Source organism: Micromonospora sp. NPDC085948 (genome assembly GCF_040686315.1).
Lineage (GTDB): Bacteria > Actinomycetota > Actinomycetes > Mycobacteriales > Micromonosporaceae > Micromonospora.
Map to the genome: position 1 here is coordinate 1 of NZ_JBFBJW010000010.1, position 57671 is coordinate 57671.

48 protein-coding genes and 1 pseudogene are annotated in these 57671 nt (G+C 71.2%); 16 read left to right on the forward strand and 33 right to left on the reverse strand.

Features of this window, described 5'->3' with window-relative positions; all coding sequences use genetic code 11:
• Window positions 1-213: 213 nt before the first annotated feature.
• The 6 genes from AB0O48_RS23410 to AB0O48_RS23435 form a co-directional block, all read right to left on the reverse strand.
• Window positions 214-1500 carry an ABC transporter substrate-binding protein gene (locus tag AB0O48_RS23410; protein WP_357249736.1) on the reverse strand — a complete coding sequence of 429 codons (1287 nt, stop codon included), beginning with the start codon at window positions 1498-1500 and terminating at the stop codon, window positions 214-216.
• Window positions 1501-1584: 84 nt separating this feature from the next.
• Complete coding sequence (locus AB0O48_RS23415) at window positions 1585-2682, reverse strand: branched-chain amino acid ABC transporter permease (protein WP_365068332.1); 1098 nt, start codon at window positions 2680-2682, stop codon at window positions 1585-1587.
• Window positions 2679-3557: a branched-chain amino acid ABC transporter permease gene (locus tag AB0O48_RS23420; protein ID WP_365068334.1), complete on the reverse strand. Its 879-nt coding sequence runs from the start codon at window positions 3555-3557 to the stop codon at window positions 2679-2681. The genes AB0O48_RS23415 and AB0O48_RS23420 overlap by 4 nt, the downstream gene beginning before the upstream one ends.
• Window positions 3558-3587: 30 nt before the next feature.
• On the reverse strand, window positions 3588-4310 hold the full coding sequence (locus AB0O48_RS23425) for an ABC transporter ATP-binding protein (RefSeq protein ID WP_357249744.1): 723 nt from the start codon (window positions 4308-4310) through the stop codon (window positions 3588-3590).
• A complete protein-coding gene (locus AB0O48_RS23430; RefSeq protein ID WP_365068337.1) occupies window positions 4307-5092 on the reverse strand; it encodes an ATP-binding cassette domain-containing protein in 786 nt (261 codons plus the stop codon). The genes AB0O48_RS23425 and AB0O48_RS23430 overlap by 4 nt, the downstream gene beginning before the upstream one ends.
• A gap of 136 nt (window positions 5093-5228) precedes the next feature.
• The gene (locus tag AB0O48_RS23435; RefSeq protein ID WP_357249750.1) at window positions 5229-6119 is read right to left on the reverse strand and encodes an alpha/beta hydrolase; all 891 of its coding nucleotides are present in this window, start codon (window positions 6117-6119) and stop codon (window positions 5229-5231) included.
• Window positions 6120-6303: 184 nt separating this feature from the next.
• Between AB0O48_RS23435 and AB0O48_RS23440 the strand changes: the two genes are divergently transcribed.
• Entirely contained in the window at window positions 6304-8565 is a 2262-nt protein-coding gene (locus tag AB0O48_RS23440; RefSeq protein ID WP_357249753.1) for a catalase, read from the forward strand.
• A 69-nt stretch (window positions 8566-8634) separates the two neighbouring features.
• Here AB0O48_RS23440 and AB0O48_RS23445 read toward each other — a convergent pair whose 3' ends face one another.
• Complete coding sequence (locus AB0O48_RS23445; protein ID WP_365068521.1) at window positions 8635-10653, reverse strand: protein kinase; 2019 nt, start codon at window positions 10651-10653, stop codon at window positions 8635-8637.
• Window positions 10654-10801: 148 nt separating this feature from the next.
• On the reverse strand, window positions 10802-11674 hold the full coding sequence (locus AB0O48_RS23450) for an LLM class F420-dependent oxidoreductase (RefSeq protein WP_365068340.1): 873 nt from the start codon (window positions 11672-11674) through the stop codon (window positions 10802-10804).
• A gap of 126 nt (window positions 11675-11800) precedes the next feature.
• Between AB0O48_RS23450 and AB0O48_RS23455 the strand changes: the two genes are divergently transcribed.
• From AB0O48_RS23455 to AB0O48_RS23465, 3 genes are read left to right on the forward strand one after another with little or no spacing between them, the layout of a single operon-like run.
• Window positions 11801-12949 carry an acyltransferase gene (locus AB0O48_RS23455; protein ID WP_357570978.1) on the forward strand — a complete coding sequence of 383 codons (1149 nt, stop codon included), beginning with the start codon at window positions 11801-11803 and terminating at the stop codon, window positions 12947-12949.
• Window positions 12946-14088, forward strand: a complete 1143-nt coding sequence (gene alr / locus AB0O48_RS23460; RefSeq protein ID WP_365068343.1) for an alanine racemase — start codon at window positions 12946-12948, stop codon at window positions 14086-14088. Before AB0O48_RS23455 ends, alr begins: the two co-directional genes overlap by 4 nt.
• A complete protein-coding gene (locus AB0O48_RS23465; RefSeq protein ID WP_357249766.1) occupies window positions 14085-15134 on the forward strand; it encodes a D-alanine--D-alanine ligase family protein in 1050 nt (349 codons plus the stop codon). Before alr ends, AB0O48_RS23465 begins: the two co-directional genes overlap by 4 nt.
• Here AB0O48_RS23465 and AB0O48_RS23470 read toward each other — a convergent pair.
• From AB0O48_RS23470 to AB0O48_RS23485, 4 genes are read right to left on the reverse strand one after another with little or no spacing between them, the layout of a single operon-like run.
• Entirely contained in the window at window positions 15127-15621 is a 495-nt protein-coding gene (locus tag AB0O48_RS23470) for a hypothetical protein (RefSeq protein ID WP_357570980.1), read from the reverse strand. The two genes, AB0O48_RS23465 and AB0O48_RS23470, sit on opposite strands and share 8 nt — an antisense overlap.
• Entirely contained in the window at window positions 15618-17072 is a 1455-nt protein-coding gene (locus AB0O48_RS23475) for a HAMP domain-containing sensor histidine kinase (RefSeq protein WP_365068346.1), read from the reverse strand. Before AB0O48_RS23475 ends, AB0O48_RS23470 begins: the two co-directional genes overlap by 4 nt.
• Window positions 17069-17764: a response regulator transcription factor gene (locus AB0O48_RS23480; RefSeq protein ID WP_357249775.1), complete on the reverse strand. Its 696-nt coding sequence runs from the start codon at window positions 17762-17764 to the stop codon at window positions 17069-17071. Before AB0O48_RS23480 ends, AB0O48_RS23475 begins: the two co-directional genes overlap by 4 nt.
• A gap of 16 nt (window positions 17765-17780) precedes the next feature.
• Window positions 17781-18752 (reverse strand): phosphatase PAP2 family protein, encoded by a 972-nt coding sequence (locus tag AB0O48_RS23485; protein WP_357249778.1) that lies wholly within the window; start codon window positions 18750-18752, stop codon window positions 17781-17783.
• Window positions 18753-19003: 251 nt separating this feature from the next.
• On the opposite strand from AB0O48_RS23485, the gene AB0O48_RS23490 reads away from it, so the two are divergent.
• Window positions 19004-19507 carry a winged helix-turn-helix domain-containing protein gene (locus tag AB0O48_RS23490; RefSeq protein ID WP_357249781.1) on the forward strand — a complete coding sequence of 168 codons (504 nt, stop codon included), beginning with the start codon at window positions 19004-19006 and terminating at the stop codon, window positions 19505-19507.
• A 70-nt stretch (window positions 19508-19577) separates the two neighbouring features.
• Here the strand turns inward: AB0O48_RS23490 and AB0O48_RS23495 are convergent, their stop codons facing one another.
• Window positions 19578-23981, reverse strand: a complete 4404-nt coding sequence (locus AB0O48_RS23495; protein ID WP_365068349.1) for a S8 family serine peptidase — start codon at window positions 23979-23981, stop codon at window positions 19578-19580.
• Window positions 23982-24222: 241 nt separating this feature from the next.
• On the opposite strand from AB0O48_RS23495, the gene AB0O48_RS23500 reads away from it, so the two are divergent.
• Both AB0O48_RS23500 and AB0O48_RS23505 read left to right on the forward strand, forming a co-directional pair.
• Window positions 24223-24795, forward strand: a complete 573-nt coding sequence (locus tag AB0O48_RS23500; RefSeq protein ID WP_357570983.1) for a winged helix-turn-helix domain-containing protein — start codon at window positions 24223-24225, stop codon at window positions 24793-24795.
• A gap of 129 nt (window positions 24796-24924) precedes the next feature.
• Window positions 24925-25428 (forward strand): VOC family protein, encoded by a 504-nt coding sequence (locus tag AB0O48_RS23505; RefSeq protein ID WP_357249790.1) that lies wholly within the window; start codon window positions 24925-24927, stop codon window positions 25426-25428.
• Window positions 25429-25546: 118 nt separating this feature from the next.
• On the opposite strand, the gene AB0O48_RS23510 is transcribed toward AB0O48_RS23505, so the two are convergent.
• The 8 genes from AB0O48_RS23510 to AB0O48_RS23545 form a co-directional block, all read right to left on the reverse strand.
• The gene (locus AB0O48_RS23510) at window positions 25547-26803 is read right to left on the reverse strand and encodes an OFA family MFS transporter (RefSeq protein WP_357249793.1); all 1257 of its coding nucleotides are present in this window, start codon (window positions 26801-26803) and stop codon (window positions 25547-25549) included.
• A gap of 50 nt (window positions 26804-26853) precedes the next feature.
• On the reverse strand, window positions 26854-27930 hold the full coding sequence (gene nrfD / locus AB0O48_RS23515; RefSeq protein WP_357249796.1) for an NrfD/PsrC family molybdoenzyme membrane anchor subunit: 1077 nt from the start codon (window positions 27928-27930) through the stop codon (window positions 26854-26856).
• Window positions 27927-28976 (reverse strand): 4Fe-4S dicluster domain-containing protein, encoded by a 1050-nt coding sequence (locus AB0O48_RS23520; RefSeq protein WP_365068352.1) that lies wholly within the window; start codon window positions 28974-28976, stop codon window positions 27927-27929. The genes nrfD and AB0O48_RS23520 overlap by 4 nt, the downstream gene beginning before the upstream one ends.
• 3 nt (window positions 28977-28979) lie before the next feature.
• Window positions 28980-32255: a formate dehydrogenase gene (gene fdh, locus AB0O48_RS23525; RefSeq protein WP_365068354.1), complete on the reverse strand. Its 3276-nt coding sequence runs from the start codon at window positions 32253-32255 to the stop codon at window positions 28980-28982.
• 148 nt (window positions 32256-32403) lie between these two features.
• Window positions 32404-33201: a PrsW family intramembrane metalloprotease gene (locus AB0O48_RS23530; protein ID WP_357249805.1), complete on the reverse strand. Its 798-nt coding sequence runs from the start codon at window positions 33199-33201 to the stop codon at window positions 32404-32406.
• Window positions 33202-33252: 51 nt separating this feature from the next.
• A complete protein-coding gene (locus tag AB0O48_RS23535; protein WP_357570989.1) occupies window positions 33253-33963 on the reverse strand; it encodes a hypothetical protein in 711 nt (236 codons plus the stop codon).
• Window positions 33960-34871, reverse strand: coding sequence for an ATP-binding cassette domain-containing protein (locus AB0O48_RS23540; protein ID WP_357570990.1), 912 nt, complete (start codon window positions 34869-34871; stop codon window positions 33960-33962). The genes AB0O48_RS23535 and AB0O48_RS23540 overlap by 4 nt, the downstream gene beginning before the upstream one ends.
• Window positions 34872-34929: 58 nt before the next feature.
• The gene (locus AB0O48_RS23545; protein ID WP_357570991.1) at window positions 34930-35826 is read right to left on the reverse strand and encodes a hypothetical protein; all 897 of its coding nucleotides are present in this window, start codon (window positions 35824-35826) and stop codon (window positions 34930-34932) included.
• Between the two features lie 144 nt (window positions 35827-35970).
• Between AB0O48_RS23545 and AB0O48_RS23550 the strand changes: the two genes are divergently transcribed.
• The 3 genes from AB0O48_RS23550 to AB0O48_RS23560 are packed head-to-tail and all read left to right on the forward strand — an operon-like array spanning window position 35971 to window position 38562.
• On the forward strand, window positions 35971-37155 hold the full coding sequence (locus AB0O48_RS23550) for a histidine kinase (RefSeq protein ID WP_357570992.1): 1185 nt from the start codon (window positions 35971-35973) through the stop codon (window positions 37153-37155).
• Complete coding sequence (locus AB0O48_RS23555; protein WP_365068358.1) at window positions 37139-37798, forward strand: response regulator transcription factor; 660 nt, start codon at window positions 37139-37141, stop codon at window positions 37796-37798. The genes AB0O48_RS23550 and AB0O48_RS23555 overlap by 17 nt, the downstream gene beginning before the upstream one ends.
• 59 nt (window positions 37799-37857) lie before the next feature.
• Window positions 37858-38562: a permease-like cell division protein FtsX gene (locus AB0O48_RS23560; protein WP_357249822.1), complete on the forward strand. Its 705-nt coding sequence runs from the start codon at window positions 37858-37860 to the stop codon at window positions 38560-38562.
• Between the two features lie 52 nt (window positions 38563-38614).
• On the opposite strand, the gene AB0O48_RS23565 is transcribed toward AB0O48_RS23560, so the two are convergent.
• From AB0O48_RS23565 to AB0O48_RS23600, 8 genes and pseudogenes are all read right to left on the reverse strand, one after another.
• Entirely contained in the window at window positions 38615-39136 is a 522-nt protein-coding gene (locus tag AB0O48_RS23565; RefSeq protein ID WP_365068361.1) for a hypothetical protein, read from the reverse strand.
• A gap of 84 nt (window positions 39137-39220) precedes the next feature.
• Entirely contained in the window at window positions 39221-41113 is a 1893-nt protein-coding gene (locus tag AB0O48_RS23570; RefSeq protein WP_365068363.1) for a hypothetical protein, read from the reverse strand.
• Window positions 41110-41874, reverse strand: a complete 765-nt coding sequence (locus AB0O48_RS23575; RefSeq protein ID WP_357249830.1) for an ABC transporter ATP-binding protein — start codon at window positions 41872-41874, stop codon at window positions 41110-41112. The genes AB0O48_RS23570 and AB0O48_RS23575 overlap by 4 nt, the downstream gene beginning before the upstream one ends.
• Before the next feature lie 69 nt (window positions 41875-41943).
• On the reverse strand, window positions 41944-42363 hold the full coding sequence (locus AB0O48_RS23580) for an ASCH domain-containing protein (protein ID WP_357249833.1): 420 nt from the start codon (window positions 42361-42363) through the stop codon (window positions 41944-41946).
• A gap of 126 nt (window positions 42364-42489) precedes the next feature.
• Window positions 42490-43290 (reverse strand): FkbM family methyltransferase, encoded by an 801-nt coding sequence (locus tag AB0O48_RS23585; RefSeq protein WP_357249836.1) that lies wholly within the window; start codon window positions 43288-43290, stop codon window positions 42490-42492.
• A 43-nt stretch (window positions 43291-43333) separates the two neighbouring features.
• On the reverse strand, window positions 43334-44995 hold the full coding sequence (locus AB0O48_RS23590) for a sulfatase-like hydrolase/transferase (protein ID WP_357249839.1): 1662 nt from the start codon (window positions 44993-44995) through the stop codon (window positions 43334-43336).
• A 211-nt stretch (window positions 44996-45206) separates the two neighbouring features.
• Window positions 45207-45881: pseudogene (locus AB0O48_RS23595) on the reverse strand (CDP-alcohol phosphatidyltransferase family protein); the annotation flags it as partial.
• Window positions 45882-46040: 159 nt separating this feature from the next.
• On the reverse strand, window positions 46041-46859 hold the full coding sequence (locus AB0O48_RS23600) for a helix-turn-helix transcriptional regulator (protein WP_357570999.1): 819 nt from the start codon (window positions 46857-46859) through the stop codon (window positions 46041-46043).
• A 121-nt stretch (window positions 46860-46980) separates the two neighbouring features.
• On the opposite strand from AB0O48_RS23600, the gene AB0O48_RS23605 reads away from it, so the two are divergent.
• On the forward strand, window positions 46981-47325 hold the full coding sequence (locus AB0O48_RS23605) for a DUF1330 domain-containing protein (protein ID WP_357249845.1): 345 nt from the start codon (window positions 46981-46983) through the stop codon (window positions 47323-47325).
• Between the two features lie 101 nt (window positions 47326-47426).
• Here AB0O48_RS23605 and AB0O48_RS23610 read toward each other — a convergent pair whose 3' ends face one another.
• Window positions 47427-48599 carry a beta-propeller fold lactonase family protein gene (locus AB0O48_RS23610; protein ID WP_365068366.1) on the reverse strand — a complete coding sequence of 391 codons (1173 nt, stop codon included), beginning with the start codon at window positions 48597-48599 and terminating at the stop codon, window positions 47427-47429.
• Between the two features lie 209 nt (window positions 48600-48808).
• Between AB0O48_RS23610 and AB0O48_RS23615 the strand changes: the two genes are divergently transcribed.
• The 5 genes from AB0O48_RS23615 to AB0O48_RS23635 all read left to right on the forward strand — a co-directional run bounded on the left by AB0O48_RS23615 (window position 48809) and on the right by AB0O48_RS23635 (window position 52621).
• The gene (locus AB0O48_RS23615; RefSeq protein WP_357249851.1) at window positions 48809-49204 is read left to right on the forward strand and encodes a hypothetical protein; all 396 of its coding nucleotides are present in this window, start codon (window positions 48809-48811) and stop codon (window positions 49202-49204) included.
• Window positions 49205-49378: 174 nt separating this feature from the next.
• Entirely contained in the window at window positions 49379-50305 is a 927-nt protein-coding gene (locus AB0O48_RS23620; protein WP_365068369.1) for a hypothetical protein, read from the forward strand.
• Entirely contained in the window at window positions 50302-50754 is a 453-nt protein-coding gene (locus tag AB0O48_RS23625; protein ID WP_357249857.1) for an ABA4-like family protein, read from the forward strand. The genes AB0O48_RS23620 and AB0O48_RS23625 overlap by 4 nt, the downstream gene beginning before the upstream one ends.
• 5 nt (window positions 50755-50759) lie before the next feature.
• Window positions 50760-51998: a histidine kinase gene (locus AB0O48_RS23630; protein ID WP_365068371.1), complete on the forward strand. Its 1239-nt coding sequence runs from the start codon at window positions 50760-50762 to the stop codon at window positions 51996-51998.
• A complete protein-coding gene (locus AB0O48_RS23635; protein ID WP_357249863.1) occupies window positions 51995-52621 on the forward strand; it encodes a response regulator transcription factor in 627 nt (208 codons plus the stop codon). The genes AB0O48_RS23630 and AB0O48_RS23635 overlap by 4 nt, the downstream gene beginning before the upstream one ends.
• Before the next feature lie 8 nt (window positions 52622-52629).
• Here the strand turns inward: AB0O48_RS23635 and AB0O48_RS23640 are convergent, their stop codons facing one another.
• The 3 genes from AB0O48_RS23640 to AB0O48_RS23650 all read right to left on the reverse strand — a co-directional run bounded on the left by AB0O48_RS23640 (window position 52630) and on the right by AB0O48_RS23650 (window position 57541).
• Entirely contained in the window at window positions 52630-54420 is a 1791-nt protein-coding gene (locus tag AB0O48_RS23640; RefSeq protein WP_357249866.1) for a gamma-glutamyltransferase family protein, read from the reverse strand.
• Between the two features lie 103 nt (window positions 54421-54523).
• Window positions 54524-55741, reverse strand: coding sequence for an MFS transporter (locus AB0O48_RS23645; RefSeq protein WP_357571004.1), 1218 nt, complete (start codon window positions 55739-55741; stop codon window positions 54524-54526).
• A 219-nt stretch (window positions 55742-55960) separates the two neighbouring features.
• Complete coding sequence (locus tag AB0O48_RS23650; protein ID WP_357571005.1) at window positions 55961-57541, reverse strand: alkaline phosphatase D family protein; 1581 nt, start codon at window positions 57539-57541, stop codon at window positions 55961-55963.
• Window positions 57542-57671 lie beyond the last annotated feature (130 nt).

The window sequence follows — 57671 nt, forward strand, 5'->3', positions numbered from 1 at the left end:
CCGGCGTACAGCACCGCGTTGCGACCCCGGCCGACGTCGACGAACGCCGCCTCCATGCTCGGCAGCACGTTCTGCACCTTGGTGACCACGCCCGGCCGGACGCTCCTAGCCCTCCGAACTCACGGTTTCGGTTGTCGACAGTGGTGGGATGCCCCCGTGCGCCGGGACCGAACGTGCACGATCGCGGAGCAGGAAGGCGAGGCTCGGCGGCGCTCAGGAGGCCGTGGGCACCCCGTTCGCCGGTGGCGCGGCCGGGGTGGCCGTGTACTCGTTGACCGGCCCGTCCGCCTCGTCGGTCTCGTACGCCGGCCCGAAGTAGCTCTGCACTCCCCCGGTCACCCGGCTCAGCCGCTGACCGCCGTACCCGGAGTGGTCCTTCGCGGAGAAGCGCAGCGGTACCAGCCCGGGACCCTGGAAGCCGCCCTTCTGCACGGCCTCCAGCACCTTCTCCCGGGTGAGGTCCTTGCCGGCGGCGAGCAACGTCTGCACGAAGAGGTAACCGACCGACATGCCGTAGACGGTGTTGCCGTCGAACGGCGCGTCCCCGTTGTGCTCCTTGTTGATCTTCGTGAAGAGCTGGATCCACGGGTTCGCGGTGTCGTTCTGCATCGGCAGGTAGTTGGTGCCCACCATGCCCTCCAGGATCGGGGCGGCGGCGCCGAGCTGCTTGGCCAGGGTCGGGTAGTCGGCGCCGACGTTGGAGACCAGCCACTGCGCCTTGAAGCCCAGCCGGGCGGCGGTGCCGACGGAGAGCGCGGTGAAGCCGGGCACGGTGGCGAGCACGACGACCTTGCACCCAGCCGCCTTGAACGCGCCGATCTGCGGCGCCACGTTGGTGTTGCTGGTGACGTAGGTCTGCTTGACCGCCACGGCACCGGCGCCGAGCACCTTCTCCACGCCGGCCAGGCTGTCCCGGCCGAAGTCGTCGTCCTGGCCGAGGAAGCAGACCTTCTGGCCGGCCAGGTTCGCCTTCGCGTAGTTGGCGAGGATCTTGCCCTCGACCGTGTAGTCCGGGTTGAACCCGAACGTGCCCGGATACTTGTCCGGCTGGTCCCAACTGCGGCTGCCCGAGGCGACGAAGAGGTCCGGCACCCGGTTGCTCTTCAGGAAGTCGAGCACGCCACTGTGCGTCGGCGTGCCGAGACCGTTGAGGACGGCGAAGACCTTGTCCTGCAGGACGAGCTGGCGTACGACCTGCTGGGTGTTCGCCGGGTTGTAGCCGTCGTCCATGATCTTGTAGGTGATCTTCCGACCGTGCACGCCGCCGTTGGCGTTGACGTAGTCGAAGTACGCCTTCGTCGCCGGGGCGATCTTCGAGTAGCCGGCCGAGGCCGGCCCGGTGAGCGGCATGTGGGTGCCGACGACGACCTCGGTGTCGGTGACGCCCGGCACCGATGCCCCGCCGGGACCGGAGCCGTCGTCACCGCTGCAACCAGCGGCGGCGGCCAACAGGGCGATGGTGCTGGCGATCGCGAGACCACGTTGTGCCAAACGGTGCATGGAGAACACCGACCTTTCTCGGTCCGGTTTGTGGGGAACGGTGTGGGTGGTGGAACGCCCGGCCGGGGCCGGGCACGGAGCAGCTCAGGAACGCCGGGTCCGCAGACGCCGACCAAGACGGGACAGCAGTCCCTGTACGCCACCGGGTGCCGCGATCATGACGACGATCAGGGTGAGGCCGAAGATCGCCAGCGGCAGGTTTCCCTCCAGCCGCTGCGCCACCGCGGGCGAGAGCGTGAGCAACTCGGTCGCGGAGTGGGTGAGGTCGGGCAGGGCGACCAGTAGGACGGCCCCCCACAACGCGCCGGTGAGGCGGCCGAGACCACCGATCACCACGGCCATCAGCAGGAACAGCGACAGGGTCAGCGAGAACGCCCCGGGCGAGACGCTCTGCGCGAGCACCGCCAGCAGCGCCCCGCCGAGCCCGGCGGTGGCGGCACTGACCACGAACGCGAGGACCTGGGTGCGGGCCACGTGGATGCCGGCCAGTCGGGCCGCCACCTCGTCGTCCCGAACCGCCCGGAAGGTGCGCCCGTACCGGCTGCGGATCAGGTTGGCCAGCAGCAGCAACGCCAGCAGGGTCGCCGCGCCGGTGAGCCAGAGCTGCCACCGCTCGTAGGGGAAGTACGGGCCGAGCGACATCGGCGGCGGCTCCACCGGCACCGACAGCCCCTGCTCGCCGTTGAAGACACCGTCGAAGGTGACGGCCAGCGCCGGCACGACGACGGCCACCGCGAGGGTCACCCCGGCCAGGTAGGGGCCACGCAGCCGGGCCGCCGCCACGCCGACCACCGCACCGACCGCGACCGTGCTGACGATCGCCGCGACCAGCGAGAGCGGCAACAGCCAGCCGCTCGTCATCCCCCGGTCGGCGAACGCGTTCTGGCACAGCGCCACGGTGTACGCCCCGGTGGCCATCAACGCGCCGTGCCCGAGCGACAGTTGACCGTTGAGTCCGGTGAGGACGGTCAGCCCGGCGGTCGCGCAGAGGTAGGCGGCCACGGTGGCGAGCTGGAAGTTGCGGAACGGCTCGACGGCGTAGCTGACCCCGACCAGCAGCAGCCCGACGACGAGCACGATCGCGAGGTGGCGCAGCAGGGTCGAGCCGCGTCGCCGGTCGACGGGCCGGTCCGCCTCGGCGGTCTGCTGAATCGGCGGCACTACCGCCCTCGTGGCGCTCACACCCGCCTCGCCGCGACCGGGGCGAACAGCCCACCGGGCCGGACCAGCAGCACCGCCAGCAGCAGGACCAGCACCGCGAGCGGCGTCAGGTCGCTCCCGGCGTATCCGCTCACGTAGGAGAGCAGCAGACCCACCACCAGGCCGCCGACCACCGCCCCCGGTGGGCTGTCCAGTCCACCGACCACCGCCGCGGTGAACGCCGAGACGAACACCAGGTCCATCGCGTGCGGGTGCAGACCCAGCTCGGTCGGCAGGACCAGCATGGCGGCCAGCGCGCCCACCCCGGAGGCGAGTGCCCAGCCGAGGGTCAGCATCCCACCGACGTTGACCCCGAGCAGCCGGGACACCTCGGGGGCGAAGGCCGCCGCGCGCATCCGCAACCCGACCGGGGTACGGGCGAACATCCAGGCCAGGCCGCTGACCGCCACCGCGATCGTGGCGAAGACGAACAGGTCGTACGGTGACAGCACGGCCACCCCGCCGACGGTGAGCGCGGACCGACTGAACGGCGCCTCGGCGGGACGGAACTCGTTGCCGTACAGCATGCCCAGCACGGCCTGGATCAACAGCACCAGCCCGAGCGCGACGATCACGGGGTTGAGCGGCGAGGCGTGGTCGACGTGCCGCATCACGACGCGGTCCACAAGCGCGCCGAGCAGCAGGCCGGCGACGATCGCGACCACGAAGCCCAGCCAGTAGGAGCCGGTCGCGGCGCTGACGGTGTAGGCGACGTACGCGGCGGCGACGGCCATCGCCCCCTGGGCGAAGTTGACGACCCGCGCCGCCCGCCAGATGAGCACCAGGGCCAGCGCGAACGCGGCGTACACCGCGCCCCGGGACAGGCCGTCGATGGTGAGGAAGACGAAGCGGTCCAACAGTCCTCCCTCCGGGGGACGAGGTGGTGGTCAGAATCCGAGGTACGCGTGGCGCAGGTCGACGTCGTCACGCAGCTTCGCCGCCGGGGCGGCGATCACCACCTGACCGAGGGACATCACGACGCCCTGGTCGGCGACGGCGAGCGCGCTGCGCACGTTCTGCTCGACCAGCAGGACGGTCAGGCCGGTACGGTCGCGTAGCTGGCGCAGCAGGGCCATGGTCCGGGCGACCACCCGGGGCGCCAGGCCGAGCGACGGCTCGTCGAGCAGGAGCAGGCGAGGTCGGCCGACGAGTGCCCGGCCGAGCGCGAGCATCTGCCGCTCACCGCCGGAGAGCTGGTGGCCGAGGTGTCGGCGGCGTCGGGCCAGCGGCTCGAAGAGTTCGTAGACCTCGTCGAGGGCACGCGCCGCGTCGGCCCGGTCGCGCCGCCACAACCCGCCGAGCCGCAGGTTCTCGTCGACGGTCAGTTCACTGATCACACCCCGCCCCTCCGGCACGTGCGCCATGCCGCGCCGGACGAGCTGCTCGACCGGCGTGCCGCGCAGGTCCTCCCCGGCGAGGAGCACCTGGCCGGCGGCCGGGCGGATCATGCCGGAGAGCGCGCGCAGCAGGGTGGTCTTGCCGGCGCCGTTGGCACCGACGACCGCGGCGATGGTGCCGGCCGGGACGGTGAGGTCGATGGCCCGCAACACCGGCGCGGCGCCGTAACCGGCGACCAGCCCCCGCACCACGAGCAGATCGGTCGCGGTCATGGGGAGACCTCCTCGACGGTGACGCCGAGGTAGGCGTCGGTGACCGCCGGGTCGTCGCGGATCTCGTCCGGGGTGCCGGCGGCGATGACCCGGCCGAAGTCGAGCACCACGAGCTCGTCGCAGACGGCCATCACCAGGTCCATGTGGTGCTCGACCAGCAGCACCGCACAGGGGTCGTCGTCGCGCCGGGGCAGGTGCCGGACCAGCTCGGCCAGTTCGGCGATGTCGTCGGCGCCGAGGCCACCGGCGGGCTCGTCGAGCAGCAGCAGCCGGGGACGGGCGGCGAGCGCGCGGGCCAGGGCGACCCGCTGTCGTACGGCGAAGGGCAGTGTGGTGGGCGCGGCCTCGGCGTGCCCGGCGATCCCCAGGTCGTCGAGGATGGCCAGGGCGTGCTGACGGAGCCGGCGCTCGTCGCGGTCGCTGGCCGGCAGCCCGAGCAGGGCCGGGACGAAGCCCGCACGGGCGGTGTGGGAGGCGCCGGTCATCACGTTCTCCAGCACGGTCAGACCGGCGAAGAGGCCGGTCCCCTGCAGGGTCCGGGCGATGCCGAGCCGGGTCAGCCGGTGCGGACGTGGCCGCAGCGGTCGACCGTCGAGGGTGAGCGAGCCGGTCTCCGGCGCGACGAACCCGCAGATCACGTTGAACAGCGTGGTCTTGCCGGCGCCGTTGGGCCCGATCACGCCCACCACCCGGTTGGGCGGCACCCGCAGGGAGACGTCGTCGAGGGCGGTGAGGCCGCCGAAACGGACGCCGATGTGGTGCAGTTCGAGGCCGCGCTCCATCACCCATCCCTCTGTCGTGGCGGGTGTTTATTTACACTCGCAGTGTACGTTTCTCGGGTATCGCGTCAAGACCTTCAATGGCCCTGCGTGCACGCCGAAGGGGCGGCCGCCACCGGCGACCGCCCCGCGACCACGCTCAGGAACTGGGACAGGTGTTGCGATACTCCTCGATCTGCGATCCGCTCGGCCCGGGGCAGAGGAACTGCTCGTAGCGGGTGTCGTCGTCGACGAACCGCTTCAACCAGGCCACCATCTGCCGGGCGGTCGGCGTGTTCGTCGTCTGCGGGAAGAAGTGGCTCGCCCCGTTCAGCTCCAGGTACGCCTTCTCGGCGGAGGCCGGGATGCTGTTGTAGAACGGCACCGAGTGCGACGCGACGGGCGCGACGCTGTCGCTCTCGCCACCGATGATCAGCGTGGGCACCCGCAGCTCGGACCAGCTCTTGTCCAGGTTCCACGGCGCGAGCGGCACCGCGGCCTGCAACGACGGCCGCGACGAGGCCGCCTCCAGGGAGCCCCCGCCACCCATCGAGTGCCCGGCCACCGCGAGTCGACTGCTGTCGATCCGGGTGCGGACCGAGCTGCGCTGGGTGAGGTAGTCGAGCGCGGCCAGCAACTGGCGGCCCCGGCTGTCCGGCTGGTCCAGCCGGCTGTTGGTCTCGATGCCGATCACCACGAAGCCGTGCGAGGCGATCCGCGGTCCGAGCCAGCTGATGCTGGACCAGGCGGCGGTGTAACCGGGCGAGATGGCGATGGCGCCGAAGGTGCCCTCGCTGGTGCTGGTCGGGTAGTAGATGACGCCGCCGCCGAAGCCGGTGACGCTCAGCGACGACACGCTCTGCGACGCCGTGGCGAACGGGCCGCGACTGGCCTCCAGGATCGAGGTGGTCGGTGCCGGGCCGCGCTCGTACGGGCCGGCGGCCTGCGCGGCACCGGTCGGGCCGGAGAGGACGCCACCGGCGACCAGGACGGCGGCCACCGCGAGTCGGGCTACGACGGAACGGGGACGGGTGGTGGTTGGTGAGGACACGTCGGGCACTCCCTAGGGTCGAGGGATATCGACGTACGTCAGTTTTGGCCGGTCCGCCGGTCCGCGCATCGGCGAAATCACCAGTTCCGACGCAGGTTGCCGGGATCGGTCGTGTTTCGACCCTCTGACCAGGGGTAGCAGGGCTCTCGCCTGCCCACACACGCTCCATGGAGAGGTTCGTCAAGTGGAAACGAGCAAGCCCGCCGAGGCGGTCAAGAACGCCGTGAAGACGGCCTCCGGAAAGATCGCCGACGCCCTGACCCCGGATGTCCCCGGCGCACCGGGTAGCGCGCCACCAAGCGTCGAGGAGCCGACGACGCCGCACGACCCGCTGCCGCCGAAGGCGGAACAGGGGGCACCGCAGACGCGTACGCCGACCGGCGCGGAGACCGGCGCACCCACGACCGCGAACGGTCAGCAGGGCGCCTACCTCACGACCGCGAACGGGGCGCGGCTGCGTGACACGGACCACTCGCTCAAGGCCGGCCCGCGCGGCCCGGTGCTCCTGCAGGACCACCACCTACGCGAGAAGATCACGCACTTCGATCACGAGCGCATCCCGGAGCGCGTGGTGCACGCCCGGGGCGCCGGTGCGCACGGCGTGTTCACCGCGTACGGCACCGCCGAGGCGGTCACCAGGGCCGGCTTCCTCAAGAAGGGACGCGAGACCGACGTCTTCGTGCGGTTCTCCACCGTGCTCGGCTCGCGCGGTTCGGCCGACACGGTCCGCGACACCCGCGGCTTCGCGACCAAGTTCTACACCGACGAGGGCACCTTCGACCTGGTCGGCAACAACATCCCGGTGTTCTTCATCCAGGACGCGATCAAGTTCCCGGACATCATCCACGCCGGCAAGCCGCACCCGGACCGGGAGATCCCGCAGGCGCAGAGCGCCCACGACACCTTCTGGGACTTCGTCTCGCTGCACACCGAGGCGCAGCACCACACCATCTGGAACATGTCCGACCGGGGCATCCCGCGGTCGTACCGGACGATGGAGGGCTTCGGTGTGCACACCTTCCGCCTCGTCAACGAGGCCGGGGAGACGGTGCTGGCCAAGTTCCACTGGAAGCCCAAGCTCGGTGTGCACTCCCTGACCTGGGAGGAGGCACAGCTGATCGGGGGCATCGACCCGGACTTCCACCGGCGCGACCTCTACGACGCGATCGAGGCCGGCGCGTACCCCGAGTGGGAGCTGGGCATCCAGGTCTTCCCGGACACCCCGGAGGAGACCTTCGCCGGCATCGACCTGCTGGACCCGACGAAGATCGTGCCGGAGGAGCTGGCCGAGGTGCAGCCCATCGGGCGGCTGGTGCTCAACCGGACGCCGACGAACTTCTTCGCCGAGACCGAGCAGGTCGCCTTCCACCTGGGCCACCTGCCGCCCGGCATCGACGTGACGAACGACCCGCTGTTGCAGGGCCGGCTCTTCTCGTACGTCGACACGCAGCTCACCCGGCTGGGCGGTCCCAACTTCACGCAGATCCCGATCAACCGCCCGCACGCCGCCGTGAACGACATGCTGCGCGACGGCTTCCACCAGCACGCCGTGCACGCGGGCGTCGCCCCGTACCGGCCGAACTCGCTCGACGGCGGCAACCCGTTCCCCGCAGGCGACGCCGAGCACGCGTTCGTCGACGTGCCGGTCACGGTGGCGCAGGCGCCGAAGGTACGCGCCAACCCGGCGTCGTTCGACGACCACTACAGCCAGGTACGCCTCTTCTGGTCGAGCATGTCGCCGGTCGAGAAGGAGCACATCATCCGGGCGTACACCTTCGAGCTGGGCAAGTGCTACCACCAGGCGATCAAGGAGCGTCAGCTCCAGTGCCTCGCCAACGTCGACCCGGTGCTCTGCGAGCAGGTCGCCACGGGGCTGGGCCTGCCCGCCCCGCAGCCGACCGTGCCGCTGCCCGACGTCACGCCCAGCCCGGCGCTGTCGCAGGTCGGCCGGGAGTGGCCGAGTGACGGCCGGATGGTCGGCATCGTCGTCGACCCCGACGGCGACCTGGACGACGTCGACGAGGTCCGGCGGGCCGTTTTCGCGGCCGGCATGGTGCCGCTGCTGATCGCCCCGCACGGTGGCACGGTGGGCGGCATGGCGGTGCAGCGCACCTTCGCCACCGGCCGGTCCGTCGAATTCGACGCGGTCCTGCTGGCCGGAGCGCCGGTGCCCGCGCCGGATGCCGTCCCGGCCCGCGATGCCAAGGCGGGCAGGCCGGGACCGGCCGCCGTCGATCCGCGCGTGCTGCTGCTCGTCGAGGAGAGCTGGCGGCACGCCAAGGCCGTCGGCGCCTGGGGTGCCGGCGTCACCGTGCTGGAGCAGGCCGGGGTGGCCGGCACGCCCGGCGTCGTGACGGCGGACTCCGGTGCCGAGGCGCTAGCGGCCGTGCAGCAGTTGATGGCCGCGCACCGGGTGTGGGAGAGGTTCCCCGCCACGGTCGCCTGACCCGCACACCGAGGGGCTGCCCTCCCCCGCACGGGGAGGACAGCCCCTCGGGCTGTCCCGGGGCAGCCGTCAACTCCGGGTCCAGCGCAGGTCGTTCGTCCCGGCGCCGCAGCCGCGCTGTTCGACGAGCGCGCCGTCCGCGGTGCTCTGGTCGACCGCGCCCAGGCACAGTTGGCTGTGCGCGTTGACCAGGTGGCGGTCCGCGTCGAGGGTGAACCGCTGCGCCGGTGTCGTGTTGCAGGTGGTGAGCTGGATTGCCGCACCGGCGTCGCTGGAGGCGCCGAGCACGTCCAGGCACCGGCCACCGAGCCGCACGCTGCCGTCCGGTCCCGTCGTCCAGAGCTGGTTGGCGGCGCGGTCGTCGCGGCAGTCCCAGAGTCGGAGCCGGACCGGGTCGGGCGACTGCGGCGTCGCGATGTCCAGGCACCGCTTGCTCGCGGTCCCGACGAGCCGGTAGCCCGACCGGGCCGGTGACGTGCTCGGCGTCGGTGATCCGCTGCTCGGAGGTGTGCCGGTCGGTGTGCTGCCGACCCCCGCCGACGCGGGCCGGAACCCCGAGGTGACCTTCCGGAACGCGTCGACACCCCAGGCGGTCTCGGGCGTGAACCAGGCGAGGCTGTAGCCCTTGCGGTCCGCCGTCCGGAAGGTCCGCTGACGGGCGTGCATCGCCGTGCCACCGTCGCCGGTGTAGAGCCACTCCAGGTCGGCGGCCCTGAGCTGGTAGTTGACGGCGAGCAGTTCGACCTGGCGATAGTCGCGATACCGCTCGCTGACCGCCGAGCCGTCCAGCTCGGCCAGCGGGTCGGTGCGCGGCGTGTCGGTCTGGCTGACCACGAGCATCCGTTCGCCGTCCGGCTCGTGGAACTCGACCCGCTGGCCCCGCCGGACGATCTGCCAGTCGCGCGGCGCCGGCACCACGAAGCCACTGCCGTCCCGGTAGGCCGACCAGGCGATCGGCCCGGGAGCGGCGACGCTCGGTGGGCCGCCGGCCGTCGGCGTCGTACCCGGCGCGGCGGCCCCCACCAGCTCGGCACCGTCGCCATTCGGACGCGGCGTGGATCGGATGGCCAGCGGAATGCCGATCACCAGGCCGAGCGCCAGCGCGACCGCGACACCACCGAGCAGCCAGGTCCGCCGACGGCGGCCCGTCGCGGGGCCGTCACCGTCCAACCGGGAGCCAGGCCCGGTCGGGGGTACGTCGTCGGTGCCGGACCCGGCCGCCACCGCCAGGGCGGGGGTCCCCGGTGGACGCGTTCCCGCCGTGGGCAGCGCGGTGCCGTCGAGGGCCGCGCGCAGCAGCCGCTCGGCGGTGTCGGCGTCCATCCGCTCGGCCGGGTCCTTGCGCAGCAGGCCGGCCAACACCGGGGCGAGCGGTCCCGCGTTCCGCGCGGTCGGTGGTGGTTCGGTGACCAGCGCGGTGAGGCTCATCAGACTGGACGGCCGGGCGTACGGCGACTGACCCTCGACCGCCGCGTACAGGGTCGCGCCGAGTGACCACAGGTCGCCCTCGGGGCCGACGGTGCCGCGCATGGCGCGCTCCGGGGAGACGTACGCGGGCGAGCCGAGCACCACACCGCTGAGCGTCAGGTTCACGTCTTCGACGGCGGTGGCCAGGCCGAAGTCGGTGAGCACGATCCGGCCGTCCGCGCCGACGAGGATGTTCGCGGGTTTGACGTCGCGGTGCATGATGCCGGCGCGGTGGGCGGCGCGGAGCGCGCCGAGCACGGCCAGCCCGATGGCGGCCGCCCGCACCGGTGGGATCGGGCCGTCGGTGGTGATGGCGTCGTGCAGTGACCGGGACGGCACGTACTCCATCACGATCTGCGGATCACCGTCGGCGCCCACCAACACGTCGAAGACCCGGACGACGTTGACGTGGTCGAGCTGCGCGATCGCCCGAGCCTCCCGAAGCGACCGGATCCGCAATTCCTGGCGCGCCTCATTGGTCAGACCGGGCGGTGGAACGATTTCCTTGACGGCGACGTCCCGCTGCAACATTCGGTCGTGGGCTTTCCACACTCGGCCCATTCCGCCCTGGCCGAGGAGTTCCACGACGTCATACCGATCGGTAACAAGAAGCGGCAACATCTGCGACACGCGGAGAGGCTACCTGGGACACCGCGCGAGCAATTTTCGGCAGTCGGAACGGCCGCTTACGTGATCCGTCTCATTACCGCCGCGAAATTGGTCCTCTGTACACGGTGGCTCCGTTTTCCGCGACCGCGTCGCGGCGAAGTCAGCCGATGTCCGCCAGTCGGGGCAGCACCTCGTCGCCGAGCCGCTCGGCGAACTCGACCGGGTGCCGGTCCGGGGTCACCTGCACCTCGCTCACACCGAGCGCGGCGTAGTCGGACACCTCGGCGAGGAACGCGTCGGTGTCGTCCAGCGGCGACCGGGAGGCGACCACCGTCTTCTCGATGGTGTCGTAGTCGCGGCCCTCGGCGGCGCAGTGCCCGCGCAGCACGTCCAGCTTGCGCGCCACGTCGTCGGCGCCCGCGCGGCCGAACAGGTTGCAGGCGTCGGCATAGCGCGCCACCAGCAGCAGCGTCTTCTTCTCGCCCCCGCCACCGATCATGATGGGCGGGTGCGGTCGGCGCAGCGGCTGCGGCGAGTTGATGGTCTCGGCGAGCTGGTAGTGGCGTCCGTCGAACGGGCCGTCGTCGGCACTCCACATCTGCAGGCAGATGCGCAGCGTCTCCTCCAGCCGCTCGAACCGCTCGGCCACCGGTACCACCGGCACGCCCAGCCCGAGCTGCTCCCGCTCGTACCAGGAGGCGCCGATGCCGAGGCGGGCCCGGCCGCCGGAGAGCACGTCGAGGGTCGTCACGGTCTTGGCCAGCAACCCCGGGTACCGGTACATCACACCGGTTACCAGCACGCCCAACGTCATCCGCTGGGTCTTCGCCGCGACGTAGCCCAGCGTCGTGTACGCCTCCAGCATCGGCTCCTCGGCGGCGAACACCGCGTCCATCTGGAAGAAGTGGTCCATCACCGTGAACGACGCGACGCCGGCCTCCTCGGCGGTGGTGGCCGCCTGCGCCAGGGTGGGCGCGATCGCGGTCGGATCGGCCGGGGTCGAGTAGTTCCAGTAGTGCAGCCCGAGCTTCATGTTCGGCACCTCCGCACCGAGCCTAGGGGACGTCTCGCGACCTGTCTCGTGGGCTGGTCGCGTCCATTACCGGTTCATGACAATTCGTGGACCACGCGCGGATATCCGGCTGGCAGCTTCTGCTGAGTGATCCAACAGTTGTCTCCCACCGAGTCCCAGCCCGTCGAAACGCAACCGGAGGCGACGCGCGTCCGGTTTCGCCACCGGTACTGGACCGGGACCGTCTCCAGCGGGCGGCAGACACACCGGGCGCAGTGGGCCGACGCGGCGAAGGGCGTCTGCATCATCCTCGTCGTCCTGTGGCACGTCGTGGTGAAGGACTACCTGCAGATCGACTGGCACGTCGGCGTACCGGTGCCGGGCCTGTGGGGAACGCTCGGTGAGCAGTTCCTGCCGCTACGGATGCCGCTGTTCTTCACCATCTCGGGCGTCTTCGCGGCGAACGCCGCGCAGCGGCCGTGGCGGGTCGTCGCCCGCAGCCGGATCGGCGGGTTCCTCTACCTGTACGTCGTGTGGCTGCTGATCCACACCGCGGTCCTCGCCACCGCCCCACAGTTGCCGACCGACCGCGCCACCTCCGTCCTCGGCCTGCTGGAGCAGCTCACCATCACGCCGTCCAACCTCTGGTACCTGTACGCGCTGGCGCTGTACTTCACAGTCGCCAAGGCGACCCGCCGGGCGCCCCGGGCGCTGGTCCTCGTACCTGCCGCGGCGTTGTCCGCGATCGCCGCCGCCGGCCTGCTCGACACCCCGGGCAACCGGGCCGGCCTCTACCAGAACCTGGTCTTCTTCCTCGCCGGCCTGTCCCTGCGACCGCAGGTCGAGCGGTGGGCGGACACCGCCAGCGGACGCCGCCTCGTGCTGACCTCGGGCGCCTACGCGCTCGCGCTCGCCGCGATGGCGGCGGCCGGCGCCCAGCAGTGGTTCGGCGTATGGACGGCGGTGTCCGTGCTGGCAGTGATCTTCGGCATAACCGCCGCTGCCCGGCTGGCCCGGTGGTCGGCGCTCAGCACTCCGCTGGCTAGGCTCGGCCGCATCACACTGCCGATCTACGTCATTCACATGCCGGTCCTGGCCCTGCTGCACCGGCTGTTACTCGTACCGGTTTCCGGGCTGGACCGGTCCGCCCAGGGCCTGATCGTGCTCGGTTATCCGATTCTGCTGAGCGGGCTGGTGATCGTCCTGAGCCTGGCCGTCCACCGCGGGCTGTTGGCGGTGCACGCGCGTTGGCTGTTCGCGCTCCCCGGCCCCCACCGGGCGGAGGCGGCCGGATGAGCGCCCTGGCCGAGGCGGTGGTCGACCTCGGGGCGATCGCCGACAACGTGCGCGCCATCACGTCGCTCACCGGCACCGACCTGATGGCGGTGGTGAAGGCGGACGGGTTCGGCCACGGCGCGGTGCAGGTGGCCCGTGCCGCGCTGCGCGCCGGCGCCCGTTGGCTGGGGGTGACCTCGACGGCCGAGGCGCTGGCCCTGCGTACGGCGGGTGTGACCGCCCCCACGCTGAGCTGGCTGCACCGGCCGAACGACGACTTCGGGGCGTTGATCACGGCGGGCGTCGACATCGGGGTGTCCACCACGACGCACCTGCATGCCGTCGTCGACGCGGTCCACCTGCTCGGCGTACCGGCGATGGTGCAGCTCAAGGCGGACACGGGTCTGTCCCGCAACGGGGCCGCCGGGGACGACTGGCCGGAGTTGGTGGGTTGGGCCCGCAAGTACGAGCGGGAGGGCGCGGTCCGGGTGCGCGGGGTGTGGTCCCACCTCGTCGACGCGGACCTGCCGGGCGCTCCCGAGCTGAATCGGCAGGTGGCGACCTTCGAGGAGGCGTTGCGGGTGACCCGCGCCGCCGGCCTCGACCCGGACCTGGTTCACCTGGCCAACTCGGCTGCCGCGCTGTCCGCACCGCGGACCCGCTACGACCTCTGCCGGATCGGGATCGCGCTGTACGGCGTGGACCCGTTCGGGGCGAGCGGTCCGGGCGAGTTCGGGTTGACCGCGGCGATGACGTTGCGCACGAGTGTGGTCAACGTCAAGCGGGTGCCCGCCGGCACGAGCGTCTCCTACGGTCCCGACCACGTCACCGCCGCGCCGACCACGCTGGCGCTGCTGCCGCTCGGCTACGCCGACGGGTTGCCCCGCGCCACCGGCGGTCGCGCCGAGGTGTGGCTCGGCGGCCGACGCTGCCCCATCGTCGGGCGCGTCGCCATGGACCAGTGCGTGGTCGACGCCGGGGACCTTCCGGTGACGATCGGCGACCCGGTCGTGGTCTTCGGTCCCACCGAGGGTGACCAGGCCCCACCGACGGTCGTCGAGTGGGCCCGCTGGGCCGACACCAACCCGCACGAGATCTTGACCGGGATCGGGCCGCGGGTGGCCCGTGACCATCTCCACGAAAGGGCACGGAATTCATGACGACCCGACTGGCAGTGCTGTACGGCGGGCAGAGCGGCGAGCACGAGGTGTCCTGCCGCTCGGCGCAGAGCATCCTCGCCAACCTGGACCGGGAGCGGTACGAGGTCACCGAGGTACTCATCGACCGTGCCGGCGGGTGGCACGTCGGCGGTCGCCCGACGACACTCCCCCAGGCGCTGCGCGTGCTGCGTACCCAGGATGTGGTGTTCCCGGCCCTGCACGGCCCGTACGGCGAGGACGGCACGGTGGCGTCGCTGCTGGAGTGGCTCGGCGTGCCGTATGTCGGAAACGGTGTCTTCGCCAGCGCCGCCGGCATGGACAAGGGTGTCACCAAGCGGCTCCTCGCGGCGGAGGGCCTGCGGGTCAGCCCGGGGGTGACCCTGCGTCCCGGCGAGGAGTTGTCGCCCACCGACCGGCAACGGCTGGACCTGCCGGTCTTCGTCAAGCCGGCCCGGGCCGGTTCCAGCCTGGGCGTGGTCAAGGTGGACGAGTGGGCGGGTGTGCCCGCCGCGCTGGAGCAGGCCCGTGCGGTCGACCCGAAGGTGCTTGTCGAGCAGGGGGCGCGCGGGCGGGAGATCGACGTGGCGGTCCTCCAGCACCCGGACGGGCGGGTGCAGGCCGGCCCGCCGCTGGAGATCCGGGTGACCGGTCCCGGCTTCTTCGACTACGACGCGAAGTACGACGGCGGGGCGGCGTTCCAGATCCCCGCCCCGCTCGACGCGGAGACCACCGAGGTGCTCCAGGACCGGGCGATCCGCGCCTTCCGCGCCCTGGACTGCCGTGGCCTGCTCCGGGTCGACTTCTTCCTGCCCGCCGAGGGGTCACCCGAGCCCATCGTGAACGAGGTCAACACGTTCCCGGGTTTCACCGCCGCGTCGCAGTTCCCGCAGATCTGGGCGCAGGCCGGTCTCGGCTTCGCCGCGCTGATCGACATCCTGATCGCCGGCGCGCTCGTCGATGAGGACCGGGGTCGCCACACCGGGCTGCCCCGGCAGGCGCGACCCGTCGACCTGGCGCGCAGCGGCGGTCGGCACGCGGTCACCTGAGCGGGCACGGCCGGGGTGGCCGGGCGCCGTCGGACCCGACGATGGTGACCGGCGTGGAATTCTCCGCCAGGCCGGACTGGGCCGCGGCGTCGGCCACCGTGCAGATGATCTGGTCGGCCGCCCTCGACGACAGCGACCGCGCCGCGCCGGCCGTCCGCACCGTGAGGTCGTCGGACCGGTTGGTTCCGGACGTCAGCGTGACCGGGTCGAGCCCGGCGGGCACCTCGCTGGTGAAGCCCTGCTTGCGTTCGTTCTCGTCCGGGCCGGCAGCGAGCAGGGTGAGCGCGTTGGCGGGCGAGGCGTCCGCCGACGCCGGGCGGAGGGCCAGCACGAGTTCACCCTGCGCGAGCAGGTAGAGCCCGACGCCCCGGGAGGGTCCGCTGACCGCGGGCCGGCCGGTGATGACCCCACTGGGCCGGACCCCGCAGCCGCCGGTGGCGAGCAGCGTGAGCACGACGCCACCGGCGAGCAGCGCGCGCCTGGTCACCGGGCACCTCCGGCGTCCGCCGGGTCGCGGGGCAGGCGGAGGGTGAACACCGCTCCGCCGCCGGGGGCGTTGCCCGCGACGAGGCTCCCCCGCCGGTCGCCGTGGTGGTGCAGACGCGCGTTCTCCCAGGAGATGGCGAGGCCGAGGCCGCTGCCCTCGGAGCGGGTCCGCGCGGTGTCGGCCTTGTAGAAGCGGTCGAACACGTGCGGCAGGACCGTCGGGTCCAGCCCCGGCCCCTGGTCGGCGACCTCGATGGTGACCCAGTCCGCGTCCGCGCGCAGGCGTACGGACACCGGCTCGGTGCCGTGCCGGAAGGCGTTGCCCACCAGGTTGGCGACGATGACGTCGAGCCGGCGGGGATCCAGCCGGGCCACGACTCCGGGCGGCAGGTCGGCGCGTACCCGGTCGAGCCAACCCCGGATCCGCAGGGTCGCGGTCACCGCCCCGGCCACGTCCACGTCGTCCAGGGCGAGCCGTGCGGTGCCGGAGTCGAACCTGCTGACCTCGATGAGGTCGTTGACCAGCTGGGTGAGGTTCTGCGTCTCCCGGCTGACCAGCCGGGCGGCCCGGCCCGCGTCACCGGGCAGGTGCTCCGCCTCCTCGTCGAGCACGTCGGTGACCGCCGTCATCGCCGCCAGTGGCGTACGCAGTTCGTGCGAGACGTCGGCCACGAAGCGGCGGGCGTCGGACTCCATCCTCCGCAGCTCTCCGACCTGCCGTTCCAGCGTCGCGGCGGTGTCGTTGAAGGTTCGCGCCACATCGGCCAGCTCGTCGGCGCCCCGGACGGTCAGCCGGGTGCTCAGGTCGCCCTCGCCGAGGCGGCGTGCCGCCCGGCCCAGGTCGCGGACGGGTCGCAGCACACCGCGGGCGGCGAGCAGGGCCAGCAGGACGGCGAGGAGCAGGGACAGCCCGCCGGTCTGCCACGCCCGGGTGGCGAGCCGGTCGATGCTCTGCTGCTCGGGCACGAGGTTGCGCACCGAGTAGACCTCCAGCCCGGACGGCCGGGACGTGCCGTCGGACACCTCGAGGGCCAGCTGGGTGCCGATGAGCAGCCAGGGCTGTCCGTCGCGCGAGATCCGCTGCCAGGCGATCCGTCCGTCGTCGACCTCCCGGCGCAGCTCGGGGGTGAGCGGGTCGGCGATCTCCGCGCCGCCCGGTGACCGCATGTCCCGGTAGACGACCACCGCGAAGCTCTGCCGGTCGGAGAGCCGCTGGGCCAGCAGGTCGAGGTCAGCCTGGGTCGGCGGGAGCTGGGCGATCGGGTAGACCGTGGTGAGTTGGTCGGTCAGCGACAGCACGGCGGCGTCCTGCGCCTGTTGCAGGATGACGGTGCGGGCCTGGACGTAGCTGCCACTGGCCACGGCCGCCGTCGTGGTCACGCCCAGCAGCGCGAAGGTCAGCAGCAGCCGGACCCGCAGGCCCAGGACCCGGGCACTGGCCCAGCGGGTCACAGCGGCCCGAAACGGTAGCCGAAGCCGCGCACGGTCTGGATGAAGACCGGCGCCGACGAGTCGACCTCGATCTTGGCACGCAGCCGCTGGACGCACGCGTCCACGAGTCGCGAGTCCCCGAGATACCCGTGCTCCCACACGGCCTCCAGCAGTTGCTGGCGGCTGAGCACCTGGCCCGGGGTGTGCGAGAGTTCGAGCAGCAGGCGCAGCTCGGTCGGCGCCAGGCCGACCGGCGTCCCGTCCTTGCTGACCACGAGCGCGGCCCGGTCGATGGTCAGCGGGCCGTACTGTTCCACCGCGGCGCGCTCGCCGGCGGGACGCCGCGACTCGCCACCGGTGCGGCGGAGCACCGCGCGGATGCGCGCCTCGAGCACCCGGGCCTGCACGGGCTTGACCACGTAGTCGTCCGCGCCGGCCTCCAGGCCCGCCACCACGTCCATGTCGTCGTTGCGGGCGGTGAGCATGATGATCGGCAGGTCGCCGAGCTGCCGAATCCGGCGGCACACCTCGAACCCGTCCATCCCGGGCAGCATCAGGTCGAGGACCACCACGTCGGACGAGGTCGTGCGCAGCCGGTCCAACCCCTGCTCACCGGTCCCGACGGCGTGCACGGTGTGGCCCTGTCGGGTGAGCGCCAGTTGCAGCCCGTCCCGCACCGTCTGGTGGTCTTCGATCAGCAGCACCTGGGACATGTCGTCAAGTATCCCATCATGAGATCTTTTGGGATCCGGTCGATGACCGCGACCGCGCGGGAGGCGGGCCCGCGAAGTCGGAGGTCCGCACCAGGAACACCACCGAACCCACCAGGACCATCGTCACCGCGCCGACCCCCACGATGGCGACGAGCGCCCCGCGCGGCACCGACGCGGCCAGCCCGGGCACGACCACCACCAGCGCCCACACCAGCACGACCAGGCCGGCCGCCGCCGCGGCCAGGCCGCGCCACCGGCCGCCGCCCTCCGGTCGGCCGTCCGCGCCCTGGTCACCGCGCCAGGCCACCAGCGCCGCCGCGGCCAGGCAGAACAACGCCACCCCCAGCAGTACGCCGCCGAGCGCGTCACTGAACCGGTGCCAGCCCGCGATCATCGTGGCCGAGGCGATGACCGCCACACCGGCCGCGCCCGGCACCACCAACCACCGCCGGGCCCAACCGGGCAGGACCAGCATGAACGCCAGCAGCAGCGCCGTCGCCGCCGCGACGTGGCCGCTGGGAAAACTGTTGTGGGTGGTCGAACTCTCGATCTGGAGATCCGGGCGGGGCAGCGCCGACTTCACCACGCCGGCCACCACCACCGCGCACAGGACCAGGCCCACGCCGACCACGCCCGCCGCCAGCCGGCGGCGGAGCGCACCCACCACCAGCACCGCGCCGAGCAGGGCGGCGAGGAGTGTCGGGCTGCCGAACGCGGCCAGGACGCTCTTGGCCGGACCCACCAGGACGGTCTGCTGCTCGTACCCGCCGCCCCGCTCGGCGCGCGGCAGGAGCGCGCCGTCCCACCACTGACCGGGGTACGTGCGCACGAAGACGGCCGCCGTGAGGGTCAGGGCGAGCAGGCCGCACAGCGACGCCGCGAGCAGCCGGAGACCCGGCGGCACCGCCGCGCGGGCGTGTGGCAGCGGCCGCGCCGGCTGCGGGCCGGGCGTCGACCGCCCGACGGGGTACGACGATCCGATGGACATGGCGACCATGCTCGCGCCGACAGGTCCGTGCGCCGTACGCGGAATGTCTTGGTTCTGTCACAACTGCTGTCGGACCGCCCGCGGCCCCGCTGGCGCCCCCGCGACGTGGTCAAATTCATCTGCTTACATGCAGCGATGTTTAACCCGCCCGAGATCAGCCGCCACTAGGGTCAGGGCGCCGATCGATGTGTGCGTCGACGGTGCGAAAAATCCATCCGGAGTGAGTTGGGGAACCGGAAGGGGTTGGGGGAATGCAGGAAACTCCAGTTGCCAGCCTGGTCATCGGCATCGCGTCGTCGCCGGCCGAACGCCGACAGCTGGCCCGGCTGCTCGGCGGAAGCGACGCCTTCCTGATCGTCTCGACAGTCGACCAGGCGCGGGAGTTCCTCGGGGTGATCGAGACGCCTCCCCTTCCGACTCCCCCGGTCACGGACGTGCTCGCCGAGGGGGCGCCGAGCCCACCGCCGCCGTCGGAGCTGACCGTCGACTCCGACCGGCGGGTGCTGCGGTGGCGCGACCAGGAGATCGACCTGACCCGTCTGGAGCACGACGTCCTGCTCTGCCTGGTGCACGCGCCCGGGCAGATCTGGACCTACGAGCGCCTGCACCTTGAGGTCTGGGGCAACCGGCACCTCGGGCGCGGCTCCGACATGCACTCGGTGGTCCGCCGGGTACGCGGCAAGCTCGCCCGGCTGAACGCCGCGGCGACGATCCACTCGGTACGCGGGGTCGGTTTCCGGCTCGTCCCGGTCTGATCTGCCGGACCCGGTCCGGCCCGCCTGGTCGGCGACCAGGCGGGCCGGACTTGTCGCTACCGCTGGGGTGTCAGCACCGGATCGGCGCCAACCCGAAGTCCTCCACCGTGGGAGTGCTGACGTTGATCTTCGTCTGACGGGTCTGCGGCTTCCAACCGTCCTTGGCGACGATCATCGTGATCGGGTTGTTGCGGCGGTCCACCCAGTAGGCGTACTTGCCCTCGGCGTCGGTCGCGAAGGTCCACGACGACGCCCACGAGTCGACCTGCACGACCGCGCCGGTGAGCGGCGAGGTCGCACCCTGGCAGGTGGTGCCGGTGACCGTGCCCATGAGCTTGCCCCACGTCTTCGGAGGGTTCACGGTCATGGTCACCGCGACCGGCGCGACCGAGTACGGCGTGTTCTCCGCGATCGCGACCGCACCGGAGTAGGTGCCCGGCTGGTCCACGTTCGCCGTCATCGTGACGGTGACCGTGACCTTCGCACCCGGCGCGAGGGTGGCCGCCGTCTTGTCGATCGCCAGCCAGCTGACATCGGCCGCCGACTCGGCGCAGCCCTCGAAGCCGGGCAGCACCTCGCTGTCCGGGGCCGCGTTGAAGCTGCCGGACGAGCCGCCGATCTTGTAGAAGCCACACGCCGCCCCGCCGCGGTAACGCGGGGTGTTGGCGTTCGGCAGGTTCGACCACGAACCGGCGCCCGGGTCGAAGGCGAAGCCCGCGTTGCTGATGGCACCACCCTGCGAACCACCGACGACGAGGAGCTTGCCGTTGGCGACGGCGTACGAGCTGGCCCAGTTGTCGCTCGGCGCGTCGGCGATCGTGGTCCAGGTGTTGGCACCCGGGTCGTAGGCGTAGCTGGACTTCTGCGCCGCGGCCCCGTCGTTGCCGCCGGTGCAGTAGATCATGCCGTCGATGCCGCCGCAGGAGGCGAAGGCCACCGACTTCGGGTAGTTGGCAAGCGTCGTCCAGGTGTCACTGCCCGGGTCGTACCGGACCACACTGTTCGACATCGGCGTGCAGGCGGCGGTGGTGCAGCCGCCGATGGCGTACAGCTTGCCGTCGACGACAGCCTGACCGGCCGCCGATCGCGGCGCCGGGTTGTCGGCCAGCTCAGTCCAGGTGTTGGCCCCCGGGTCGTACGACCAGGTGGCCGAGTCCGGCCCCGAGTCACCCCAGCCGCCGCTGACGATGATCTTCCCCTCCACGACGCCCGCGGTCAGGGCGGTGCGGGCACCGGGAAGGTCGGCGATCGCCGTCCAGGTCTGCGCGACCGGGTCGTAGGCGTAGTTCTTCGTGGTGGAGGCGCTCCCGTCGCCACCGCCGAGCGAGTAGACCTTGCCGCCCAGGTTGACCACCCGGTTGTCCATGATGGTGGACGGGTAGTCGGCGATGTCGGTCCACGGCGCCGCTTGCGCGCCGACCCCGGCGGTGGTCGCCTTGGCCTGCTTGCCGGACGCCTTCGCGGCGAAGGACGTCGGGGCGGTGATCCGCTGCTCCGGCGCACCGGAGCCACCGAGCACCTGCTGGCGGGTGACCGTGGACCCGTCCGCCCGGAGGAGTTCGAATCCGTTGTCCCGCTCGGCGAACTTGACCTCGACCGGCGCGCCACCGGTGTTGGTCACCGTGAACGTCTTGCTGGCCTTGCCGCTGGGCATCTGGAGCGTGGCGCTCAACTGCGTCGGCGTCACCGACAGCCGACCGGCCGCGAGCTGGAAGTTCGCGACGGTCGCCCAGTCGGCCTCCACGTCGACCTGCTTGGTCTGGCTGACATAGTTACCGGCGCTCGCGGTGAACGGGTGCGTGCCGGTGAGCGTCGAGTAGATCCAGTAGAAGCCGTCGGCCAACTCCGGGTCGTCCGGGGTCGCCACGGTGACCGCCTTCTCGGCCGGCCTGTCCTTGCTGGTGACGGTCGCGCCGTTGACGTAGCTGTTGTCGTTCTTGTCGCGGACGTTGCCGACGACCAGCCCGCCGTCGACCGGCACGCAGGTGATCTGGCTGCCGATCAGGACGTTGTCGACCTCCCACCACCACTCGTAGCTCGCGTCGTAGTAGTGGAACCGCACCTGCACCTGCGCCTGACCGGCCGCCTGCGGGATCGCGATCTCGGTCACCTTCGGGCCCCGGACGTCGGTCTCCTGGCGGAGCACGTTTGTCCAGGTGGCACCACCGTCGATGCTCAGATCCACGTCGGCGGTGTCGTCGTTGAGCTGGTTGAAGTCCTGGTTGAACCGGATGACCGGGGCCGTGACGGCGGTCAGGTCGACCACCGGGCTGACCAGGGAGGTGTCCTGGCTGGTGCCCGCACCGTAGTTGTCACTGTCGATCATCGCGAAGTTGCCGCTGCCGCCGGTCAGGTTGCCCCGGTCGCCGTCGTCGGTGAACGTCCAGACCTGACCGCTGCCCGCGTTGTCCACGACCGTCCAGCCGGGCGGCGCGGTCGTGCCGTCGAAGGACTCGTACTCACCGTCGGAGCCGAACGTGTAGCCGGGCGCGGTGGTGCAGGTGGTGGTGTCCACCGGCACCGCGACGTTGGCGGTGGTGTTGCCCGAGCCGACCACGACCTGCTTGGTGACGGTCTGGTAGCCCGGGTACTGCGACTCGTACGTCAGGGTGTAGGTCTGCCCGGCCGGCAGCTTGAGGCTGTATCGGCCGTTCGACGGCGTGGTGTAGTCGTAGACACCGGCCACGCCGGTCACGGTCACCTTCGCGTACAGCGGCCAGCCGTGGCCGGAGCCGTCGGTGACCGCCCCGGTGACGTTCACACTCGGCACCGGCGTCAGCGCGACATTGAGCGTGGTGGTCGTGGCCTTGGTGACCGTCGCCGACTTCGTGGTGCTGGCGTAACCGAAGGCCGCCACGGCGACCTGGTAGTCGCCAGTGGGGAGTTGGGTCGAGTACGTGCCGTTGGCGCCGGTGGTCACCTCACGCGCGGTCGGGCCGGTGAGCGTCAGGGTCGCGCCGGCGATCGGGGCGCCGGTGGCCGTGTCGGTGACCGTGCCGGCCAGGGTGCCGATGTCGCCCGTCGGCGCGGCGGTGAGCAACGCGAGGGCGTCCAGCCGACCTTCGCCGTAGACGTTGTTGTCGGCCGCGGTGCCGCCGCACTGGGCGTCGGCCTTGTCGATCGCGGTGCCGTTGAGCAGCGCACGGGTCGCGTCGACGTCACCGATGAGCGACGGGGCCGCCGAGTACAGCAGCGCGATCGCGCCCGCGAGGTGCGGCGCTGCCATCGAGGTGCCGCTGGCGCTGCCGTAGGCGTTGCCCGGGATGCTCGACCGGACGTTCACACCGGGGGCGGAGATGTTGGGCTTGATCTCGCCGTTCTGCCCGGCACCACGGGCGGAGAAGCCGGCGATGTTGTTGTTGGCGTCGTACGCGCCGGTGGAGTAGTTGCTGGCGAGGCTGCCGGGTGAGCCGCTGGTCTGGCAGGCCGGCCCGCTGTTTCCGTTGGACCAGACGCCGAAGATCCCGGACGCGGCCCAGGCGTCCGTCACGTCCTCCATGAAGGGCTCGTTGGACGGGTCAATCGTGCCCCACGAGTTGTTGATGACGTTCGGTCGCTTGCTCGCGTCCGCGTTCTGGCCGTTGAGGTCGAGCGGTTCGAGCATCCACTGACCCGACTCGATCAGGGCGGCGTCGGTCGGGCAGCAACCGTTCGCCGCGATCCACTTGACCCCGGGGGCGACACCGATCTGGTTCGCGCCGTCGGAGCCGGCCATGGTGCCCATCGTGTGCGTACCGTGGCCGTCGTCGTCGCAGGGGCCGGTCGCGCAGGCGTCGGCGGCGTCGAACCAGTTGTAGTTGTGGTCGAACGTCCCGTCGCCGTTGTTGCCGCGGTAGGAGTTCACCAGCGCCGGGTGGTCGAACTGGACCCCGCTGTCGATGCTCGCGACGGTGATGCCCTCGCCCTTGACCCCGAACTGGGACCAGACGTCGTCGGCGTTGATGTTGGCGATGCCCCATTCCAGGGCGTTCACGGTCTTCTCGTCGGTGCCCTTGATCGTCTCGGGCAGCTTGTAGGCGACCGGGGCGTAGAGGCCCTCGACCTCGGCGTGGCCGGCGAACTTCTGCGCCATCGCGAGGGAGCCGCTGTTCACCTTGATCGCGTTGGTGACCCAGAAGGTCTGGTACTTCGCGCCCGCGCTGTCGAGGTCGGCCCGGATCTTGCCCTGGCTCGCCGCGGCGGTCTTGCGCAGAGCGTCCGCGACCGCCGTGCCGCGCTTCGACCAGTCCTTGATGGCGCTGGCCTTGCTCAGGTCCGCCCGGTCCTTGAACCGGATCCAGAAGTCCCCTTCACTCTTGGCCTGGAGCTGCTTCGCGAGCTCCGGTCGGATCTTGTCTCCCGCCCCCATCGCGCCGCCCGGCGCGGCCTGCGCGCCGGATCCGATGGTGACCAAGCAGGTTGCGGCGAGGATCGTCGCCGCCCCGGCGCTGACCAGTGATCTGGCCGCGCGCCCCCATTGTGGACGTCTGAACATTGGTGCTGCCTCCCTCAGAACGACCCAGGGTGTCAATGGGCCATGGTGAGGGTGCGGGAGGATCGTCTCGGCGGGCCGAGCGATCGAACCCCCCATGCCTCCCCATGCACCGCGCGGGTCACGCCGGTTGCCCGACTGGACACTATGATCGAGATGAACGGGCGATCAAGAACTTGCCGTGAGCAACTTGTCGCTAAGAGTTGCCCTGCTGGCGACGCGCTTGCCAATCATTGTCAGGACCATGACGATAGCTGGGCAGGGATGCCCATCGATCCCGGGCGGTGCTGTGGCCGAGGACGACGACGAGGCGACGTGGAATCGGGGTGATCCGGCCGACGAGCCGTTCCCGCTGCTGATCGCGGTGACCTCGTCCCCGGCCGAACGGATCCGGCTCGCGGAACGCCTCGACGGCATCGCGCCACTGCTGTTGGTGGCCGACCTCGACGAGCTACGCCGACTGATCGCCGTGCCGCAGCAGCCGGCCAGCACGACGCCCACCGCGAACTCCGCGCTGGTGATCGACTCCGCCCGGTCCGTCGCCCGCTACCGGGACCGCGAGGTCGACCTCACCCGGCTGGAGCACGACCTGCTGATCTGCCTGACCACCGAGCCGGTCCGGGTCTGGAGCTACGCCGACCTGCACCGGTCGGTCTGGCGGGACGAGGGTCGGGAGCGCAGGGCGGACGTGCAGTCCCTGGTGAAGCGGCTGCGGCGCAAGCTGCACGAGCTCGACACCGGAGCCAGCATCGAAGCGGTACGAGGCGTCGGGCTGCGGCTGACCGATCGTCGGCATCCGCGCATCGAAAGAGCGTGACGCCTGCCTGATGTGGGCAGGCGGCGTGTATGCGGCCGGACACGTCCTCGCATGATCCGGCGCGAAGGGGGTACGACACCAAGATCAGCAACGACAAGGCGACGAAGAACGCTGGTAAGGAGAGTCAGCATGGCATTCCCGAACCCCCCGACGGTGTCCATCGGCCTCACCTCGGCCGCGCACGTCGGGATCGCGGTGAGTGACCTTGACCGCTCGGTCGCGTTCTACCAGGCCCTGCTCGGCGCGGAGCCGGTCGTACGGGACGAGAACATGCACGGAGCCGGGTTCGCGCAGGCGCAGGGGCTGCCGACCACGAAGCTGCGGTACGCCACGTTCAACCTCGACAACCTCGGCATCGACCTGATCCAGTTCCAGGAGCCGGTCGGCGACGCCGCCCAGGTCGCCGCCAACCGGCCCGGCTCGATGCACCTGTGCTTCCAGGTCGACGACGTGCGGGCGGTCTTCGACCGGATGAGCGCGGCCGGGATCGAGTTCCTCGGGCAGCCGTACACCTTCGCCGACGGCGAGGTGAACCCGCCGGCCGCCGTCGGCACCGAGGTCGCGTACTTCAACGACCCCGACGGCACCAACCTAGAAATCATCGCCCCCAAGGGCGGGTTCTCCCGCGAGTGAGCCGCGCCCCCGCCCCGGTCGATCATGGACTTGTGGTGCCTGATGTGATGCACGACGAGTGGTCTGTCCCCCACCACAACTCCATGATCGACGGGGCAGCGGCGCGGTGGGCGGGCTGTTAGGGGTTGGGCTCGGACGGCATCCGGGTGATCGGCGGCAGGATCAGCGCGATGAGGGCGACGATCGCGATGACCGTGAACGGCAGCGTGTAGCTCTTGCCGCTCGCCTCGTAGAGCAGCGACGTGACAAGTGGTCCGACCACGCCGCCGATGCTCCAGGCCACGATCATCGCGCCGTAGATGGCACCGCCGTTGGGCGTGCCGAAGTAGTCGGCCGCGGTGGCGGGCATCGTGCCGAATCCGCCGCCGTACGCCAGGTAGACCAGGGCGGCCAGGACCGCGAAGAGCGCCAGCGACGCGGCGTGCGGCAGGATGAAGAAGCAGATCGCCTGGAGCAGCAGCATCCCCAGGAACGCCGGCATCCGCCCGGTGCGGTCGGACAACCACGCCCAGGCCACCCGCCCGGCCCCGTTGAACAGACCGAGCACACCGACCAGGGTGGCGGCCGCCGCCGCACTGGCCCCGGTGATCACCTGGGCGGCATCGGAAGCCTGGGAGATCAGCGCGATGCCACAGGTGACGTTGAGCGCCAGGATGCCGGTGAGCAGGTACCACTGCCGGGTGCGCAGAGCTTCGCGCAGGGTGTAGACCCGGGTGCCGGCGATGGCCCGACCGGCGGTCTTCGGCGTGAACCCGGGCACCTGGTAACCCGCCGGCGGGTTACGGAAGAACGACGCCCCGAGCAGGATCGCGATCAGGTACGCGACGCCCAGTGGGAAGAACACGTGGGTGGGATCGTCGGTGCCGTTGAGCAGCCCCTTCGCCACCGGCGCGACGATCACGGCGCCGAAGCCGAACCCGGCGACCGCGATGCCGGTGATCAGGCCGCGCCGGTCCGGGAACCACTTGGCGAGCATCGCGATCGGGGTGATGTACGCCGCCCCCAGGCCGATTCCCCCCAGCACGCCGTAGGTGAGCACCAGCAACCACAGGTCGTCCTCCGACGAGGTGAGCGAGGCCAGCATGTTGCCGACCGCGTAGAGCACCCCACCGCCGAGCGCGACCGGTCGCGGGCCACGCCGGTCCTGGATGCGACCGCCGATCAGGCTGCCGATGAAGATCGTGCCGATCGCCACCTCGAACGGCAGCACGGCCTCCCACTTGGCCCAGCCGAATTCGTCCTGCAACGGCTTGTTGAACACGCTCCACGCGTACACCGCGCCGAGCGCGAGCTGGACGAGCACCGCGGCGACGACGAGACCCCATCGGCCTCGCGTCGGCGTGGATCTTCCTTGGTCGGTTGCGGAGTGTGCCATGAGCTGAGTCCCCCGTCTGCTGGCTCATTGGCTGGCGCCTGCTGGTCGAGCTATGTCCCCTTCTCGGCCGGCGACCGGCCCTCCCTGCGGTCGCGCCGCTCCCGTTGCGGCACGACCGTGTACTTCGGGTCGCGCGCCGACGCCATGCCCGCCTCGAAGACGCCGAACCGGGTGGCCACCGACGATGCGACAAGCGCGGCGCCGGAGAGCGCGGACAGGATCCGGCTCCGCCGGCTGAACAACGCGGCGACGGTGCCCACACCGAGAAGCACCCGGCCCGCCCGGACCAGTTGGCCGCTGCGACCGTGCGTGTAGGGCTCGCCGGTCAGGCCCATCCGCTCCAGCCGGCGACCGCCGATCAACTCGGTGCTCGCGGCGGCGAGGACGAGTCGCCGCAGCGGGGTGGTCTCCGCGGCGGGCGCCGCGATCAGTCCGACCCCGGACGCGGCGGCGAGCGCGCTGCCGGCGAACACGAACGGCAACGACGGGTACGCGTCGTGCCAGGACGGTACGGCGGTGTCGGCGAGCAGCACCCCGGTGTAGGTGGCCAGCGCCGGGGCGGTGGCCGCGGCGGCCAGGCCGGCGGCGTTGCCGACCGGGGGTGCCAGCCGGCGGGCGAGGCCGAGCACACCGTGTTGCGGCAGCCGCGGCGCCAGTTCGGCGATCGCGGCGACACCGGCCAGTGGCCCGAAGACGGTGAGGATCCAGGTGCCGACCGACATCGGCGAGGTCAGCTTGGCGACCCGGAGCATGTGGTGGAACCGGGCGGGCCGCCCGAGGTCGTGCACCAGCAGGTACGCGCTGGCGGTGACGCCGCCGAGCGCGGTCCACCTCCCCACCTGACGCAGGCCGGGCCGGCCGGTCAGTTGGGCGCCCGCGCCGATCAACGCGCCCCCGGCGGCGAGGCCCCCGGTGAACAGGTAACCGGCGATGTCGTGCTTCCACACCGGCGGTTTGAGGACCGGCCGGCCGTAGTAGGAGGTGAAGTCGGCCACCGGCACGGTCAGTTGCTCGCCGTCGTGACCGCGACCCCGGCCGCGCTGGCGCTGCCCGACGGCCTGGTCGACGCGGTCCTGGAACTCGCGGAACCGGGCGCCGGCCGGCTCGTTCGCTGGCCGGTCGGTCATGGCCGACCTCCGAGGAACGCGAACACGGTGGCAGCCGCCATGGTGAGGGCGGCGAGGCCGGCGCGTTTCCACATGGCCGGCAGGTCACGGGTGGTCACGACCGGGTCCGGTGGCAGCCCGTACACCTCGGGCTCGTCCAACAACAGGAAGAACGCCCCGTCACCACCCACACCATCATGCGGATCGTGCCCGTACAGGCGAGCCTCCGGCACCCCCCGCCCCCGCAACGTCGCGACCCGCGTGGCCGCCCGCTCCCGCAACTCCTCCAGGGGCCCGTACTGGATCGACTCCGTCGGACACGCCTGCGCACACGCCGGCGTCATCCCCGCACCCAACCGGTCATAACACAGCGTGCACTTCCACGCCCGACCGTCATCCTTACGCTGATCGATCACCCCATACGGACACGCCGAAATGCAGTACCCACACCCGTTGCAGATGTCCTCCTGCACCACCACCGTCCCGAACTCCGTCCGGAACAACGAACCCGTCGGACACACATCCAAACAAGCCGCATGCGTGCAGTGCTTACAGACGTCCGACATCATCAACCACCGGAAATCGGTACGCTCCTCGACGCCCGTCCCCCGGCCCGGCGGCTGCGCCCCCGGCATCCCCAGGAACTCCGGTTGCGGCCCGGCCGACATGCGCGTCGCCGCCGCGGGCGACCCGGTGGGCAACCCCGGGTTGGTCCCGGTGTCGACGCTTGTCAGCGCGCCGAGCGCCGCCGTCGCCGGGCTGATCGCCGGCCCGTCCGGGTTCTGCTCGAACGCGGGGGTCGCCAGGCCGGCCCGGCGGGGCTGCTCGACGAACGCGACGTGTCGCCACGAGTTCGCGGTCAGCGCGCCGGTGTTGTCGTACGACATGCCGAGCAGGTCCAGGCCACTCTCCGGGACGCCGTTCCACTCCTTGCAGGCCACCTCGCAGGCCTTGCAACCGATGCAGACGCTGGTGTCGGTGAAGAACCCCATCCGCGGCGGCGCGTTCTCGTAACCGGCGTCCGGGGCCGGATCCAGCGGGCCGTACAGGGCGTTGGCGTGGGGCATGGGTCAGACCTCCTGGTCCGGGCCGCCGTCGGCGGAGTCGGTCGTGACCTGCGGTGGGTAGTGCGGGTTGAGGTCCCCGGAGCGCCGCCGGTAGTCGACGACGAGTTCCTGGAGCTGGAGTCCCCGCGGGCGTCGCCCCGGCTGGATGTCGCAGGTGCCGACCTTGCTCTCCTGGATCAGGACGTTCGGATCCAGACTGATCCCGAACAGGTCGTTGGCCGAGTCGCCGGTCACCAGACCCTCGAAACCGAAGTGGTACGGCAACCACACCTGGTGGATGATCCGACCGTCCACCCGCAGCGGGGTGAGCCGGTCGGTCACCAACACCTTCGCCTCGATGGCGGCGCGGGCGGTCACCAGGTGCGCCCACCCCAGGTGGGTGAGCCCGCGCTCGACCGCCAACTCCGGTGACACCTCCACGAACATCTCCGGTTGCAGCTCGGCAAGCGTCCGGACGGTCCGACTCATCCCACCAGCGGTGTGGTGCTCGGTGAGCCGGCTGACCGTGAACACGTACGGGAACACCTGGCTGTGTGGTTCCGGTGGGCTCGGGTTGAGCGTGTTGATCGGGTGCGTGTAGACCTTGCGGGTCGGGTTGGCCTGCTGCCGGTAGAGCGGGTTACGCACCGGCGACTCCACCGGCTCGTAGTGCGTGGGCATGGGTCCGTCGAGCACGCCGGTGGGCGCGTACAGCCAGCCCTTGCCGTCACCTTGGAGGATGAACGGGTCGTCGCCGGCGATGCCCGCCACGCCCGAGGCGTCCTTGGCCGGTCGGTACGACGGCGGTTTGGTCTTCTCGAAGTCCGGCACGTCGTAACCGGTCCACTCGCCCTTCTCCGCGTCCCACCACACGTAACGTTTGCGCTCACTCCACGGGTTGCCGTCCGGGTCGGCGGACGCACGGTTGTAGAGGATGCGCCGGTTCGCCGGCCACGCCCACCCCCACTCCGGGGCCACCAGGGACTGTTCCGCGCCTGGTTTGCGGCGGGCGGCCTGGTTGACGCCGTCGGCGTACACCCCGGTGTAGATCCAGCAACCGCCCGCGGTGGAGCCGTCGTCCTTCATCTCGGTGAAGGACGACAGGGGCCGGCCGGTCGCCACGTCGTACCCGTTGATCTCGTAGAGCACCGACTCGGCGCTCGGCTCCGCGTGCGGACCGTGCGTGGGGTAGTTCCAGTTGAGGTCGAGCAGGGCACGGTCGCGCGGCTTCGTCGACGTCGCCAGCCGTTCCCGGACGATCCGCCCGAGGTGGTAGAAGAACCACAGCTCGGAGCGGGCGTCGCCCGGCGGCTCGACGGCCTTCTCCCGCCACTGCAACAGCCGCTGCGTCTGGGTGAACGTGCCCTCCTTCTCCACGTGCGAGGCGGCGGGCAGGAAGAACACCTCGGTCCGGCACTCCCCCGTCATGATCTCGCCGGTCTCGATCTCCGGAGCGTTCTTCCAGAACGTGGCGCTCTCGATCTCGAACAGGTCCCGGACCACCAACCAGTCCAGGTTGGCCATGCCGAGGCGCTGCGCGCGACCGTGCGCCGAGCCGACCGCCGGGTTCTGACCCAGCAGGAAGTACCCCTTGATCTTCCCGTCGATCATGTCGAGCACCTGCTGGTACGTGCCGTGGTCGCCGGTCATCCGCGGCAGGTAGCCGTAGCAGTAGTCGTTGTCGGCGGTGGCCGCGTCACCCCAGTACGCCTTGAGCAGGTTGACGCCGTAGGTGCGGGCGTTGCCCCAGAAGCCCTTCTGCCCGGGGTGCGCGATGCTGTCCACCCACTTGGCCAGGGTCGGGTGGTTGGCGTGGTGCGGCATCGGCAGGTATCCGGGCAGCAGGTTGAACAGCGTCGGAATGTCCGTCGAGCCCTGGATGCTGGCGTGCCCGCGCAGGGCCATCACGCCGCCACCCGGGCGGCCCACGTTGCCGAGCAGCAGCTGGATGATCGCGCCGGTGCGGATGTACTGCACGCCGACGCTGTGCTGCGTCCACCCGACGGAGTAGACGAGCATGCCGGTGCGGTCGCGGCCGGAGTTCTCCGTCCACGCCTGGGCCAGTTCGAGGAACTTGTCCTGCGGGATGCCGCAGACCCGTTCCACCATCTCCGGGGTGTAGCGGGAGTAGTGCCGCTTGAGGATCTGGTAGACGCAGCGCGGGTCCTGCAACGTCTCGTCGCGTTCGGTCTGCCCACCGACCGGTGCGCCGTGCGACTCGTTCTCCAGCCCGGCCGCGGTCTCCCGCTGCGTCTCGCTGTCGCGGGTCGTCTGGGTCTGACGGTGTCCCTCGTACCGCCAACTGGCCTGGTCGTAGGTGGCGTTGTCGTCGTTGAAGCCGGAGAAGAGCCCGTGCATGTCCTCGGTGTCGGCGAACTCGTCGGTCACGATCGTCGCCGCGTTGGTGTAGGCGACGACGTACTCCCGGAAGTCCAGCTCGTTGTCGAGAATGTAGCGGATCACCCCGCCGAGCAGGGCGATGTCGGTGCCGGCCCGGATCGGCAGGTACGAGTCAGCCAGCGCGCTGGTACGGGTGAACCGTGGGTCGACGTGGAACACCTTCGCGCCCCGACGCTTGGCCTCCATCACCCACTGGAAGCCCACCGGGTGCGCCTCGGCCATGTTCGAACCCTGGATGACGATCACGTCGGAGTTCGACAGGTCCTGCTGGAACTGGGTGGCGCCGCCGCGACCGAAGCTGGTCCCCAGACCGGGGACGGTGGCGGAGTGTCAAATACGGGCCTGGTTCTCGATTTGGAGAGCCCCCATCGCGGTGAACAACTTCTTGATGAGGTAGTTCTCCTCGTTGTCCAGCGTCGCCCCACCCAGGCTGGAGAACCCCAGCGTCCGGTTCAGCGGCCGACCCTCGACGTCGACGTCCTCCCAGGTCTCGTCCCGGGCGGCCAGGACCCGATCGACGATCATGTTCATCGCCGTGTCAAGGTCGAGGTCCTCCCACTCGGTGCCGTACGGCCGGCGGTAGCGGACCGTCGTCTGCCGCAGCGGGCTGGTCACCAGGCTCCTACTGGCCGAGCCCTTCGGGCAGAGCCGACCCCGCGAGATCGGGCTGTCCGGATCGCCCTCGATCTGGCTGACCTGGCCGTCCTTGACGTACACCCGCTGGCCGCAGCCGACGGCGCAGTACGGGCAGACGGACCGGGCCATCGAGTCGGCGGTGTCGGTGCGGGCGGTGAGCGCCCGGGATCCGTCGGACTCGGCCGCCGTACCCCGGCCGAGCGGGTCGGTGCCGGTGAGCTGGCGGTAGACCGGCCAGCCCTCGATCCAGGTCCGCACCCCCATCGCCACACCTTCCCGACTAATCACACCAAATGTGAACAGCCTGACAGTAGACGAGGCACCAACCCGATCGCAGCGAGATCACCAACAGTCATGCCTTCCCCGGCCCTCGCAAGCAGGCCGGGAAAGGCATGGTGGTGTACGGCGAGGGTCAGTTCGGCTGGAGCTGCCCAACCCGGTGGTCACCGAAGGCCCGGTAGCGGCGCAGCTCCCAGAGCAGCCAGCCGATGCTGATGATCGCCAGCACGACGAAGACCAGTGAACCGGAGAACGTGTCCCACAGGGTGTGCAGAACGACGACACCCAGGAACGTGCCGAGGAAGCCGAAGAGCCGGCCGACGCTCGGGCTGGCCAACAGCGCCCACAGCGCGCCGGCGGTCAGCCCGGTCCACGCGGTGTGCCCGGCGGGCGCGGTCAGGCCACGGATGAACAGGGTCTGCTCCACCGCGCCGATGTTGCCCTGCGAACTCAGCAGCGCGGTGAAGGCGTACCCCATCGTCTCCAGCGCGGCGAAACCCATGCCGGCGGCGATACCGATGATCAACCCGTCCGAGGGCACCCGACGCCGATGCTGGGCCACCACCGTGAACAGCAGCACCACCGGGACGATCAGCTTCGCCGACTCCTCGATCAACGCCACGAACAGCATGGGCAGGGCGCCGAGGCCGCGCAGGGTGTCGTACTCCAGCGTGCCGGCGACCACCGTGCCGATCACCCCGCCGAAGAACGCCGACGTCACCAGCACCGACGCCGGCACCTGCCACCGACCGGTACGCGCCTGCGCGAACGTCAGGAACGTCAACGGCACAAGCGTCGCGCCGAGCAGGATGAGCGCCGGGACGAAGTTCGGATTCTTGGTGCTGACCAGCGTCCGCAGCACCGCCAGGTAGAGAACCAGCCCGACGACGAGCACCCCGACCCACGCCCACCGACGCCAACGATCTCCCATACCGCGCAGTCTGGCGGATCCAGGTTACGAAACGCCAACTCCGTGCTCGGTTCAGGTGAGGTCGCGGCGCCTCGCGACGAGCAGGGCGACGCCCACGGCGCTCGCGGCGTACAGGAACAGGAGTCCGAACGCCACCGGCAACGCCACCGTGCCGCCCAGATGGGCGACTGTCTCGACGAGGCCGATCGGCAGGTAGTGGCCGATACCGAAGGCAAACCCGAGGAGCATCTCGACGAACTGCCATCCGATGACTGCCCCGACGGCGATGGCCGGCTGGGGCACCAGCACCCCGATGGCGGCGCCGAGCGCGCCCAGCACGCTGATCGCCGCCGTCACGGCCAGGATGCGAAGGACGGCCTCGCCCGGTCCGTCGAGCACGACGTCCCGACCCATGGCGATCGGTGTGACGACAGCGGTCGCCAGCAGCGTGGACAGCAGCCCGAGGACGGCGCCGACGCAGGCGAACGCCGACACCTTGGCGCCGAGCACGGGGAAGCGCCGCGGCACTGCCAGGTAGTGGAGGCCCACCGTCCGGCGGACGAACTCACTGCCGACCACGGCCGCGGCCAGGGCGGCCACGACCACGCCCACCACGACGAGCGAGACGTCCATGAAGTCGACGACGCTCGTGTTGTCCTCCACCTGGTCCAGTGCGACATCCAGCAGGCTGATGAAGGCCACGACCGGAAGGACGAGGAGCACCGCCCAGGTCGACCGCACGGTACGGAGTTTCATCAGCTCGGCGCGGGTCAGTGCGATCATCGGATCGATTCCTTTCCACGGGTGAGGCGGAAGTAGGCCTCCTCCAGTGAGGGCTCAGTAACGAGAAGGCGGTCCACGCCGATGCCGTTGTCGAAGGCGACCCGGCCGACGGCGCGCGGGTCGTTTCCGGCGACGGTGAGGGTGGTCCCGGTGCGTTCGAGCACCTGGTGGCCCCGTGCGGCCAGCAGACCGGCGAGACGGTCCGGCTCGGGGACACTGATCCGCACCGTCGGGTCGCCGGCGAGCTTTCTCAGCCCGGCCAGCGTCTCCTGGGCGATGAGCTGGCCGTGCCCGACCACGACCGCCTTGTCGACCATCAGCGCGAGCTCGGCCAGCCCGTGACTGGACACCAGCACGGCACGGCCCTCGGCGGCGAGGCCACGGAGGAACTCGCGCAGCCAGCGGACGCCCTCGGGGTCCAGCCCGTTGGCGGGCTCGTCGACTATCAGGATCGCCGGGTCGCCGAGCAGGGCCGCTGCCAGGGCGAGCCGCTGACGCATGCCGAGCGAGTAGCCGCCCGCCCGGCGGCCGGCAGCGCTCTCCAACCCGACGTCGTCGATGACCTCCTCGACCCGCCGCTTGGAGAGCCCGGCCTGGCGGGCCAGGATCCGCAAATGGTTGCGGCCGCTGCGGCCCGGGTGCACGGCGCCGGCCTCCAGGACGGTGCCGACGGTGCCCAACGGGTCGGCCAACTCCCGGTAGGGGCGTCCGGCGACGTGTGCCCGGCCGCTGTCCGGCCGGATGTGCCCGACGAGCGAGCGCATGGTGGTGGTCTTGCCCGCGCCGTTGGGGCCGATGAAGCCGACCACGCTGCCGTACTCGGCGGTGAAGCTCAGGCCGTCGACGGCTCTGAGCGTGCCGAACGTCTTCGTCAGCGCCGCAACCTCGATGGCGTACGAACTGGTCATGGACTTTCTTCTCCTTCTGGGACGTGTTCCGTTCGCACGCGTCGAGGACGAATCCGGGTCATCGGGAGGACGGGGCAACGGTGCTGGCCGCGACCGGACGCGCGGCATCGGCGTTCGGGGCGGGCCGGCGCTCCTCCGTGCGGCGGCCCCACCGGGTACGCCCGCCGGGCTTGACGACGGAGAGGATCGTCGCGGTCCACAGCAGGACGGTGAACAGCCCCATGGCGCCGACGAGCAGCATCCCCGTGGTGCCGGGCTCGATCAGTCCCGCTGCGCCGCGGGCCTCAAGCTCCTCGATCCAGGGGCCCTCGACGCCCGCCAGGAGAGGTATGGCGAGGGCGATGACCAGCTTGGCCAGCACCCACTTGTGCTTGCGCAGGCCCCACGGGGTGCCGAGCGAAACCACGACACCGATGATGATCGTCAGCAATGCACTCGGAATCGCCAGGAAGACATCGAACTTGCTCAGCAACAGGTAGGCCCCGTGCTGCATCTCGTGGCTGTCGGCCGTCGCCCCGATGATCGCCAGCAGCAGCATGCCCGTCGCGATGCCCAGCCAGCCGACCCCGATGCCGACGTGCAGCGTCAGCCACACCTTCCGCGCCATCCGACCCAGCCGGGGAAAGCGCGGCTTCAGACCACCCACGATCGCCGAGGACAGCGCCATGCCGAGCCACGGCGAGTCGTGGGCGAACAGGAACAGGAACTGCGCCGGTACGAAGAGCAGGTGGAAGACGATCAGCACCTGGCGGGTACGGGCGGCGAGTGCGGGGCGCCCGAGCGCGAGCCAGCCGCCGAACGACAGCACCGCGGCAAGCGCGTAACCGTACGTCCCCGCGGTCGTGAAGTGCGGGTGCGGTGGGTCGGTACGCAGCGCGATCAAGGCACCCGCGGTGACCGCGAAGACACCGAAGACGAGCTGCGTTGTTCGCGGATTGAGACGTGGTCTGGCCATGCCCCCACCCTCGCCGGGGCGGGCAGGTCGGGGCGTCGGCGGATCTGATGGAACGGGTCAGTCCATCGGCGATGATCAACGGGGGTGGTGTACAACTTTCGACCGACGCCTGCGCCGGTCGATCGGCCCTACGCTGGCACCATCATGACGTCGCGTCTCCTGGACCAGGTGGTGCGCTGGTCCCGCCACCAGCCGCTGATCGACGCGTTGGCGGCGTGCGCCATCGCGGTGCTCGTGGCGACCGGGGAGTTCGGGACAGATTTCTTCGGCCCCACCATCGCCGGCTTCGGGCCCCGCTATCCTCCGCTGTGGCTCGGCATCCCCCTCGGCCTCGCGGTCGGGCTGCTGACCTGGCGGCGGCGCCAGACCCCGGTGCTGTTGCTGGCCTGCTCCCTGGGTGCGACCTTTCTCGTGTCGGCCCACGTGACGGTCCTGCTCGCGCTCTACACGCTGGCCGAGCGCACCACGGCATGGCCGAAGGTCGCCGCCAGCGTCCTCGTCTCGGTGGTCCTGGTCGGCACCCCGATCTGGCGGTACTCCGGTGCCGATGGGGCGATCCCGCTCAGCGTTGCCATCTGCGTCGCGCCAGCGTTGCTCGGCCTCTACGTCGGGACCCGGCGGGAGCTGATCGAGCGGATGCGGGAACGGGCCGAGCGGCTCGAACGCGAGCAGCACCAGCGGGTGATCCAGGCCCGCAGCGACGAACGCGCCAACATCGCCCGTGACATGCACGACGTCGTCGCCCACCGGGTGGCGCTCATCGTGCTTCAGGCCACCGCACTGGAGTCGGCCAGGGGCCGGGACGCGGTGGCCCGGGGACGGCAGATCGCGGCGATTGGGCGGGAGGCGCTTGCCGAACTGCGCGCCCTGGTGGGAATCCTGCGCGGTGCTGACGCCGCGCCACTCGCCCCGCAGCCCGGCCTGGCCGAGCTGGATGCGCTTGTCGAGGATTCCCGCCGGCTCGGCGTACCGGTCACCCTGGAGATGGGGAACGTGACCGGGGAACGCCTACCGCTGCTCATCGAGCATGCCGCCTACCGCATCGTGCAGGAGTCCCTGACCAACGTGCACAAGCACGCGCCAGGCGCCCGAACCCGGATATGCATCCGGCAGACACAGCAGTCGCTGCGGGTGACGATCAGGAATGGGCGCGGACGGCCGGCCACCGCCCCTCCCCTGCCGGTCGGCGGCCACGGGCTCCTCGGCCTCGCCGAACGCGTCCACCTGATCGGCGGGAAGCTGACCTCGGATCCGACCCCCGACGGCGGATTCAGCCTGGTCGCCGAGATACCCATCGCAGCCGGGAAGGATCATGACCGCACCGACTAGGACGTTGATCGTCGACGACGAGTGGATGGTGCGCTCGACGCTGCGCACCATCCTCGACGCGGCCCCGGACATCACGGTCGTGGGAGAGGCGTCCGACGGGTCCCAGGCGGTCGAGCTGGCACGGACGCTGCGGCCCGACGTCGTCCTCATGGACATCCGCATGCCGCGGACCGACGGGCTCACCGCGACCGAGCGGATCTCCCGGCTCGACCGGCCGCCCCACGTCGTGGTGCTCACCACGTTCGATCTCGACGAGTACGTGCACACGGCGCTTCGCTCCGGCGCCGTCGGTTTCCTGCTGAAGGACGCCACCGCCGAAGACATGATCAACGCGGTGCGGAGCGCGGCGCGCGGCGACGCGATGATCTCCCCACGGGTCACCCGCAGACTGCTCCGCCAGTTCTCCGGCCCGACCCCCGATCGACGCAGCAACGCCGAACAACGACTCACGGTGCTCACCGAGCGGGAACGAGAGGTCCTGGTCGCCGTCGGCGGCGGCCTGTCCAACACCGCTATCGCGGCCGAGCTCTACCTGAGCGAGGCGACGGTGAAGACCCACATCAGCCGGATCCTGGCGAAGCTGGGCCTGACCAACCGCGTCCAGGCGGCGATCCTCGCCCACCAGGCCGGAGTGCTCGACTGAGTCCCTGACCACGTCGCGTGGGCGCCTGTGGCGCTTCACGATCACCTACCATCGGCCCCATGCGTCGCGTGGCACGGTCCCTGGCACTAACCCTCCTCCTGGTCCTGTCGACCTGCACCGGAAAGCCCGACGACTCCGGGGACGTCGCGTTGACCGTCTTCCTGGACAACGACGCGACGGCGACACAGAGAGACGCCGTGCAGCAGCGACTCCGGTCGATGCCGAGCGTGCAGGGCGTGGCTCTCGAAACCCGCGACCAGGTGTACGAGCGGTCCAAGGCCGATTTCCAGGACCAGCCCGACCTGCTGGCGGATCTCAAGCCGGAGTACGCGCCCGAGTTGGTGCACGCCACCGTCACCGACTCTCTGATCGCCGAGGCGATCGAGTTGGTGATGGCCGAGGCCGACGGTGTCGACGGGGTGTCGTTCCGGATGGCGGACGCCGACCCTCGGCCCTCCCGGATCGGGGTCATCGTCCGGTTGAAGACCTCGGCGACAAGCGACCAACGCGCCACCATCCACGACGCCGTCCGGGCACTGCCACACGCGACGTCGGTCGGGTTCGAGGACCGTTCCGCCGCGTACGAGCGCCTGCGCAAGCGGTGCCAGGGCAAGGGTGACCTGACCACGCAGCTCAAGGCGCTGATACCGCACGAGTCGTGGCGGTTCGCGCATCCCCTGAATGGCAAAGGCTCCGGGGTATCACACCTGATGACACTCGACGGGGTCGACGGCCTCAATCTGGTCCCCGTCGAAATGCTGTAGTCGCACCCCCCTAGAGACACATCAGCTCACGCCGGGCGGGTCGCGCTCGGAGTCACCTGTTGCGAGATCCGGCGTGGGTGGCGAGCCAGTTCGGCGGCAAGGGAATGGTGTGGAACCACTCCCGCGATATCTGGCCGTAGAACGGCGCCTTGAGCACCGGCGTTCCCCCGCCGAACCGAGCAGCGGCCGCGGAGGCGCGCCGGACGTTCAGCCACCAGCCGCCCCTCCCCCGGGAGGCGACGATTCTGCCACCCTGGACGATGCCCACGTGACGGGTCATGGGTGGCAGATTACGGGTCGTCCACACCCGGCCGTGGAAGTAGACGATCGCGTCGATGTTGGACCACTTCTCGCGCATCGCCGGCCGGCCGAAGTCATCCGGACCCAGATAGACGCCCTGCTCGTCAATGGCGAAGAGCAGCTCCCGCCGCATCGCGCTCCGCACGCGACGAAGCCCCATGCTGACGAAGATGCCCTCGAACAGCACGCCGAGGATGACGAACAGAAAGCGGACGCGCAGGTCCTGCAGGCCGACCACGATGGCCGTGACCGGTAACAGGCTGTACAGCGCCAACGTCAGTCCGGTCCGGAGCCGGCTCCGCCGGACCACGTACGCCGAGGCGGCATCCATTCTCATGACTAGAAGATACGGTGGCGATCACGAGCGGCCCGGCCGCGGCCGGCGGTCCCACAGCACCAGGCCGGTGAGCAGCATCGCGACGCCCAGCCCGACCATCGCCAACCCCGCCGCCGTGTGCGCGCTCCCGCTGAGGTGACCGGCCACGATCCACCCGCTGTCGATCCCGAACGCCAACGGCATCACCCCCTGCGGGATCACCGGGATCCACCCCACCGTGAGCAGTCCGAGTGCCCACGCGGTCGCGGTGTTCTCCCGGTACCACTGCGCGTCCCAGTTCAGCGGGAGCACCGTCTCCGCGGGTCGGCTCCGCTGGCCGGCCGCGGCGAGCACGTCGGTTCCGCGCTGGGTGAGGCGTTCGTCGGCCAACCAGATGCCGCCCCACCAGGCCGCGGCGCCGCCGAGCAGCCCGACCAGGGGCAGCAGCGGCGCCACCTCCGGCGGACCCCAGATCACCAGGGCGAGCACCGGCGCGGCGGCCACCATCCCGGACCCGGTGGCGACCAGCACGCTGACGATGTCGGTGGGGTTGTCGGCCGAGGTGGGGTGCCGTGGGTCGGCTACCGGCCGCACCCGCAGCAGCGACACCCACACCGGCACCGACGCGCCCGCGCCGAGCAGAGCCGGCAGGGTGGAGAGCGCGGCCAGCGGGTCGACGTCGGGCGCGAGGAGCACACCGACGACGGCGAGCAGCACCCCGATCGGGGTGATCAGCATCAGCCAGGCCAGGGCCCGACCGCGGACCTCGGCCCGTTCGCCGCCAGGTGTGGTGAGCGGCAGCCACAACGCGGTGCCGTCCAGTCCGACCAGTCCCGCCGACATCGCCGCCGCGCCGAGCACGGCGAGCGACCCGGCCCACGGCAGCAGCAGGTACACGTCGGACAGCAGCGGCAGCCCGGCGAGCAGCGCGCCGTACACCACCGCGAACGCCAGATACTGCAACCGCAGCGGATGCCGCATCCAGGCCCGTACCTCACGGCCCACGACCGCCCGCGTCGCGGCCGGCACCCACGCCCGCCAGCCGCGCCCGGGACGCCCGTCTCCGGCCGGTGACGCCGCCGTGGTCGCGCGCCGCGCATCCGGCTCGTCGCCGTCGCGCCGCACGGGCGGGAACGCGGTGGTCCCGCGCGGCCGGAACGGCACGCCCGTGGTGATCACCCTTCGCACGAGCAGGAGGTACGCGGCGGCGCAGAGCGCCACGATGCCCACCAGGGTCGCCATCAGGCGCACCCCCTGCCCGGTTGGTCCGGAAGCGGCGGCGACCGGCCAGGCACTCGGCACATACCCCATGGCCCGGACGACCTCGTCCGGCGCCCCGACGAGCAGGACCGACACCCAGGGGAAGACCGCCCAGAGCGACCCGGCGACACCCATCGCCGTGCCGGTGAGGACGCCGGTGAGCAGCGCCCCGGCCGGACCGCCGGCGTGGCCGACGATCTCCAGTGCGATCGCCGAACCGATCAGCCCGAGCAACCAGAGCAGCACCGCGCCGACGGCGGCGACGAGGACCGCGACGAGGCCGTGCCGAGCGGCGTGCACCGGCAGCGCGGCGAGCGCCACGAGTGAGACGGCCGGGCCGATGCCGATCGCCGACGCGGCGAGCAGACCGGTGGCGGCCGGGAGGCCACCGATCGGCTCCAACCGTAGGTGAGCTGGGCGGACCCGGCCGCGCCCGCCGCCGAGCAGCAGCGGCAGCACGATCCAGCCGAGCACCCACGCCCCGACGAGCAGGGCGAGGGTGTGCTGGTCACCGCGCAGCGCGTACCGGATCAGCCAGACGGCGGCGAGCAGACCCGCCAGGCCGGCCACCGTGGGTCCCGGATGCTCGCGCAGCGAGCGACGCAGCATGGCCGCGCGCATCCGGGCCGGCACCGCGATCGTGTGCAGGGCGCCGGCGTGCGGTTGCGCGCTCATCGTGCCTCGGTCAGCCAGTCCAGGCCGGCGCTGCCGGAGGCGTCGGCGCCGACCAACTCGACGAACCGTTCCTCCAGGCTGCCGCCGGCGGCGACCTCGGCGACCGGCCCAGCGGCGGCGACCCGGCCCTGATGGATCACGGTGACCTCGTCGCACATCTGCTCGACCAGCAGCATCGAGTGGGTGGACAGCACGCAGGTGCCGCCGCCGCCCACGAACCGGCGCAGCACCCGGCGGATGGTGGCCGCGGAGACCGGGTCGACCGCCTCGAACGGTTCGTCGAGCACGAGCAGCCGGGGGGCGTGCAGCAGCGCCTGGGCGAGGCCGAGCTTCTTGCGGGTGCCGGTCGAGCAGTCGGCGAGTGGTGTGCCGGCGCCCTTGGCCAGACCGAGCACCTCGATCAGCTCGGCGGCGCGTTCGGTGGCCGCGACGCGGTGCAGCCCCCGCAGGCCGGCGCTGTAGCGCAGCAGTTCGGCGCCGGTGAGGCGTTCCGGGAAGTCGAGGCCGTCGGGCAACACCCCGGTCAGCGCCCGGGTCAGGCCGCGGTCGCGCAGCGCGTCGTGCCCGAGGATGCGGATCTCACCGGCGTCCGGAGTGACCAGCCCGACGGCCATTCCGATGGTGGTGGACTTGCCCGCACCGTTGGGACCGACGATGCCGTGGAACGTGCCCGAGTGGACCGTCAGGTCGATGTCGTCCACCGCGCGATGCGCCCCGAAGGTCTTCACCAGGCCGCGAATCTCCAGTGCCGGGGAAATCACGCGCCGAGCATAGGTGACCTTGCACGACGGTGTGGTCCGCTACCGACGGTCCACGGTGGGCATTGGTGCTCAGACGACGCGCACCAGCCGGAAACGCTCGGTCACGACCAGGGTGTCGTCGTCGACCGTGAAGTCGGGATTGCCCAGTTCCTCGCGCACCTCCGCGCTGTGCCAGAACGTCTCGTGCCCCGCCCGCCACTGCGCCACCGACTCGTCGCCCTCGCCCTCGGCCAGGGCGTGTGCCAGGTCGACGTCCGCGAGCCGAACCACCCGTACGTCGGTCAACTCGATGACCGCGACCCGCCGACCGGCGGAGTCCACCACGGCGGACAGTTGGCCCACCTCGGGCAGCGGCTCGTTCGCGCACTCGTAACCGACCAGCAGGCCGGTCGTCGAGGTCTTCGCGCCAGTGAGGATCGCGGCGACCAGCGTGTCCCGCAGCGGCCCCGGAAACGCGAACTCGGCGAGTGGAAGATCATCGAGGTCCATCCGCGGAGGGTACGCGATCTGGTGCGCGCCGGAAGAACCGTCGTCGACAAACCCTCGGCGGCGCGGCACGGTCTGGTGATGGGGTCTCCGCCGCTGGCCCTACGCGTAATGTGGCGTCGCGCTCGGCTACGGCGTGGCGATGGTCTTCCTGCCGAGGGATACGCAGTAGACGTCGCCGGAGTTCGCGGAATGCGGCAGCGCGGCGAGGTGCGCGGCCATGTCGTACGCGCTTACCCAGCTCTGGAAAGTCATCGACTTGTCGTCGCCCAGCGCGACGTCGAAGCCGTCGAAGCCGAGCACGGTCAGGCGATCGAGACACCGACCGGCGACCGCGCGCGCGATGGTGGTGAATTCGAACGAGAGCGCCGGCAGTGGCCCACTCAGGCCGGCCAGCACCTCGTCCTCGAAACCCTCCACGTCGATCTTGGTGAAGCGTGGCGTGCCGTACTCGTCGATCAGGGCGTCGACGGTGACCACCGGGACCTCGATGACCGAGTCCCACACCTCGCCCTCCCACCCGCCCGCGCCCCGGGCCGCCCGCACGAACTCGGGCGAGGCGGTCGACACGGTGGGGTTGGTGGAGTTCAGGTGCAACCGGGTACGGCCGGGGGCCGCGCCACACGCGGCGTCGACGAGCCTCACCTGATCGTCGTCGGCGTAGATCGCCCGCAGGGCGCGCAGGCACAGCGGCTGCGGCTCCACGGCGACGACCCGGGCTCCGAGTCGGCGGAAGCTGCCGATGTGGTCACCCACGTGGGAGCCGATGTCGAAGACGAGATCCCCACCGGTGACGAACCGGGAGTAGAAGGCGTCCATCCGCGCGTCGCGTTCGGGATCGCCGTAGTAGACGTCCAGCGAGCGGTGCAGCGGGGACATCGCCGGATCGCTCCGGAGCGCGGCGATCCTGGTGTCGGTGGTAGCCGTCATGCGTCTGGGTCCAGTCCGTTGGTGGGGTGCGACGGGGGCCGGGTCACGGTCCGAAGGCGGTCAGGAACCGGTCCCGGAAGGTGTCCATCCGCCAGACCGGCGCCTGCGGTCCCGGCTTGAGGCCGTCCTGCCAACCCCACCCGGAGATCCGGTCCAGCACGGCCCGGTCCTTCGTGATGATCGTGATCGGGACGTCGTGGCTGGCGTCCTCACCGGTGACGACCGCGGCGGGCTGGTGGTCGCCGAGGAAGACGAACACGAGGTCGTCGTCTCCGTAGGTCTGCACGTAGGAGATGAGCGTGCTCAGCGTGTACTCGATGGACGTGCGGTAGTCCGCCCGGATCTGGGTGGTGTTCCGGCGCCGGTCGTCGTCCGACCCGTCCGCGCCGGCGGCGCGGTAGACCGACCCGTCGCCGACGGCGGCCCAGTCGAGCATCGGCGGAACGGGGGTCCAGGGCGCGTGGCTCGACACCAGCGCCAGCTCCGTCATCACGTTGCCGTCCGGCTTCGCCTGCTCCAGGCGCTGCCAACTGGCCAGGGTGTACTGGTCCGGCATCGTGCCGAAGCTGAACTTCGGGCCACGGTACGCGAGCGCCTTGGCGTCGTAGAACCGCTGGTAGCCGAAGAACGACCCCTCCGGCCACGCCCTGCTGACGGCGGGCATCACTCCCACGGTCTGCCAACTCGCCCGCCGGAAGGCGCCGTTGAGGGTCATCCGGTCACTCGCCAGCAGGGTGCGGTGACGCTGGTCGTTGTCGATCCAGAGGCCGGAGAGCAACGTGTCGTGCGCGAGCCAACTGCCGCCACCGAACGTCGGCGAGGTGAGGAAGCCACTCCGCGCGGCGAAGCCGGCCGCGCCCAGCCGGCTGGTGCCGCCGTCGAGGACGGCACCGACCTGCGGCGCGAACTCCGGGTCCTCGACGGCGTCGCGGCCGTAGCTCTCCACGAACGCGACCACCACGTTCTTGCCCCGCAGCGCGGTCAACAGCTGGTCGCCCGGGGTGTCGCGGAACGGGTCGGCCTCGATCAGCGAGGAGAACGTCTTCCGGTCGTCCAGACGCAGGCGTACCTGGAAGCCGTGGCCGTTGGCCAGGGTCGTCGCGGACGTGTCGGCGACCGGCACGGCCGGCGTCACCCGCACATCGAACGCGGCGCAGGCCACCCAGATGACCACGAGCGCGGCCACCACCCGGGTGGTGCCGGTGCGGTGCCCGACCACCAGCCGTCGCAGTCGCCGCACCGAGAGCGTCACCAGGACGGGCAGTCCCACGAGCACCACCGCCAGGAGGGCGGCGACGCCGATCGCGGCGGGCCGGCCGTACGACTCGCTGAGGAAGGCGAACCCCTCGTCGAGCAACGCCCAGTCGAGCACCGGGTCGAACGCCCGACTGAGCGCGGCCGTGAACCCCAGGTCGAGCAACTTCAGCAGGCCCAGCAGCCCGAGGGCCACCCCGGCGAGGGTGGCGACCAGTCGGCTGCCCCGCTGCGGCAGGGCGAGCAGGAGGGCCACGACCAGAAGCGCCTCCAGGGGGATCCGGACGAACGCGGCAGGGGTGAGACGGCCGAAGTCGTACGGCATGGTGAGGACGACCAGCACGAGCAGCGTGGCGAGGACGGCCGTCAGCCCGGCGGCGACGGAACGCCTCGCTCGACCCGCGCCCGCGGTGCCATCGTCGGCGGTGCCACCCGGGACCCCGTCCCGCATCGCTCGTCTCTGGCTCGGCAGCTCACGTACTCGCGTCAAGAGCGACAACCCGGGCATCCTTCCATGGTCGGTGCGGTGTACGGGCGGCTCAGACGCGGGCGATGTCACCGCGGGTCGCGGTAACCGTCGGGCGGTGGCTGCTCACCTGGACCATCGTGGCCGGTACGCCCAGGATGCTGTGGAGCGGGGTGCGGCGACGGTGCCGGGTCACCCACAACCACCTGACGTCGCGGCCGAACGACTCGATCAGCAGCGCCAGCGACGCCATCAACACCACTGTCGTCAGCAGTCCGGGCAGCGCGTCCGCCAGGGCCACCAGCAGCACCACGCCCTGGATCGCCGCGACGACCTTGCGCCAGTAGCGCGGCGGCAGGGACCCGCGCATCCAGCCCAGCACCCAGCTCGCGGCGACGAAGACGTAGCGCATCGCGCCGATCGCGAGCACCCAGCCGCCGACCGCCGGAGCGACGTGGAGGCAGAGCACCAGCACCAGGAACGAGTCGATCTCCATGTCGAAGCGCGCGCCCAGCTCACTCGTGGTCCCGGTGCGTCGGGCCGTGTACCCGTCCACCGCGTCGAGGGCCAGCGCCACGGCGGTCAGGGCGACCATCAACGCGATCGGCGCCGGCCGGGTGAGCGCGTCCGCGGCCAGGGCCGTCACGCCGCCGACGAGGATCGCCCGGCTCAGGGTCACCCGGTCCGCCGGGCTCAGACCACGCGCGGCCGACCGGGACATCCCCCGGCCGAGCAGGACGCACAGGCCCACCCCGTACGCCAGGCCGGCCACCCATCCCGCAGCGCCGAGACCGACCGTGCCGGAAAGCACCGCCAGCAGAGCGATCTGCACGATCAGTCCGAGGACCGGACCGGTTCGAACCGTTGACATCGTGCCTCCGCGACTCTGGTGGGGTGACCTCACCGGGAACACGGAAAATATGACCGATAGGTTCATTCTGAAACGCCCGCGGCACGGCCGGCATGGCGGACGCGGGAGGAGTCGCCCCGGCCGACGTGTGCCGACAGGACACCCCGACACGCGTCGAGGTCAGCGCGTGCCGGCTCCGGGCGTGCCGAGGGCGTGCAGCGCGGCGGCGGTCACCGGATCGGCGGGGAAGAATGCCTCGACGGCCAGTCCGGCGACGGTGACGTCCAGCGGGGTGCCGAAGAGGGTGGTGGTGCTGATGAAGGACAGCTCCCGCTCGCCGTGGCGGTACCGCAGTGGTATGACGACACGCGACCGTTCGTCGCTGGTGGGCGCCACGACGTCGTCGCCACTGGGGTAGCCGCGAAGTTCTTCGAGCAGGTCGGACAGGACCGGGTCGGTGGTCATCGCGGCCTGCTGACGCAGGCGGGCGAGCAGGTGGGCCCGCCACTCGGGCAGGTTGATGATTCTTGACGCCATCCCGTCGGGGTGCAGGCTGAGCCGCAGCACGTTGATCGGTGGGGTCAGCAGGTGAGGTGCCGCGCCGTCGGTGAACAGGGCGACGGCGGGGTTGGCCTCGACGAGCTGCCAGTGCCGGTCGACGAGTACCGCGGGGTACGGGCTGTGCCCGTCGAGCATCTGCCGTACGGCGGCCCGTAGCGGGGCGAGTTCCGGGTCGCTCAGCTCCTGGCTGGGATAGGCGGGGGCGTATCCGCCGGCGAGCAGCACCGTGTTGCGCTCCGCCAGTGGCATGTTGAGCTGCTCCGCCAGCCGCAGGATCAGGTCCGGGCTTGGCCGGGACCGTCCAGTCTCCACGAAGCTCAGATGCCGGGCCGACACTCCCGCCCCGATCGACAGGTCGAGCTGACTCAACCCACGGGCTCGACGCCAGTCGCGCAGCAGCTCCCCCACCGCCCGGCCCGGCCTGGTCCTGGTCGTCACTCCCTGACCCTAGTGACCACAACGGGTTACGCCCTATTACCTGCGACGTAATCGACAGCGAGCGCCGGCACTCGCGATCATTTCCGGAAAGGCCACGACCCGTCCGCAACGAAGGAGAATCATGACCGCGTACGCGCTTGCTCATCTGCGCCGGGCACCCGTCCATGCCGAGGTGCTGGAATACCTGGAGCGCATCGATGCCACTCTGGTGCCCTTCGGTGGCCGGTTCATCGTCCACGGTGGGTCTGTCGAGGTGCTCGAAGGTGGGTGGTCGGGCGACCTGGTCATCGTCGAGTTTCCCGATTCGGCCAGTGCCCGATCCTGGTACCACTCGCCCGCGTACCAGGAGATCAAACCCCTGCGGACGAGGCATCTCGAGGGCGAGTTGATCCTCGTCGAGGGAGTCGAGGCCGACCACCGCTCAGCGGAGTTGGCTGCCGTGCTCCGACGGGCCGTCGGTTCCTGACGTCGGGGCCAGGTCCTCGGCGGGGCGCGGCCCTCGGGTGCGGGCACCACACGGAACTGGTCCCGGTCGGCGAGCGACCCGGGACCAGTGGGTGACGCCGTTCAGGAGGCGGCGATGCCCTCCATGCCGATGCCGTTCTCGAACTTCGGCAGGCCCTCCACGGTGGTGACGAGCTTCAGCGAGCCGTCCTCGTTCACCTCGTAGCCCTGCACGTTGCCGGCGGTGGCGTTCTGGACGTACAGGAAGCCGTCGCTGGTGGTCATGTCGATCGACCCGCCGTTGGTGTCGGCGGCGACGTTCTTGACGATTTCGAGCTTGCCGTCGTCGTTGACCCGGTAGGAGCTGATGGTGGAGCTGCCGGCGTTGGCGACGAAGAAGTAGTCGCCGACGCGTTGGATCCAGCACGGCGCCAGCTGACCGTTGGGCACCGACGGTCCGACCTGGTCGAGCGTGCCGTCGTCCTCCAGCTCGAACCGGCTGACCGCGTTGGCACCCGACTCGGTGACCAGCAGCGAGTCCTCGCTGTCGAAGGTGAAGCCGAACGGGGTGTTCCCCGCGTCGCTGATGACGGGGTTCGAGGCCAGCTCGCCGTGGCGACCGATCTCGTAGCTGAACATGACGTTGGCGCCCTTCGTCGACACCAGGACGAACTCGCTGTCCGGGTCGATCTTGACCTGCGCCGGGGCGGTGCCGAACGCGGGCGGGTTGCCGTTGTGCAGCCCGAGCGACCGGTTGGCGTCCTCGATCCGCGACAGGCGGCCCTTGTGCAGCTCGAAGCCCTGCACCGAGCCCTCGCCACCGGCGTTGAGGACGTAGACGAGGTCGCCGCGGGCCGCGATGCTGACCGGCAGCAGGCCCCCGGACCAGATGACCTGGAGCTTGTGCAGCTTGGTGCCCTCGACACCGAAGACGGTCACGGTGTTGCTGCCGGCGTTGACGGCGAAGAGCAACCCCTTGTGGTAGATCAGGGAGCCCTGCGAGGCCAGCGCGTCGAGCGGCGCGCCGATGGTGAAGCCGCCCAGCCCGCCGGTCTCGTACTCGCCTGCCTTGGTGAGACGGCCGTCCTCGTCGCGGTCGTACACCTTGATGGTGTTGCCCTCGGCCTTGTTGGTCTGGACGAAGACCGCGCCCTCGTCGCCGTGGTGGTATTCACCCCCCTTGCGGTCGTCGTGGTATCCGGGGCCACCACCGTCGGCGAGAGCGGTCCCGGGGGCTGATCCGACGCTGGTCAGACCCGCCAGGAGGGCTGCCGCGAGCGCAACGCTGCGCTTCATCACTGAACTCCTTTACGCACACGAAGGGAGGAATACGAGTTTTCCTCTACTTCGAAAGCTATCGGAGGATGTAGTCATGAAGGGCGGTCTTACCCTAAAGCGGTAATTTCATACCGTTACGTGAAACGAGCAGACGTACGTGCCCGGATGGCATATCGCAAAGCCGACGGTGATGGCGTGCACGGGCCACCGGATGGGATGCTGCACGGGTGATTCGCCGACACGCCGTCCGGCTCGGGCTGGCGATCGCGCTACTCGCCGGCTGCTCCGAGGCGGCGTACCCGCTGCCGGATCGAAACTCGGCTGACGTTCAGGCTGAGGAGAAGCGGCTCGCGACGCTCCTGCCCGGCGAGCTGCTGGGCGGACCAGGCACCTGCAAGGTCCGACTACTCGGGCGCGACGGCTCTTCCTCGTTTGCGTGGGCGCACTGCGATGCGGCCCCGGGGTCCGAGGGCGGTTGGAGCGTCTCCGTGCCGGTACGAGTGGACGGCGATCGCGTAACGCAGCCCGGCGACGGCAGCGAATACTCCGCGAGTGTGCGCCGAATGTTCCCCGAGCGGCTGGCAAGAGTTGTTCTCGACGACGACGGCAAGCTGCGGCCCTGACGGACTCGGATGGCGACGACAGCACTGCCGTTTCGCGGATCTGGGCGCGGCGCGGGGAGGTTCGAGGCCCGTTTTCGCCTCCTACCCAGGGAGGAGGCCCGCTCCGACCGCCGGCCGCAACCGGGGCTCGCGGTCGGACGCTTTCGACCGCACCGGCCGCGAGCATCTACAGACATGACTACCGTGCTGCGTCGGGCGACGCACTGGAACCGCCCACTGATGGTCCTGGTCTCCGTGATGGCGGTGCTCACCGTCATCGCCGCGGTCGGCGTTCTCGCCGACTCGCGCGTCCTCATCGGGGCTCCGATCTGGCTCAAGCCGTTCAAGTTCGGGGTGTCCTTCGTGCTGTACGGCGCGACGCTCGCCTGGATGCTCTCCCTGCTGCCCCGACGCAGCCGGGCCACCGAGAGGGCGGCCGTCGTCATCGTCGCGGTGGCGGTCGTCGAGAACGCGTGGATCGTCGGTCAGGTGCTCCGCGGGGAGACCAGCCACTACAACGTCACCACCCCCCTGAACACGGTGCTGACCGCGTCGACGGGCCTGGCGATCATGTTTCTGTTCTTCGCGCACCTCGTCATCGGGGTCGTCGTCCTGATCCAGCGGATCCCCGACCGGGCCGCCGCGACCGCCGTCCGGTGGGGGCTCGGCCTGTCCCTGCTGGGCATGCTCGCGGCGGTACCGATGATCCTGCCGATGCAGGACCCGGGCATCGAAGGGATCGGCGGGGCGCACAGCGTCGGCGTGCCCGACGGCGGGCCGGGGTTGCCGATCGTCGGTTGGAGCACCACCGGCGGTGACCTGCGGATCGGGCACTTCGTGGGGCTGCACGCCCTCCAGGCGCTGCCGATCCTGGCGATGCTGCTGACCCGGTTCGCCACGCGGCTGGACCAACGCACCCACGTCCGCCTGCTGGTCGTCGCGGGCAGCGCCTACGGCGTACTCACCGTGTTGTTGACCTGGCAGGCGCTGCGCGGACAGCCGCTGCTGCGCCCGGACGCCAGCACGCTGGCCGCGGTCGCGGTCCTGGTGCTCGCGACGGCGGCCGCCAGCGGGCTGGTGCTGGCCGGCCGACGCCGCCCGGAACTGGCGTTGGTCGCATGACCGAGACGCTGTTCTCCCTGACGTTCACGGTGGCCGCGCCGTTCTGGGCGCTGATGATCCTGCTGCCGCGCTGGTCGTGGACCGCCCGGATCATCGCCTCGCCGCTGATCGTGCTGCCGGTCGTGGTGATCTACGCCCTGCTGGTGATCCCGGCGATGGGCGACGTGCTGACGGCCGTGGGGTCGCCGACCCTGGACGGGGTGCGTGACCTGCTCGGCACCTCCACCGGGGCGGCGGCGGGCTGGGCGCACATGATCGCGTTCGACCTGTTCGTCGGCCGCTGGGCGTGGTTGGACAGCAGGGAACGGGGGGTGCCGGCGCTGGTGATGGCTCCGGTGCTGCTGCTGACCATCCTGCTCGGACCGCTGGGCCTGGCCGCGTACCTCGCGGTCCGGCCCCGGTGGCGGCGGCCGGCGGCTGCCGCCACCGACCCACAGCACCTAGGCTGACCACCGTGGGATGGCCGGCGCGACTGTTCGACATGCGCGACACGCTCGTGCGGATGGTGCTGCTCGACCTCAGCGGGCTGGGTTTCCTGCTCCTCGTCCCCTACGGCCGCGCCGCCAGCACAACACAGTGGATCCTCGCGGCGCTCGCGTTCGCGGTGGCCCTGGCGACACACCGTCGACCGGTGGTCAACCTGGTGATCCAGACCGTCCTGCTGGCGGTCGCGCTCAGCCTGGTCGAGGACTTCACCATCAACCAGGTTGGTGCCAGTTGGGCGCTGCTCGAGGTCACCATGCGGGCGCACCGCCCCCGGGTCATCTGGCTGTCCGCCGCGTTGCTCGTCGCGGTCGACCTGACCGACTCGATCGGCGCCCCGGTCAACCGGGTCGCCTCCGGCGTCGTCGGACTGGCCCTGGAGGTTGGCGTGCCGGTGCTGCTCGGCCTCGTCATCCGCGCCAACCGCCAGTTGAGTCGACAGGCCGTCGAGCGCGCCGTGGCCGAACAGCGCCAGCACGCGTCGGAGACCCGCGCGGCCCGCGCCGACGAACGCACCGCCATCGCCCGCGAGCTGCACGACGTCGTCGCCCACCACGTGGCGTCGATGGTCCTGCGGGTCGGCGTGGCCCGGCACGTGCTCACCGACCTGGACCCCCGGGTCGGCGAGGTGTTCGACGACGTGCACGGCACCGGCACCGCGGCCCTGGCGGAGCTGCGCCGGCTGGTCGCGGTGCTGCGCAACCCCGACGGAGTACGCGGTGACGCGGCGCTGACCGCGATCGAACCCTCCGCGCTGCCGGCGGCGATCGGCACGTCCATCGACCGGGCCCGGCAGGCCGGCATCACCGTGGACGCCGACCTGGACCCGGCGATCGGTTCGCTCGACGCGGTCCGCGGCATGGCGGTCCTGCGACTGACCCAGGAGGCGCTGACAAACGTGGCCAAACACGCGGGGACGTCCGCGCTCGCGCACCTCGTGGTCGCCGTTCGCGACGGTGCCGTGCACTGGGAGGTGACCGACAACGGACACGGTGGGACGCCGGTGGGCGCTCCGACCGGTGGCGGGCACGGCATCACCGGGATGCGCGAGCGCGTCGAGGTCCTCGGCGGTCGGCTGGAGGCCGGCCCGACCCCGACGGGGTGGCGGGTGCGTACCGTGCTCCCGTCCTCCGGCGCCCAGCCGCCCGCCCCCACGGTGCCCCGGGACCGCACGTCCCCCGCCGGTGCGCCCGCGCCGGAGCCGGCGTGATCCGGGTGCTGCTGGTCGACGACCAGCACCTCATCCGCGCCGGGCTGCGGATGCTCTGCGACGCCCAACCCGACATCGAGGTCGTCGGCGAGGCCGACAACGGCCGGGAGGCGATCCCGCTGGCCGGGCGGCTGCTGCCCGACGTCGTCGTCATGGACCTGCGGATGCCCGGTGTCGACGGGATCACCGCGACCAGCCGGATCCTCGCCGACCGCCCCAGCACCCGCATCCTGGTGCTGACCACGTTCGGCGACGACGACCACCTCTACCCCGCCCTGACCGCCGGAGCCTGCGGGTTCCTGCTCAAGGACGCGCCCCCGACCGAACTGCTCGACGGCATCCGGCGGGCCGCCGTCGGTGACAGCCCGTTCAGCCCGGAGGTGCTGCGGCGTCTCGTCCAGCGCGCGGTGCACGCCCGGCCCGAGACACCACGGCAGGCGCCGGGTCTGACCGCCCGCGAACACGACGTGCTGGACCTGGTCGCCGAGGGCCTGTCCAACACCGAGATCGCCGACCGGCTGCACATCGGTGTCACCACGGTCAAGACCCACATCACCAGTCTGATGACCAAGACCGACAGCCCCAACCGGGTACGCCTCGCCCTGTTCGCGCGCGGCGTCTGACCCACGCCCTAACGGCCGCAGGCGTAGCCCTGCATCCCCCGGGGGTTCGCGCCGGCGGACAGCACACCCGTCGCCGGATCGCGGGTCACCGCGCAGAGCCGACCCAGGCTCCACCCGTCGGTGACCCGCACCTCGTGCCCGTACGCCCGCAGCGCCGCCCGCACGCGCTCGTCGAACCGGTCCTCCACCACCAGGACGCCGGGCGCCATCTCGCGGGGATAGAACGACTCCGGCAGGCTCAGCGTGTGCCACGCCGGCGCGTCGATCGCCTCCTGAAGCGGCTGGCCGGCGACGAGATGCCGCAGCAGGAACGGCACCTGCCACTGGTCCTGCTGGTCACCGCCGGGGGTCCCGCAGGCCAGCACCGGCTCGCCGTCGCGGTGCACCATCGTCGGGCTCAACGTCGTACGCGGTCGACGGCCCGGCGCCAACGAGGACGCGAGCCCCTCCTCCAGCCAGCACATCTGCAACCGGCTGCCCAGCGGGAAGCCGAGTTCCGGAATGGTCGGCGAACTCTGCAACCAGCCACCACTGGGGGTCGCGGAGATCATGTTGCCCCAGCGGTCGACGACGTCCACGTGGCAGGTGTCGCCACGGGTCACCCCGTCCGCCTGCACGGTCGGCTCCCCGGTCGTGGGATCCGTCGCGGGTGCTCGCCGTACGGTGTCGGGTCGGACGTGGGCCGGCAGGCGTGGCCGCGAACCGTCCGGTCGCCCCGGCCGCAACTCCGCCGACGCGCGAGCACCGATCAGCGCCGCCCGCTCGCGCGCGTACTCCCGGGAGAGCAGCGCCGCGCCGGGCACGTCGACGCCGTCGCCGTACCAGGCCTCCCGGTCGGCGAAGGCGAGCTTGAGCGCCTCGACCTGGGCGTGCACCCCCGCCGCGGTCGCCGGGTCGTACGCGCCGGGATCGTCGAGCGCGTCCAGGGTGGCCAGCGTCTCCAGCAACACCGGACCCTGGCCCCAGAAACCGGTCTTCGCCACCGAGTAGCCGTGCCAGTCCAGGGTGACGGGCGCCTCCCAGGTCGCCGAGTACGCCGCCAGGTCGTCGCCGGTGACCAGCCCGGCGTGCGGCCGTCCACTGGAGTCCTGGAACGGCCGCCGGCTGAACGCGTCGATCGCCGCGGCCACGAAACCCGTGCTCCAGGCCCGGCGCGCGGCCTCGATCTGCGCCTCCCGGTCCCCGCCGGCCGCCTGTCCCGCCTCGACCAGCCGGCGCAGGGTGTCCGCGTACGCCGGGTTGGTGACCAGCTCCCCCGCCGCCGGCGGCCGGCCGCCGCGCAGCCAGAGGGCGGCGGAGGTGGGCCAGTGCTCCTCGAACAGTGACCGGACGGCCGCCACGGTGGCACCGACCCGACCCACCAGCGGGTGTCCGGCGGCGGCGTAGCCGATGGCCGGCTCCAGCACCTCGGCGAGGGTACGTGTGCCGTGCTCGCGCAGCAGCAGGAGCCAGGCGTCCACGGCGCCGGGTACGGCCGCCGCGAGCGGCCCGGCCCCCGGGACGAGGTCCATCCCGAGGGACCGGAAGTGCGCGATCGTGGCGCCGGCCGGCGCGGGACCCTGCCCGCACAGCACCTTCGGCCTGGGGTCCTGCGCGGTGGCCACGATGGCCGGCACCTCGCCGCCCGGTCCGTTGAGGTGCGGTTCGACCACGTGCAGGACGAATCCGGCGGCGACCGCCGCGTCGAAGGCGTTGCCGCCGCGTTCCAGGATGCCCATCGCCGACTGGCTGGCGAGCCAGTGCGTCGAGGAGACCATGCCGAAGGTGCCCCGCAGCGTGGGCCGGGTGGTGAACGTCATGATCACACCTCACTCGGATCCACGGTGCGAACGCAAGACCTCCGGGTCTACCCGCGCACCGCCCCGCCCGGTGCTCAGTGCGCGGGCTCAGGCCCGGCGGTGCTCAGTGCGCGGGCCGGGTCCGGTCGCCGCGGAAGAGGCTGAGCAGGACTACCAGGGCGAGCACCGCCACCACCGCGCTGAAGATCTCGGCGGCGGGACGCAGACCGGTGCCCTGGATCAGCAGGCCCACCCCGACGGCGGGCACGCCGAGCATGGCGAACAGGATCGCGAAGAAGGTCGACACCGCCTCGGCCCGGTGCTGCGGTTCGGTCTTCATCGTGATCGTCGCGATCCCGTCGCCGACCGCCACCCCGGACGCGACCCCGATGATCGCCGCGCTGACGACGAGCGTCCCCAGCAGCGCCATCCACATGCTGAACGCGAGCAGGCCCGCCCCCACGATCAGACCGACGCAGGCGCCGGCCAGCGCGGCGCGCGAGGACAGGACGCGGGTCAGCAGCTGCCCGAACGCCGCACCGGCGAACGCCACGAAGACCACGAGCGCGGCCAGGGTGTGCGAGGTCTCGTGCAGGACCATGCCGAGGAACAGCCCGCTCACCGACGTGAGCACCCCGAGCGCGGCGAACCCGGCGCCAGCGGTGATCGCCGAGCGGACGAAGGCGCCCCGGATGTTCGCCGGCACGTGCAACCGTTGCACCCGCAGCGTCACCGGCGAGCGCTCCCGCACCGTCTCCGGTACGCCGCGCAACGCGACGATCGCGGCGACCGCCAGGAGCAGCACGATCACCCAGGGCAGCCGGAGCGGGTCGGGCGCCACGTCCGCCACGATCCCGGACAGCAGGGTGCCGGTGGCGAGGCCGCCCAGGTTCGCGAAGATCGAAACGGTCGCGGCGCGCTTCGGGTGCCGAGGGCTGATCAACTCGGCCAGCGCCGCGGTCGCCGCGCCGATGATCAGCGCGGCGGAGAGACCGGCCAGGATCCGACCCACAATGATCATCGCCAGGTCCACGGCGGCCAGGAACACGGCGTCCGCGGCGACCGAGAGCAGCAACGCGACGAGGATGACCGGGCGTCGGCCGATCTGGTCGGAGAGCCGACCGAAGACCAGCAAGCCGACGACCACGCCCAACGCGTACAGGGCGTAGACCACTGTCACGGTGAGCGAGGCGAAGCCGAACTCCATCTCGTAGAGCGGGTAGAGCGGAGTCGGCACGGTGGTGCCCACCAGCGTGATCCAGAAGGCGAACGTGACCCGCACGGCGCCGGACGTGGAACCCGACCGTGTCGTTGCGCCATCGGCACGGCTGGCGTTGGACATGATCGGTCCCTTCGGGCTCGGACGCCCCTGCTGCGGGCCATCGCGGCTCCTGTCCCCCGTGCAGCATGGGTCCTGGCCCACCGCGCGGGTGTGACAACAGCCCGAAAAGCCCTCATCAGGTGGCACCCCTCCGGGGGTGCACGGCCCGTCCCGCGCCCGGCGGTTGGACACCGACGCCGCGGACCCGGCTCGGTGGCCAACCACCAGGCGCACCCCGTCCTAGGCCGACACGTGCGCCACCCCGGGCCGGCCGCTCTGCACGTAGACACTGGCCCGCGTCGCGATCGGGGCGCCCGGCACGTCGACGTACGGCACGACGCGGTAGTCGGTGCGCATCTCGCGACGGCCGAGGTGGACCACCTGATATCCGCGCTGGGAGTTGTGGAACTTCATGTGCGGGTTCTCGGCCAGCCAGGTCACCCCGAGCGCGTCCATGTCCGTGCCGTTGCCGCCCGAGCTGATCGACGTGCCGAGGAACTCGGTGCCGATCGTGCGGGAGGCCGGGTCGGCGAAGTTCAGCTTGAGGTCGGCGGCCACGCTGCGGTGCGCGTCGCCGGTGACGACGAGGAAGTTCTCGACGTTCCGCTTCGCCAGACCGTCGAAGAGCCGCTGCCGCGCCGCCGCGTACCCGTCCCAGGTGTCCATGCCGAACGTCTCGGTCGGGCCGCCGGTGTGGTCGGCCTCCATCGCGAAGACCTGGTTACCGAGGACGTTCCAGCGTGCGCGCGACGCGCCGAGGCCCGCCAGCAGCCAGGCTTCCTGCTTGGCGCCGAGGATCTGCCGGTTCGGGTCCCAGCGCAACGACTGGTCGGTGAGTTGCTGGTCGCGGAAGCGCCGGGTGTCGAGCACGTCGAGCTGGAGCAGGTCGCCGAACGTCAGGCGTCGGTAGACCTGCATCTCCGGACCCCTGGGCATGGACGAGCGGCGCAGCGGCAGGTTCTCGTAGTACGCCTGGTAGGCGGCGGCTCGGCGCAGCCGGAACACGGCGGGGTCCTGGTCCGGCTCGGTGTCCGGCTGCGAGTGGTCACCGGCCCAGTTGTTCTCCACGTCGTGATCGTCCGGGGCGACCACCCAGGGCGCCGCCCGGTGCGCCGCCTGGAGTGCCGGGTCGAGTTTGTACTGCGAGTAGCGGATCCGGTAGTCGGTCAGCGCGAACGTCTCCGCCGCCGGGATGTGCGGGCGGCCGATCGTGCCGGCGCCGGCACCCTCGTAGATGTAGTCGCCGAGGTGGACCACCAGGTCCAGGTCCTCCCGGGCCATGTGCTCGTAGGCGGTGAAGAAGCCGTCGGTGTACGCCTGGCAGCTCGCGAACGCGAAGCTCATCGATTGAAGAGCGGCACCCGGCCGCGGGGCCGTGCGTGTGCGACCGACCGGGCTGACCTGGCCCGCGACACGGAACCGGTACCAGTACACGCGATCCGGCCGCAGGCCGTGCACCTCGGCGTGCACCGAGTGCGCCCAGTCGCCGGTGGCCCGCTCCACGCCGTGCCGCACCACCCGGCGGAACCTCTCGTCCTCGGCCACCTCCCACCGCACGTTCACGGCGCGGTCGGGCATGCCCCCGAGGCCGTCCAGGGCGAGCGGGTCCGGTGCCAGTCGGGTCCAGAGCACGACGCCGTCGGGTGACGGGTCGCCAGAGGCGACACCGAGCGTGAACGCATAGCCGGGCAGCGTGCGGTGGTCGCCCGAGGCGCCGGGGTTCGCCGAGGCGGGCTCGGCCGCCAGGATCGTCGCGCCGGCGGCGACACCTCCCAGGGCGAGGAAGTGACGACGCGGCAGCGTCCGGGGTGACTGCGACATGGAGGGGTACCTTCCGGAGGGCAGACGGTGTTGCGTGTGCTCCCTTGATCCCAACTGTCCGACATGACGCCCGCCGGAACACCCAGTGAACAGGGCCGGGGCATTCCACTGACGACGGTGACACCGCCGG

Bases quoted from the DNA above. Each gene is read 5' to 3' on its own strand.
- AB0O48_RS23610 (WP_365068366.1), bottom strand. From the start codon at position 48,599: ATGAAGCGCAGCGTTGCGCTCGCGGCAGCCCTCCTGGCGGGTCTGACC.
- AB0O48_RS23495 (WP_365068349.1), bottom strand. From the start codon at position 23,981: ATGTTCAGACGTCCACAATGGGGGCGCGCGGCCAGATCACTGGTCAGC.
- AB0O48_RS23550 (WP_357570992.1), top strand. From the start codon at position 35,971: ATGACGTCGCGTCTCCTGGACCAGGTGGTGCGCTGGTCCCGCCACCAG.
- AB0O48_RS23530 (WP_357249805.1), bottom strand. From the start codon at position 33,201: ATGGGAGATCGTTGGCGTCGGTGGGCGTGGGTCGGGGTGCTCGTCGTC.
- AB0O48_RS23570 (WP_365068363.1), bottom strand. From the start codon at position 41,113: ATGAGCGCGCAACCGCACGCCGGCGCCCTGCACACGATCGCGGTGCCG.
- AB0O48_RS23485 (WP_357249778.1), bottom strand. From the start codon at position 18,752: ATGTCCATCGGATCGTCGTACCCCGTCGGGCGGTCGACGCCCGGCCCG.
- AB0O48_RS23535 (WP_357570989.1), bottom strand. From the start codon at position 33,963: ATGATCGCACTGACCCGCGCCGAGCTGATGAAACTCCGTACCGTGCGG.
- AB0O48_RS23620 (WP_365068369.1), top strand. From the start codon at position 49,379: ATGACTACCGTGCTGCGTCGGGCGACGCACTGGAACCGCCCACTGATG.
- AB0O48_RS23650 (WP_357571005.1), bottom strand. From the start codon at position 57,541: ATGTCGCAGTCACCCCGGACGCTGCCGCGTCGTCACTTCCTCGCCCTG.
- AB0O48_RS23505 (WP_357249790.1), top strand. From the start codon at position 24,925: ATGGCATTCCCGAACCCCCCGACGGTGTCCATCGGCCTCACCTCGGCC.
- AB0O48_RS23510 (WP_357249793.1), bottom strand. From the start codon at position 26,803: ATGGCACACTCCGCAACCGACCAAGGAAGATCCACGCCGACGCGAGGC.
- AB0O48_RS23480 (WP_357249775.1), bottom strand. From the start codon at position 17,764: ATGTCCCAGGTGCTGCTGATCGAAGACCACCAGACGGTGCGGGACGGG.
- AB0O48_RS23540 (WP_357570990.1), bottom strand. From the start codon at position 34,871: ATGACCAGTTCGTACGCCATCGAGGTTGCGGCGCTGACGAAGACGTTC.
- alr (WP_365068343.1), top strand. From the start codon at position 12,946: ATGAGCGCCCTGGCCGAGGCGGTGGTCGACCTCGGGGCGATCGCCGAC.
- AB0O48_RS23605 (WP_357249845.1), top strand. From the start codon at position 46,981: ATGACCGCGTACGCGCTTGCTCATCTGCGCCGGGCACCCGTCCATGCC.
- AB0O48_RS23560 (WP_357249822.1), top strand. From the start codon at position 37,858: ATGCGTCGCGTGGCACGGTCCCTGGCACTAACCCTCCTCCTGGTCCTG.
- AB0O48_RS23625 (WP_357249857.1), top strand. From the start codon at position 50,302: ATGACCGAGACGCTGTTCTCCCTGACGTTCACGGTGGCCGCGCCGTTC.
- AB0O48_RS23490 (WP_357249781.1), top strand. From the start codon at position 19,004: ATGCAGGAAACTCCAGTTGCCAGCCTGGTCATCGGCATCGCGTCGTCG.
- AB0O48_RS23590 (WP_357249839.1), bottom strand. From the start codon at position 44,995: ATGCGGGACGGGGTCCCGGGTGGCACCGCCGACGATGGCACCGCGGGC.
- AB0O48_RS23410 (WP_357249736.1), bottom strand. From the start codon at position 1,500: ATGCACCGTTTGGCACAACGTGGTCTCGCGATCGCCAGCACCATCGCC.
- AB0O48_RS23555 (WP_365068358.1), top strand. From the start codon at position 37,139: ATGACCGCACCGACTAGGACGTTGATCGTCGACGACGAGTGGATGGTG.
- AB0O48_RS23425 (WP_357249744.1), bottom strand. From the start codon at position 4,310: ATGACCGCGACCGATCTGCTCGTGGTGCGGGGGCTGGTCGCCGGTTAC.
- AB0O48_RS23640 (WP_357249866.1), bottom strand. From the start codon at position 54,420: ATGACGTTCACCACCCGGCCCACGCTGCGGGGCACCTTCGGCATGGTC.
- nrfD (WP_357249796.1), bottom strand. From the start codon at position 27,930: ATGACCGACCGGCCAGCGAACGAGCCGGCCGGCGCCCGGTTCCGCGAG.
- AB0O48_RS23450 (WP_365068340.1), bottom strand. From the start codon at position 11,674: ATGAAGCTCGGGCTGCACTACTGGAACTACTCGACCCCGGCCGATCCG.
- AB0O48_RS23500 (WP_357570983.1), top strand. From the start codon at position 24,223: ATGACGATAGCTGGGCAGGGATGCCCATCGATCCCGGGCGGTGCTGTG.
- AB0O48_RS23430 (WP_365068337.1), bottom strand. From the start codon at position 5,092: ATGGAGCGCGGCCTCGAACTGCACCACATCGGCGTCCGTTTCGGCGGC.
- AB0O48_RS23520 (WP_365068352.1), bottom strand. From the start codon at position 28,976: ATGCCCCACGCCAACGCCCTGTACGGCCCGCTGGATCCGGCCCCGGAC.
- AB0O48_RS23580 (WP_357249833.1), bottom strand. From the start codon at position 42,363: ATGGACCTCGATGATCTTCCACTCGCCGAGTTCGCGTTTCCGGGGCCG.
- AB0O48_RS23465 (WP_357249766.1), top strand. From the start codon at position 14,085: ATGACGACCCGACTGGCAGTGCTGTACGGCGGGCAGAGCGGCGAGCAC.
- AB0O48_RS23585 (WP_357249836.1), bottom strand. From the start codon at position 43,290: ATGACGGCTACCACCGACACCAGGATCGCCGCGCTCCGGAGCGATCCG.
- AB0O48_RS23545 (WP_357570991.1), bottom strand. From the start codon at position 35,826: ATGGCCAGACCACGTCTCAATCCGCGAACAACGCAGCTCGTCTTCGGT.
- AB0O48_RS23645 (WP_357571004.1), bottom strand. From the start codon at position 55,741: ATGTCCAACGCCAGCCGTGCCGATGGCGCAACGACACGGTCGGGTTCC.
- AB0O48_RS23445 (WP_365068521.1), bottom strand. From the start codon at position 10,653: ATGTTGCCGCTTCTTGTTACCGATCGGTATGACGTCGTGGAACTCCTC.